This window comes from Ochrobactrum sp. BTU2 (assembly GCF_024539785.1).
Lineage (GTDB): Bacteria > Pseudomonadota > Alphaproteobacteria > Rhizobiales > Rhizobiaceae > Brucella > Brucella anthropi.
Genome location: NZ_JAHWRG010000002.1, coordinates 744,384 through 802,054 on the forward strand (window position 1 = coordinate 744,384; position 57,671 = coordinate 802,054).

Consider the following 57,671-nt stretch of genomic DNA (forward strand, 5'->3'; position numbering starts at 1 on the left):
AATATCCGCGCGATCTGGAACGGGATGCCACTCTGTTGCGCGGAGCGGATGTCGATTATCTTTTCGCGCCAGCGGTCAGCGACATGTATCCGCAGCCGATGCAGACGGTGGTGGATGTGCCAACCCTCGGCAACCAGATGGAAGGCGAGGCGCGTCCCGGCCACTTCGCCGGTGTTGCGACGGTGGTGAGCAAGCTCTTCAATATCGTCGGCGCGGACACCGCCTATTTCGGCGAAAAGGATTTTCAGCAACTCGTCATCATCCGCCGCATGGTGGAGGACATGGCCATTCCGGTGCGAGTGGTCGGCGTCGAGACGGTGCGGGAGGATGACGGGCTCGCCTGTTCGTCCCGCAATGTCTATCTAACGCCCGAACAACGCGCCGCCGCCATCATCGTACCGAAGGCACTCGATGAGGCCGAGCGACTTTATCGCTCCGGCGTGGATGATCCCGATGCGCTGGAAGCGGCAATTCGCACTTTCATTGCCACGGAACCGCTGGCGACGCCGGAAGTGGTGGCACTCCGCGATCCGGTGACGCTTGAGCGCCTGACATCGGTTCAGGGGCGTCCGGTGCTCGTCGCGCTGTTCGTGCGGCTTGGCACGACGCGGCTTCTCGATAATCGCGTGATCGCGCATGTCGCGCAGGAACAGGCGGCCTGAGATGAGCGCATCCGTTAAACAGAAGCGACTGACGCCGAAGGCCATTTCGGCCCTCAAGGGCGAGCGCCCGATTGTCAGCCTCACCGCCTATACGACACCGATTGCGCGTCTGCTCGATCCGCATTGCGACCTGCTGCTGGTGGGGGATTCACTCGGCATGGTGCTTTACGGCATGGATTCCACCCTTGCTGTCACGCTCGACATGATGATCGCCCATGGGCAGGCGGTGATGCGCGGGGCCGAGAGGGCCTGCGTCATCGTCGACATGCCGTTCGGTTCCTATCAGGAATCAAAGGAACAGGCGTTCCGCAATGCGGCTCGTGTGATGCAGGAAACCGGCTGCGACGGCGTCAAGCTCGAAGGCGGCGAGGAAATGGCCGAAACGGTCGCATTCCTCGTCAAGCGGGGTATTCCGGTGTTCGGTCATGTCGGGCTGATGCCGCAGCAGGTCAATACGGTCGGCGGTTTCCGCTCACTTGGACGTGGCGACGAGGAAGCCGACCGGATTCGCCGCGATGCACAGGCCATTGCCGATGCCGGTGCTTTCGCGCTGGTCATTGAAGGTACGGTGGAGCCGCTGGCGCGAGAGATTACCGCAGCGCTTGCCATTCCGACGGTTGGCATTGGGGCTTCGGCTGCCTGTGATGGACAAATACTGGTTTCAGACGACATGCTGGGGCTGTTTCAGGATTTCACGCCGCGTTTCGTGAAGCGTTTTGCGCAATTGGCGCCGCAGATTTCCGATGCAGCCAAAGCCTATGCCGAAGAGGTGCAGGCGCGTGCATTTCCGGGGCCGGAGCATGTTTTCGGCGCGAAACCCAAGGGCTGAATAGCAAAACCTGTGCCGTATGGCGGTAGCGCCTTGTATTTATTCGTCAATCGCGTTCAATGTCGGAACTGTTTTCCGGAGTTGCCGTGACCGACGATATTGCCCATACCGAACTGATTGCCGTGCTGACGGCTGTGACCAGTGAACAGCCGCGCGTCATGACTGTGCGGCAGGGACAAGCTTTACCGTCGGGTCCGTTCGAAAGCGAGCATCGTTCTCTGCAATCGGGTCTGCGCGCCTGGGTGCAGTCGGAAACCGCACATCCGGTCGGTTATCTGGAGCAGCTTTATACCTTTGCCGACCGTGACCGCCATGCGCAGGGTGAGCGCATCATCTCGATCAGCTATCTGGGCCTCGTGCGCGAAAGCGATGCGGCGGCGGGGCAGGCGGGCTGGCGCGGCTGGTATGATTATCTGCCGTGGGAAGATCACCGTCAGGGCGAACCGGCGATCATGGAGCATCTCAACAATGCGCTGCTTGTCTGGGCCTATCGGGCCGAAACGCCGGAGCTGACAGCGCAGCGCATGCGGCGCATCGCTTTCACCTTCGGCTTTGAGAGCGGAGAGTGGAGCGGGCGCTGGAACGAAGACCTTGTACTGCAACGTTATGAGCTGCTGTTCGAGGCTGGTCTGGTGGCCGAGGCCGGAATGAAGGAAGACGAGAACGGCCGCTCCATGTTTGCCGATCATCGCCGTATCCTTGCCACGGCAATTGCGCGGCTGCGTGCCAAGATCAAATACCGCCCGGTGGTGTTCGAGTTGATGCCGGAAAGTTTCACCCTGCTGCAGTTGCAACGCACCGTCGAGGCGTTGGCCGGCTTGCGCCTGCACAAGCAGAATTTCCGCCGCCTGATCGAACAGCAGGATCTCGTCGAGGAAACCGGCGAAAGCGACAGCGAAACCGGCGGTCGCCCGGCAAAACTGTTCCGTTTCCGCTACTCGATTGTCGAGGAACGCGCCCTTTCCGAGCGCCATCTGGCTGGTGCCAAGCTGCCAATCTCTCGCGATTGACAATATACTCGAATCGAGTATAACTTCGCAAAAATGAAATACTCAAGTTGAGTATAATGGATGCACTCGGGAGATCACCCATGAACGATCATGTTTCCGTCTCGCAACTCTATGATCGCGTGGCCAAAGTCCTGCCGAAGGCGGAGTGGCTGGGCTTCGAGGACGACGTTGCGGCGATCCTCGAACTGAAGAAAAAGCGCAATGCGGTTATCCTTGCGCATAATTACCAGACACCGGAAATCTTCCATTGCGTGGCCGATATTGTCGGCGACAGTCTGGCGCTGGCGCGCAAGGCTGCGGAGGTCGATGCCGATGTGATCGTGCTGGCGGGCGTGCATTTCATGGCCGAAACGGCCAAGCTGCTCAATCCAGGCAAGACAGTGCTGATCCCGGATATGGGGGCGGGCTGTTCGCTGGCCGACAGCATCACGCCGGAAGATGTGGCGTTGCTGCGTGAAGCGCATCCCGGCGTGCCGATCATTACTTATGTCAACACATCCGCTGCCGTGAAGGCGGCATCCGATATTTGCTGCACCTCCGGCAATGCCAAAAAGGTGGTGGAATCGCTCGGCGTGCCGCGCGTGCTGATGATCCCCGACGAGTTTCTGGCGCAGAATGTGGCGCGCGAAACCGATGTCGAAATTCTCGCCTGGCATGGCCATTGCGAGGTGCATGAACGCTTCACCCCCGACGATATTCGCGAATTGCGCGAGAGCCACCCCGGTGTGGTGGTTCTGGCCCATCCTGAATGCCCGCCGGACGTGGTGGAAGCTGCCGATTTCGCCGGGTCCACGGCGGTCATGTCGGATTATGTCGGCGAGAAAAAGCCGCAGCGTGTCGTGCTTTTGACCGAATGCTCGATGAGCGACAATGTCGCTGTCGATCACCCCGATGTCGAGTTCATCCGCCCGTGCAATCTCTGCCCGCATATGAAGCGGATCACGCTTGCCAACATTCGCGATGCGCTGGAAAACAATCGCCATGAAGTGACCGTCGAGGCAGCACTGATGGAGCCTGCCCGGCGCGCCGTCGAACGGATGCTGGCGGTATGAACACGGCCCCGCTCCCGGTTCTCGTCATCGGCAGCGGTCTTGCCGGTCTGATGACGGCGCTGACACTATCTCCGCAGCCGGTGTTGCTGGTGACAGCGGGAAGCCTCGGCCTGTCCGGTTCCAGCATGCTGGCGCAAGGCGGCATTGCCGCAAGTGTTGGCGCGGATGACAGCGCGGCGCTGCATCTGGCCGATACGATTGCGGCTGGCGACGGCCTGTGTGACCGGGGCGTGGCTGCGGAGATTGTGGCGGCAGGCGCGGAAGTCATTGCCGCGCTGGAAGCGCATGGCGTGCACTTCGACCGCAAGGCGGACGGTTCGTTTTCGCTCGGTCTGGAAGCCGCCCATAGTCGCCATCGCATTGTGCATGTGGATGGCGACGCGACGGGGGCGGGCATCATACGAGCTTTAACCGCAAAGGTTCTGGCAACGCCTTCGATCACAGTTCTGGAAAACACCCGCGCCCTGCGTTTGATCAAGCAGGATGGCCGTGTGGTCGGTGCCTGTCTTGAAAATCTCGGACCGGTTGCAGCAACCGCCGTGGTGCTGGCGACGGGCGGGATCGGCGGACTTTATAAGGCAACAACCACGCCGCTTGGCAATCTCGGCCAAGGTGCCGCTCTGGCAGGCCGCGCTGGCGCTGTGCTTGCCGATATGGAATTCGTGCAGTTCCACCCGACCGCGCTTGCCGTTTCTGCGCCGCGTCTGCCGCTGGTTAGCGAAGCGGTGCGCGGGGAGGGCGCTAAGCTCGTCAATGATCGTGGCGAGCAGTTCATGGCTGATATTCCGGGCCGTGAGCTTGCGCCCCGTGATGTGGTGGCGCGTGCCATTGGCAACGAGATTGCACAAGGGCGCAAGGTCTATCTGGATGCGCGCGCGGCTCTGGGTGCGCGTTTTGCAACCCGGTTTCCCGGTATCGACGCGCTTTGCAAACAGCATGGCATTGATCCGTCCAGTGATATGATCCCGGTCAGACCGGCCACGCATTACCATATGGGCGGCATCAGGACCGACGCCGACGGGCGCAGCAGTCTGCCGGGGCTGTGGGCTGTGGGCGAAGCGGCCTGCACCGGCCTGCACGGCGCCAACCGGCTGGCCAGCAATTCGCTGCTTGAAGCTGCCGCCATGGGGCTACGCGTCGCCCGCGCGCTTGGCTGTGAAGAGGCGGCCGCCGTGCGGCATCCCGTGCCGGTCAGCCTGCCGCAGAGCGCCGATCCCGAACCGGCGCGGCGCGTCGTTTCCAGCCATCTTGGCCTGCTGCGTGATGAAGAAGGTTTGCGCTCCGCAATCACCACCCTTCTCCCCCTCGCGGAGACCGACGATGCCGCAGCCGTGGCGCTGGTTGCTGCGGTTGCGGCATATGAACGGCGCGAGTCGCGTGGCAGTCATGCCCGCACCGACTATCCCGCCAAAATTGCGGCTCCAGTCCGCAGTTTTTTCACCTTTCCGGCAGCTTTCGCACTGGCACGCGACATTGCCGCGCCTCACCCTGTTACAAGGACTGCATGATGAACCTGCCGCGCTTGTCTCCGCTTGTCGTCGAACCGCTGGTGCGCGCTGCGCTTCTGGAAGATCTGGGGCTTGCTGGTGATATTACCAGCAATGCGGTGGTGCCGGAAGAACACTGCTCGGCCATGCTGTTCAGCCTGCGCCAGCCGGGCGTTATCGCCGGGCTGGACGTGGCTGAAATGGCATTTCGTCTGGTCGATCCGGATGTCACATTCGAACGTCTGGCGCGGGACGGTCAGTCTCTTGAAAAAGGGGAGGATGTCGCCCGGGTTTCCGGCTCGTCCCGCTCTATACTCGCAGGAGAACGGACGGCGCTGAATTTCCTTGGCCATCTGTCCGGCATCGCCACGGCGACGACTAATCTGGTCAAGGCTGTGGCTGGCACAAAGGCCTCCATCGTCTGCACCCGCAAGACGACGCCCGGTCTGCGCGCCTTGCAGAAATATGCAGTCCGGGCAGGCGGCGGCATGAACCACCGTTTCGCGCTCTATGATGCGGTGCTCATCAAGGACAATCATATCGCCGTTGCGGCCGGTGTGCGCGAGGCTATCGAACGCGCCAAGGCCGGTGCTGGTCACATGGTCAAGATCGAGGTCGAGGTCGATACGCTGCAACAGCTCGAGGAGGCGATGGCCATTGGTGTGGACGCTGTATTGCTCGACAATATGACGCCTGCGCAATTGCGCGAGGCGGTCTCGATTATCGACGGCCGCGCCATTTCCGAAGCCTCGGGCGGCATTACGCCGGAAACGGTGGCGGCGGTTGCAGCCAGCGGCGTTGATTTGATCTCGGTTGGCTGGACCACGCACAGCGCGCCGAACCTCGATATCGGGCTCGATTTTGAACTGAATAGCTGAGGCTTTACGTCTTGTGTGGACAGGCGCAATATCTCCCACATAGACAATGTCCAAACGTGCTTCGCTGTAAAACCTAGTCCGTCGCTAAGGGTTAGGTCTCGCACATTCATGGCGATAACTGCCTCCATACTCGTGCAAGAATCCTACATGCAAAAACATGATTGAATAATTCATGTTTTCGTGTCACACAGTGACTGACTGATAGTCAGTCATGAGTCGTGCGGTGGTTCTGCAACTTGCTTGTGTGCGTGCCGGTTGCCGGATCGCCGTCACGGCTCAAAGCGGCATTGCCACAGAGAGTTTGATGGATATCGAGCAGGAGGGAAGCGTGATGCTTCACCATACGGAAAATTGGCCTTACGTGGTCACCTTGTCGAAGGGCGCATCGACCTTGGACGAAACGCGTGAATTCTTTGATGTCTGGAATCGATGGCTTGATGAGGGAAAGCCCTTCATCACGATTCGCCGTTTTCTGGACGAGGATGCACTTGCGCATCCCGAAGGTTCGGCACGGGAAGTGAAACAATGGTTGCAGCAGAATGCGCAGCGTATTCGCGAACAGGTGCTGGGCATGGTGAACATCGTTCCGGAATCTGTTTATGAACAGGCAAGCCGCATGGATGCAGAAAAGCTGTTTCGCGTCCCCGCGGGCACATTCTCCAATGTCGATGCGGCGCTGCATTGGCTGGAAGATAGGGTCATTCGACCAAATCAGCTTGATTTTGACAGGGCGGCGATCCGGGATAAATTGGCAGCGACCTGAAGTTTTGGAGATTGATTTGCCTTCCACTGCCATCAAGCCCAAGCCCCGCACCAAACCAGCGGAAATACGTCGCGACGAGCTGATGGCTGCAGCCGAAGCCCTCTTCCTCGAAAAGGGCTTCGCGGCGACAAGCGTGGATGAAATCGTGCGTCTGGCGGACGTCGCCAAAGGTACGTTCTACCTGCATTTTCGCAGCAAGGACGACATCCTGCTTGCCTTGCGGGAGCGATTTGTCGATGGGTTTTGCGAGCGATTGGAGCGTCAACTCGGTCTACTTCCCGCCGACGACTGGCAGGGAAAACTGGCTGCATGGGCCGAGACCGGAATTGCCGGCTATCTCGACAACTACAAACTCCACGACATGGTGTTCCATGATTTTCACCCGCCCATGCGTCGCATGAAGCAGGAAAATCCGGCAATCGTCCGGCTCGATGCGTTGTTAACCGACGGTAATGCTGCAGGCGCATGGAAAATCGCCGATACGCGTTTGACGGCTGTACTTCTGTTCAATGCGCTGCACGGTGCGGTCGATGAGATCATCTCCAACCCGGATATGATGGATCGTGCCGAGATGATCGCCGGTGTGAAGACGTTTTTCCTGCAGGCGGTACGATCTCAATAAGTACAGTTAAAGAAAAAGGGAGGCCGACGCCTCCCTCTATTCATTTTCCAGCGCTTGTGGCAGGGCTTACTTTTCAACAAAAGCCTTTTCGATGACGTAATGTCCGGCTTCGCTCTGGCTGCCTTCCTTGAAGCCGCGTTCTTCCAGAATCTGCTTGGTTTCGGCCAGCATTTCCGGGCTGCCGCAGAGCATCATGCGGTCGTCATCGTGGTTGAATTCCGGCAGACCAATATCGGCAAAGAGCTGACCCGAACGAATGAGGTCGGTCAGGCGGCCACGATTCTTGTAAGGCTCACGTGTGACGGTCGGATAGTAGATGAGCTGGTTCTTGACCATTTCGCCGAGGAATTCATCCTGCGGTAATTCATTGGCGATGAAGTCCGTATAGGCAAGCTCTGCCACCTGACGTACGCCATGAACGAGAATAATCTTCTCGAAACGTTCATAGGCTTCCAGATCACGGATGATCGACAGGAATGGGGCGAGACCGGTGCCGGTCGAAAGCAACCAGAGATTTTTTCCGGGCTTCAGATTGTCATAGAGCAGCGTGCCGACCGGCTTCTTGGACAGGATGATCTGGTCACCAACCTTCAGGTGCTGAAGCTTTGAGGTCAATGGACCGTTCGGCACCTTGATCGAGAAGAATTCCAGACCGTCTTCGTAAAGGCTCGAGGCAATCGAATAGGCGCGTGTGAGCGGCTTGCCGTTCACTTCCAGGCCCATCATGATGAACTGGCCGCTCTGGAAGCGAAAACCGGGGTCGCGCGTCGTGCGGAAGGAAAACAGCGTGTCGGTCCAGTGATGGATGTCGGTGACGGTTTCCTGATTGAAGTTGCTGCTCATTTTCGGAACTGTCTCTGTCTTGCTCCAGCACCGCTTGGGAGGACGGCGCCTATGGAATGGATTGGTCGGTTCGGTTTCTATCGGTCATTGCTGCATTTTGCCCGCAGTCGTGCAGCTCCGTGGAGACTGCATCCGCTGCGGGCAAAACGCCTTGATCACAATCAATGTAAGCGCGTCATGCTGCCTTCAGGGTGGCTTCCGCGAATTCGTAGTTGGCCAGCTTGTCGAGGAAATTCGTTACATAGTCAGGCCGACGATTACGGAAATCGAGATAATAGCTATGCTCCCAGACATCAAGCCCTAATAGTGCCTTGCCTTCGCCTGTTGCCAGCGGGTTGGAGCCATTTGGCGTCTTGGTGACCTTCAGCTTGCCGTCATTGGCCAGAACCAGCCATGCCCAGCCCGAGCCGAACTGGCCGACGGCCGCAGCCTTGAAGGCTTCCTTGAACTGGTCGACGCTACCGAAATCCTCGACGATCTTCTTTTCCAGAGCGCCAGGCAGGCGGCCGCCGGTTGCCGACAGGTTCTGCCAGAACAGATCGTGGTTCCAATGCTGGCCGGCATTGTTGAACACGGGAGCTAGATCAGCCTTATCCTTGGCGAAGAGGATGATTTCTTCGAGCGACTTGCCCTTGAGCGCGTCATTTTTTTCCACGAAACCGTTGAGTGCCGTCACATAGGCCTGATGGTGCTTGCCGTGGTGCAGCTCAAGCGTTTCCGTGCCCATTCCGGCGCCTTCGAGCGCGTTGGTTGCAAAGGGAAGTGGTGGCAAAGTGAAGCTCATTTTAAAACTCCTGATCGCTTGAGCATAATCACCGTTCAGCATCCTGAGGATCTATCCCGGTGTGGACTCTGGCTTTGACGAAAGCCGGTTTGAATATTGAAAATTCAGAATTATCTTGCTTCGACAGGCCTGATCACCTATTTAACAAGATAATCCTTCTTTAAATAGAAAATGGCACATATGTCAAGGAATGACTTTCTAAATACCGATGAATTGGGAGCACGTTCTCCCGCGGAGAGGATCATGCTCTCGCTCAAGATGCGGGGAGCGCAGACCGCCGCGACCATCGGGGAACATTTGGGAACCACAGGTGAGGCCGTTCGCCAACAGCTCGTGCGTCTGGTAGAGGAAGGGCTTGTTTCCTCACATTCCGTATCCCAAGGCGTTGGTCGCCCTTCGTTGTTCTGGGATCTTACCGAAGCCGGTAACAAACGTTTCCCCGATACGCATGCCGATCTGACGGTTCAGCTTCTTCATTCGGTGCGTACCATTCTTGGTGACGATGCGCTGGACACGCTGATCGCCCATCGCGAGACCGAGACGCGCCGTCAATATCAGACACGGCTGAAGGATTTGTCGCTCGACCAGCGAGTGAAGGAACTTGCCGACATTCGTTCCGCCGAAGGCTACATGGCTGATGCCGAAAAGCGGGACGATGGTTCCTGGCTGCTCATCGAAAATCATTGTCCTATCTGCGCCGCTGCAGATGCCTGTCAGGGCTTCTGCAGATCAGAGCTTCAGGTATTCAGGGCCGTGCTTGGCCCTGATGTTTCTGTAAATCGCACCGAGCATATTCTGGCCGGTGCGCGGCGCTGTGCTTACGTTATTGCGCCGACCGCCTAACCATCCTTTTAGCACTATGCCGGTTGCGGCTGTCTCGCGCTGCGGACCAGAGCGAGTGCCGACACGAATGCCAGTGCAGACAGAATGGCAAAGCCGGAGAAGAGCCAAAGTGCGGCATGTGCAGTGCCGGTAAATCCGCCGGGATTGGTGAGGCCAGCCATATTGGCAACCATTCCTGCAAGTGCTGCGCCAAGGGCGGTCGTGAAAAGCTGCACCATGGTCACGGATGCGGAAGCCAGATTCTGATCCTCTGCGTCGGCACGCTTGAAAATGCGGGTCAGCAGGTGCGGCCATGTCAGGCCAACGCCAAAGCCGATGACGGCCAGCGCGATACAGATCGGCAGCAGATCGTACCAATGTCCTTCGCTGCCAGCCGGAATGAGAACGGCCAGCGTAACCATGCCCGCCACGCCCATGACGGGGGCGGCCAGAATGACACGGTCGGTACGCCCGGCGGCAATCCCTGACGATCCGATGGAACCAAGTGTCCAGCTGCCGCCCATGATGGCTGCCAGATAACCCGCAACAAGCGGCGACTGGTTGTGCAGCACCTGAAAGAACAGCGGCACGAAGACTTCGGAACTGGTGACGGATGCGCTGAGGAAGGCGAGGGTCAGATAAAGCGCGCCGAGTTTCTGGATGCTGAACGAGCCTTTCGGCAGAATGCGCCTGCTGGCTTTCTTTTCCACGGCTGCGAGGAGAAGCAGCAGAATAATGGCAAGCGCGACGCCTCCGGCATTGAACGCCAGTTCGGATGAAATACTTCCAGCAGAAACGGCGAGGACTGCAGCGGTCAAAAGGATGAGCTGTGGCCAGGCAAGCCGGTCATTGCTGGCGGCGGAGCCGGATTCACGTGGCAGCACCGTCATAGCCATGATGGTGAACACAGCAATCACCGGCGCGAGCGACCAGAAGGCGGCACGCCAGATGCCAAGCTCCGCAAAAACACCGCCGATGGCAGGGCCGACAAGTGTGGCCACGCCCCACATGCCGGAAACGAGGCCAATGGCGCGTGGCCACAATGCTTCGTCGAAAACGATGCGGATCATGGAATAGGAAAGGGCGAGCATCATGCCGCCGCCAAGACCCTGTATGGCGCGCCCCGCCAGCATGACAGGCATAGATGGAGCCAGACCACAGGTCAGGGTTCCGGCAGCGAAGATTATCGCCGCGATCAGATAGGCGCTGCGCGGGCCTGCCTGGGAAAGCAGGCGCGGCACGAGAGCCGAGCCGAGAATGGATGCAGTCACGAACAGCGCCGTGTTCCACGCATAATAGTCCATGCCGCCAATGTCGGCGACGACTGTTGGCAGAATGGTTGTAGCGATGAACACGTTGATGGCATGAAGCGCGACACCGCCGACAAGCGTCAGCGAGACGATAGCGTTTCTGCCTGCGAACAGGTCTCCCCAACCGGCGGTCGGCTTCTGATCCTGCATTTCATTTTCCTTTGACTGTCATCGTGCGGGCGAAAGTCTGAATGAGGTCGCCCCGAACATGGAGAAAATGGCTACGCCCGGGGCTGTAATTTGTCAAGCAAATGCTTGTTTAATTAATTTGATGATACTTCTGGGATTGTAGCGAGCCCTATCGGCCGGCAGAAGCCATTTGTCCGGGCAAAGACTTTCAATGAAAACGGCAGGGCAAGGGGTAGCGCATGTCTCCCGAAAGCGGGAACCAGTTTCGGGATAAAGACATGCGTAAAAACAAACAGATAGAGCGGTTCCAACGACTTCTTATCAACCGGAACCGCTCTAGAAGAGGGAAGGGGTTCAAATTCCTGCAGAAAGCTCTATATGAAGCTCACCTGCTGAAGGTCGGGAAGTAATCCGCGATAGCTTGTGGGGAAATTTTTTCCCGATAATGCTGTGGCGGATTTGTGTTTCTGTCACAAGCTTCCTATAAGCCTTCGAATAATTTGGGAAACCACCTGTGTGTTTCCTCAACTTGGCAAACCAGCCTTGCTGGCGAGGCCAGATTTCCCCTTTGGACGACCCGGAACTCTCATGATCCAGACGCCTTACTACCTGATCGACAAGACCAAGCTGAAGCGCAACATGGAAAAGGTTGCCTATGTGCGCGAAAAGTCCGGCGCCAAGGCTCTGCTGGCGCTGAAATGCTTTGCCACGTGGTCGGTGTTTGATCTGATGAGCGAATATATGGACGGCACCACGTCGTCATCGCTCAATGAAGTGCGTCTCGGCCATGAAAGATTTGGCGGCGAAACCCATGCCTATAGCGTGGCCTATGCTGATAACGAGATCGACGAAGTTATCAGCCACGCCGACAAGATCATCTTCAATTCGATCGGTCAGCTGGAGCGTTTTGCCGACAAGGCAGCGCATATCAAGCGCGGCTTGCGTCTGAACCCAGGCGTTTCGTCTTCGACCTTTGATCTGGCTGACCCGGCGCGTCCGTTCAGTCGTCTTGGCGAATGGGATGTTGCGAAGGTCGAAAAGGTCATGGACCGCGTGACCGGCTTTATGATCCATAACAATTGCGAAAATTCCGATTTCGGTCTTTTCGACAAGATGCTGACCGATATCGAAGAAAAGTTCGGCTCGCTTCTGCATCGTGTCGAATGGGTCAGCCTTGGCGGCGGCATTCATTTCACCGGTGAGAATTATCCCGTCGATGAATTCTGCGCGCGCCTGAAGGCGTTTTCGGAAAAGTTCGGCGTGCAGGTCTATCTGGAGCCGGGCGAAGCCTCGATCACCAAGACCACGACGCTGGAAGTGACGGTTCTTGACACGCTTTATAACGGCAAGAACCTCGCCATCGTCGATAGCTCGATCGAAGCACATATGCTCGATCTGCTCATCTATCGCGAAAAGGCGAAGATGGCGCCCAACAATGGCGGGCACAGCTATATGGTTTGCGGCAAATCCTGCCTTGCTGGCGATATTTTCGGCGAGTTCACTTTCGACAAGGAGCTCTCCATTGGGGACCGCCTCTCATTTGAAGATGCAGCCGGTTATACCATGGTCAAGAAGAACTGGTTTAATGGCGTGAAGATGCCAGCCATTGCCGTGCGTGAACTTGATGGCACGGTCAAATTAGTCCGCGAATTTGATTATGCGGATTTTGAAGGGTCGCTTTCTTAAAGATCCTTTTGCAGCCCTCAAACTGCAATGAATTCATGTGTTCCGGGTGAGAAGGCAATCGGGACGGTTAACAGATGGCGGGTAACCGCTGGAAGAGGAAGCATCGACAGAAAATGAAGAAGAACGTTCTCATTATCGGCGCCGGGGGCGTGGCACAGGTTGTTGCACATAAATGTGCGCAAAACTCTGACATATTGGGCGATATCCATATTGCGTCCCGCACGGTTGAGAAATGCCGCAAGATTATCGATAGCGTGCATGAAAAGAAGAGCCTCAAGACCGAGGTGAAGCTGGAAGCGCATGCTTTGGACGCGCTGGATATTGAAGCCACCAAGGCTCTGATCCAGAAGACGGGCGTTCAGATCGTCATCAATGTCGGCTCGGCCTTCCTCAATATGTCGGTCCTTCGCGCCTGTATCGATACGGGCGTGGCTTACATGGACACCGCGATCCATGAAGATCCGAAGAAGATCTGCGAAACCCCGCCATGGTATGGCAACTACGAATGGAAGCATCTCAAGGAATGCGAAGAGAAGGGTATCACCGCCATTCTCGGCATTGGCTTTGATCCGGGCGTGGTTAATGCCTATGCACGTCTGGCTGCTGACGACTATCTCGATGAAGTCAAATCCATCGATATCGTCGATATCAATGCCGGTTCGCATGGCCGCTGGTTCTCGACCAACTTCGACCCGGAAATCAACTTCCGCGAATTCACCGGCACGGTCTATTCATGGCAGGGCGGTCAGTGGCAGTCGAACAAGATGTTCGAAGTCGGCCACACCTTTGACCTGCCTGTCGTCGGCCCGAGCAAGGCTTATATGACTGGTCATGATGAAGTGCATTCGCTGTCTAAGAACTACCCGAACGCAGATGTGCGTTTCTGGATGGGCTTTGGCGATCACTATATCAACGTCTTTACGGTGCTGAACAATCTGGGCCTCCTGTCCGAACAGCCGGTCAAGACTGCCGAAGGTCTGGAAGTCGTGCCGCTCAAGGTGGTCAAGGCCGTTCTGCCTGATCCATCGTCGCTGGCACCAGACTATACCGGCAAGACCTGCATTGGTGATTTCGTCAAGGGCACCAAGGACGGCAAGGAGAAGGAAGTCTTCATCTATAACGTTGCCGACCATAAGGACGCTTACAACGAAGTGGGTTCGCAGGGCATTTCCTATACCGCTGGCGTTCCGCCGGTTGCGGCCGCAATCCTGATCGCCTCGGGTGAATGGGATGTGAAGAAGATGGTGAATGTGGAAGAGCTTAATCCAAAGCCGTTCCTCCACATCCTCAACCAGATCGGCCTGCCATCGCGCATCAAGGATGAAGACGGCGACCGCGCACTCGACTTCGCGTAAGCCTCATCTGAATGAGTAAAGAAAACCCCGCCCAATGCCATGCTTTGTGCGGGGTTTTTTATTGGCGCTTTGCTCTGGCTTACTCTGGCATATTTGGCCAGGTATCCGAGAGACGATACCCACTCGGAAACGGATCGCTCGGATCGAGCATGAGCTGCGAAGTTCCCGTCACCCAAGCGCGACCGGAAATGATGGGGCTGATGGCCGGTTTGCCACCAAGCTCCAGAGCCTTGTCCAATCGACAATGAAACTCCGTGCCCAGCACGGACTTCCCGATAAATTTCTCTCCGACCTTCATCTGGCCTTTCGCGTGCAGAACTGCCATGCGCGCCGAGCAGCCAGTGCCGGTCGGGGAACGGTCGAGTTTGGCCGGGCGAATGGCAACGGTGTTCACGCCAGTCAGCACATCGCCGTCGCGCGTAACCGGCTCGGTGATCTGGCAGAAGGAAATGTGGTTCCAGTCTTTTTCAGGATGGCGGAAACCAAGCTGCTCGTTGGCGGCTTTGGTAATCTTCACGCCAATTTCGGCAAGTTCCCGCGCCTGGCCCGGCTCGATCTTCATTCCGATAGAAGCTGCATCGACAATGACGAAACTGTCACCGCCATAAGCCGTGTCGACAATGATCGTGCCAAGGCCTTCAACTTCCAATGAGACATCCAGACGGTCAGCGAAAGATGGAACGTTGCGCACACTGATGCGCTCGGCCTTGCCGTTGCGACATTCGGCTTCCACTTCAATGATTCCGCCCGGCGCCTCCAGCACCATGCGCGTCACGGGTTCCTGCATCGGGATAATGCCGCTATCCAGCAAAACGGTGGAGACGCAGATTGAATTGGACCCGGACATGGGCGGCGTATCGGCTGGCTCCATGATGATGAAACCCATCTGCGCCCGCGGGTCTTTTGGTGGCACCAGCAGATTGACATGGCGAAACACACCGCCGCGCGGCTCGTTCAGCACGAAATTGCGCAGGGTCTCGTCGCTGGCGATGAAGCGCGACTGCTCCCACACAGTCTTGCCGGGAGGAGGGGCCACGCCACCGACAATGACATCACCGACTTCGCCTTCTGCGTGACAGCCGACAATATGGATGACTTTGGTGCTGCGCATGACGCCTCCTGCAATTAATGCAATCATTCCTATCGGTTAGGGCGTTAGCGTCAATCCTTTATCGGACGGGCAATTGCGCTTTCGCGTCAGAATGAGGATTCCATTCCCCTCAGTGTCAGGAGATGAAAAATCCATTCCGAGATGTGTTGCTTCTTTAAGCAAGTCTGATATCCATTGTGCTCTTATTTTGTGCAAATCGATGCGCAGCCCGCTTGGCTCCGGATCAGTTTCTGGAACATACACAACGTTCCCGTTAGAAATTGAGCAACCCGAAAAGTTGGGGTGTGATCGCTCTCTTGGCGATGGACACCCTTAGCCGGCATGGGACGGTCGATGATCGTATTTCCGCGCCTCTTCTCAGATTGACATGGTCTCTGATGTTCCGGGGCGTGGCCTCATTCAAATGGAACGTCCGGCGGATTGACGGCCCCGGATGCTTCGGGGAGCGGACAATGGACAGGACAATCGATGCGGGCTTTCGGGGGCCGCATGAATCCGGCACGCAACGCTGGGGCAGGGAGATGGCGGCAGCGTTGAAGCTTGGCTGGCCGCTGATCTTCACCAATCTTTCGCAGGCAGCGCTGACTGCAACCGACGTCATCTTCATCGGCCGTCTTGGAGCGGATACGCTCGCTTCGGCACTGCTGGCGACCAGCTTCTATCATACGCTCATGATCTTCTCGATGGGGCTCGTTTCGGCCGTCATGCCGATGATCGCCATCGCGCTTGGCAAGAACCGTCATTCGGTTCGCGATGTGCGCCGCACGGTGCGACAGGGACTATGGACGGTCATAATGATCTCGATCCCGGTCTGGATCGTGCTCTGGCATTGCGAGGAGATATTCCTGTTTCTCGGCCAGCGCCCGGATATAGCTGCCCGATCGACGGATTTCATGCACACGCTGCAATGGGCATTGCTGCCTTATCTCGGATATATTGTTCTACGCTCGTTCTTTGCGGCGATGGAAAAGCCGATGTGGACGCTTCTTATTGCGGCCCTTGCCATCGGCTTCAACGCGCTTGCCGGCTGGACGCTGATATTCGGTCACTTCGGTTTCCCGCGCATGGAACTGCACGGCGCCGGTATCGCCACAACAGCGTCAAGCACGATGATGTTCCTCGGGCTTGCATTCATCACGGTGCGTCACCACCGCTTCCGCCGCTATCACCTGTTTGGCCGCTTCTGGCGTCCCGACTGGGCGCGCCTGCGTGAACTATGGCGCATTGGTATTCCAATGGCGCTGACATTCGTGTTCGAGACTTCGATCTTCTATGCTGCAGTGGTGATGATGGGCCGCATCGGGCCGACGGCCATGGCGGCTCATGCCGTGGCGATCCAGATTGCATCGCTCAGCTTCATGGTGCCACTCGGTTTCGGTCAGGTTGCAACCGTGCGCGTGGGCCGTGCCTATGGCCGCGGCGACCCTCAGGCTGTCGCCTATGCAGGCTGGAGCGCCTATGCGCTCGGCGTCGGTTTCATGGCCGTGATGGGGCTTCTCATGGTTCTCATCCCGCGCGTGTTCATTGGTGTTTTTCTCGATCTGCACGATCCGCAGAACCTGCCAGTGATGGAACTGGCTGTCACATTTCTTGCGCTGGCGGCTCTCTTCCAGATCGTTGACGGTGCACAGGCCGTTGCCGCGGGCATGTTGCGCGGATTGCGCGATACACGCATTCCGATGTTCCTGGCGCTATTCGGCTATTGGGGTGTGGGTTTGCCGTTGGGTGCCTTGCTTGCATTCCAGTTTGAACTGGGTGGGGTCGGTATCTGGCTCGGCCTTGCCGCCGGTCTCGGTATTGTCTCGGTATTGATGACGCTGCGATGGCGCAGGCATCTCGCGCATATCTCGGCGCATCCGGCCTGACAAAAGAAAAAGCCATACGCCCGTCGGGCGTATGGCTTTTTCATCAAAGTTTTGAAGCTTACTTCGTCAGTGCGGTGATGCGGTCAAGCGCTGCGCCGAAGCCCTTCAGCGAAACCTTGAAGGCGACCGGCTGGCTTGGGCTCAGGGCTGTTGTGGTGACGTTGATATTGGTGCCAGCCTTGAGAGCTGCAACCTGCTTTGCTTCGAAGCTGACCGGCGCCAGGCAACCCTGCGGCAGGCAGGTAGAGAAAGCGAGGTTCGGTCCGGCAACTTCGTCGATCTTGAGAGCTGCGCCCTTGGCAAGATCAAGGCCAAATGGCATCAGCAGAACACCTTCGACCTTACCTTCCACATTGCGCAATTCCGCGGTCAGAACGCGCTGGCCGGTCTGCGTGCTGCTCTGGTCCTGACGCATCACACAGATGCTTGTTTCCTTCTGGCTCTGACAGGAAACGGTCCAGTCTTGGTAAGTCTCCTGAAGGGTGCTAGCTCCACCTGGAAGTGGAGCCGCAAAGGCCGAAGCGCCGGAAATGGTTGCAAGCGTGAATGCAAGACCGATTACGCGATAGCTTTTCATAAAAAGATTCTCTCTGAAATTAATGAGCCCCAGAACCGTATACTCGGACGCACTGTCCAAGAAAACATTATTGAACATAAAATATTCGTGTCTTCAACTATGAATTATTATTTATATTTCAGTTATATAAGAAAAGAATAATATATTATTGGTTGTGCAAGCGTCTTTTTCTTGGGGCAAGGTTTTGCTGATTGTCCCCTTTTCCTCATCAAGCCGGAACTCTAAAGTCGCCTGGGAAAAGTCGGCTCGTTGTGCCGGGAGGAGAAGTCGTGACGCTACGCTATCAGATCGTTGCACTGGCGATTGTGCCCCTTATCGTGGCTATTCTGACGGTCACGGCCTTCATTACCTGGCAGTCGGCAAATCTTGTGCAGAGCAGTATCGCGACCTTCGAGAAGAATATGCTGAAGGCCAAGGAGACTGAGCTTCTCAATCTTACCAACCTGGCGCTTTCTTCCATCCAGCAGATTTACGACGATGCAGGCCCCGACGATACCGCTGCCATGGAAAAGGTGCGGAAGATTCTGACCTCGCTCGATTATGGTCGCGACGGCTACTTCTTTGTCTATGACTATGACGGCAACAATGTCGTCCATCCTCGCCAGACATTTCGGCCCGGCCATAACTGGCTCGATCTTGTTGATCCTGATGGAGATCGCGTTATTGCCAATCTGATTGACAAGGCGAAGGAAGGTGGAGGACTGCACCAGTATAAATGGGAAAAGCCGTCAAGCGGCGAAATGGCGGACAAGCTCTCCTTCGCTGTCGGACTGAGCAAATGGAAATGGATGCTCGGAACTGGCGTCTATCTTGACGATGTCTATGTGCAGACTGCTGCCGCCAACGCCGATTTCCGGGCCAATATCCGAACGACATTCCTGATCGTCAGTCTGATCGCCGTGCCAGCTGTGATGCTCGTCTTCGCGACCTGTATGCTGCTCAATCTGCGCGAGCGACGTATGGCTGATAACAAGCTGAAGGAGCTGGCGCAGCGCATCATCGATACGCAGGAGGAGGAACGGGCACGTCTGGCGCGTGAACTGCATGACGGCATTTCCCAAAATCTCGTCGGCGTTCGCTATGCCATCGATTTAGCAAGCCGTCAGGTGCGCATGGACAGCGGAGGCGCGCCGCTTGCGATCGAGAAGGCATCGGATGCGCTCAATGGTGCAATCAAGGAGGTGCGGCGGCTTTCGCATGATCTGCGTCCGCGCATTCTGGACGATCTTGGCCTGACCGTTGCGCTCAAGGCTTTGTGCGAACATTTTTCGGAGCGGACCGGCATTGAAACGCAGCTCGAAGCAAGCGGACTAAACGAGACGCTGAAGCCGGAGGCAAGCACGGCGCTTTATCGCGTCGTGCAGGAAGCGCTCACCAATGTCGAGCGCCATTCCGGGGCAAGCCAGGTGAGCATCCGCCTCTGGGGTTCCGGCGGCAAGGTGACGATGACAGTCGCCGATGACGGCAATGGTTTTACCGCGCGTGATCTGAAAGATCAGCTTTCAGGGCTTGGCTTGCGAAATATGCAGGAGCGGATGGCGCATTTCGGCGGTGTGCTCTTGGTTGAAACCGGCGCAGATGGTACGCAGCTCACCGCGCGCTTGCCGAAATCGGCAACAGAGAGAAAGCGGGAACCGGAAGTCGCATGACGAATGAATGCAAGATTCGCGTATTGCTCGTGGATAATCATCCGCTGGTTCTGGATGGTTTGCGGGCTGTACTCGAAACCTATGACGATATCGATATTGCAGGCGCGGCTTCCAACGCGCGTGCTGCACTGGAGCTGGCGCTGACCGTTAATCCCGATGTGGTTTTGATGGATATCAACATGCCACTTCTCAACGGTATCGACGCTATCGAACTGTTCAAGAAACAATTGCCGGGCATTTGCATCCTCATGCTGTCCATGCACGACAGCCGCGAATATATCTCGACCTCCATCATGCGCGGAGCTTCCGGCTATGTGTTGAAGGATGTGTCCACCACTGAAATCGTCGCCGCCATTCATGCGGTCGCTTCGGGTGGAACTTATTTCTCTTCCGGTGTTTCGGAGGCGCTGCTCGACAGCGGCGACAGGAAATCGGAAGGGCTGTCGGTCCGCGAAAACGATGTTCTGGTGCTGGTGGCCGAAGGTGGAAGCAACCGCGAAATTGCAATCAGGCTCGGCATTTCGGAGGCGACGGTCGAAACTCATCGCAAGAATATCAAGAAGAAGCTCGGAATAGCCAGCACTGCCGGGCTTACGCGCTACGTCATCGAGAACCGGTTGCGCCTGTCTTCGCAATAGCTGTCGTCGCAATAGCGGATATTCCGTTCGTCTCCCGATATTGCCTTACCCACTAATGGGTAGGTCTCCGTTTCTTAGAACTTTCGTCAACTTGCGGCATGGATTCGCCGGTCCTATCATTCGCTCCAAAACCGCTTGAGGAGGCGGAACAGGAGGGGAGGAGCGATGTCAGTCTTGCTGGCGTTGTCGCGTGCTATCGACGCGGCCAATAATTTCATCGGAAAATCCGTATCGTGGCTGATCCTGGTGGCAGTGCTCATCAGTGCTATCAATGCCGTCTCGCGCAAGCTGTTCAATGTCAGCTCGAATGCGTGGCTGGAAGCGCAATGGTATCTGTTCTCGGCGGTCTTTCTGATCGCCGCCGGATATACGCTTCTGCATAGCGAGCATGTGAAGGTTGATCTTCTCTACAGCCGTTATTCGCGGCGAACCCAGCTACTGGTCGAGATTTTCGGCACGCTCTTTTTCCTCCTGCCTTTCTGCCTCATCACCATTTACCTCTCCTGGCCCATCGTGGAAGCCAAGATCGCCAGCGGTGAAACCTCCAACAATACGGGTGGGCTGGTTCTCTGGCCGGTCTGGGTGTTGATCCCCATCGGTTTCGGGCTGCTCGCATTGCAAGGCATTTCCGAACTCATCAAGCGCATAGCCATCCTTCAAGGGCGCATACCGGACACGGTCGCCCTTGAAGATGCGGAAGCCCAGACGCTCTGAGGGGAATGGATATGATTGCTTTTATTGCGGAAAATCTCGCTCCGTTGATGTTTCTGTCGCTGGTGGTCGTGCTGTTGCTCGGCTACCCGGTGGCTTTCGCACTGGCCTTCGTCGGTTTTGCCTTCGGCTTCGTCGGCATCGAAATGGGGCTTCTGCCTGTCAACCTGTTCGGCGCGATACCGGATCGCATCTTCGGGCAGATGTCGAATGAAACGCTGCTCGCTATTCCGTTCTTCACCTTCATGGGGCTGATACTGGAGCGAAGCGGCATGGCGGAAGAACTGCTCGATACGATCGGGCAGCTTTTCGGTCCTGTGCGTGGCGGGCTGGCTTTTGCGGTGATCATCGTCGGCGCGCTTCTTGCGGCCACGACCGGCGTTGTCGCTGCCTCGGTGATTTCGATGGGACTGATTTCGCTCCCGATCATGTTGCGCTACGGCTATGATCGCAAAGTGGCGAGCGGCACGATTGCAGCATCCGGCACGCTGGCACAGATCATTCCACCAAGCCTCGTCCTGATCGTGCTTGCCGATCAGCTGGGCCGTTCGGTTGGCGATATGTACAAGGGCGCGCTGGTTCCCGGTCTTCTGCTGGTTGGCTTCTACTGTGCCTTTATCATCGGCATGTCGATTTTCCGGCCTGATACGGTCCCGGCTCTGCCGCCGCATGCCCGTACATTGAAGGGCTGGAAACTGGCGCAGAAAGTGGTGATTTCGCTCGTGCCGCCGCTTGTGCTGATCTTCCTTGTTCTCGGAACGATCTTCATCGGCGTTGCAACGCCTACGGAAGGTGGCGCGATGGGGGCGGTCGGCGCTCTGCTTCTCGCTATCATCAATCGCCGCCTCAACATGACGATGCTGACGTCAGCGCTTTATGCCACGGCAAAACTGTCGTCCTTCGTCATTTTCATTCTGCTGGGCGCGCGCGTGTTTTCTCTCACCTTCTATGGCGTCAACGGTCACATCTGGGTCGAACACCTGATGACGTCCATCCCCGGCGGTGAAGTCGGCTTCCTGATTGTCGCCAATCTTCTGGTGTTCTTTCTGGCCTTCTTCCTCGATTATTTCGAGCTGGCCTTCATCATCATCCCGCTTCTGGCGCCGGTGGCCGACAGCCTTGGCATTGATCTGGTCTGGTTCGGCGTCATGCTGGCGGTCAATATGCAGACATCGTTCATGCATCCGCCTTTCGGCTTCTCGCTCTTCTATCTGCGTTCGGTCGCTCCATCCCGACCCTATAAGGACAAGGTCACAGGCGCGACTATCCAGCCGGTGACGTCGGGGCAAATCTACATGGGATCGATCCCGTTCCTTTTGATCCAGCTTGTCATGGTTGGCATCATCATCAGCTTCCCGGGCATCGTCACCCACTACAAGAGCGGCCATCCGCAGGCCGATCCGGCATCGATCCAGATCAATGTGCCAATGCCAGATGCTGGCGGCGGCAATCCGTTCGGCGCAGCACCCGCACCTTTCGGAGCGCCTTCGCCGTCAACTGAGCCTCTGCCCGCGCCGTCTTTCGGTTCTCCGCAGCCGAGCTTCGGACAGGACAAAGACCAACAGCAAAAACCTGCGCAATGAGGGGAAAACGAGCATTGCGTAGATTCTGATAAACCAGAACAATCTTAGGAGGAGACACATGAAACAGGATTTGAGCCGCCGCACATTTCTGACGAAGGGTGCCGCAATTGGCGCTGCCGCTGCCACAAGTGGAGCGGCACTCGCAACACCGGCAATTGCGCAGGAGTTGCCGACGCTGCGCTGGCGTCTGACTTCGGGCTTCCCGAACAATCTGGATACGATCTATGGCGGTGCGGTCTATATGGCCAATGCCGTTTCAAAGATGACCGAAGGCAAGTTCCAGATTCAGGTATTCCAGGCTGGTGAAATCGTGCCTGGCCCGCAGGCCATCGATGCGGTTCAGGCCAACACGGTCGAAATGGCGCATACGTGCGGCTATTATTTCACCGGCAAGAACCCGGCCTTCGCCATCGGGACGGCTATTCCCTTCGGCATGAACACACGCCTGCAGAATGCCTGGCTCTATCATGGCGGTGGCAACGAGCTTTATAATGCGTTCCTTGCCGATTATGGCATTGTCGGTATCGTCGGCGGCAACACGGCGGCCCAGATGGGCGGCTGGTATCGCAAGGAAATCAAAAGCCTTGCGGATCTGAAGGGCCTGAAGATGCGTATCGCGGGCGTGGCTGGCGAGGTCATGTCGCGCCTCGGCGTCGTTCCGCAACAGCTTCCGGGCGGTGACATTTATCCGTCGCTGGAGCGCGGCACGATCGATGCGGCCGAATGGGTCGGTCCTTATGATGACGAGAAGCTCGGCTTCTACCAGATCGCGCCATATTATTATTACCCGGCCTTCTGGGAAGGCGGCGCTTCGGTACACTTCTTCATCAACAAGCAGCAATATGAAAGCTTGCCGGAGCCATACAAGGTTGCGCTGAATACGGCTGCCGAAGCTGCGACCCAGAACATGATTTCGCTTTATGACGTGAAAAACACCGCTGCGATTCGTTCGCTGGTGTCGAAGGGCGTGAAGCTTCAACCGCTTCCGCGAGACGTTCTGGATGCCGCCTACAAGGTCGCGTTCGAACTCTACGCCGAATACAATGAGAAAAATCCGGCATGGGCGAAAATCTACCCGAGCTGGAAAAAATTCCGTGACGAGGGCTTCGAATGGTTCCGCGTCGCTGAATATACCTATGACAGCTACGTCTATGCGCAGCAGGCTGCAGGCAGGTAGCCATCGACTGACATAGTCGCGAAACGCTTGTGAAACGGGGCCTTCGGGCCCCGTTTTCGTTTATTGTATTTAAGGCGAAAGTGGTTTTGTAGTTAGAAATTGCTAGTGTTAATATACTTGAAATTTTATTTGATTTATATTTTATGAATTATTTATTGTTATAAAGTAAAGATGTTTATAATTAGTGTCATAATGGACACATGTTCCTTTTCAACTTCATATAGTTCTTAAAATTGGAATTGATGTATTTGTAGAGTTCATTCTATCAGGCCTCGTCTGAAAAATTTCTGGAGGCAATGAAATGAAGATCAAGAGCTTGTTGTTCGGTTCGGCTGCAGCACTGGTTGCAACCACTGGAGCATATGCTGCGGATACCGTTGTGGCACCGGAGCCTGAATCTGTTGAGTATGTTCGCGTTTGCGACGCCTATGGTGCGGGATATTTCTATATTCCGGGCACCGAAACCTGCCTTCGCGTATCCGGCTATGTCCGTTACGACGCTGCTGGCGGTGACAATGTCTACGGTCGCGGTTTCGTTGATCGTGACGGTAGCGTCGATACGCGCCGCAATTCCTGGGATAACAAGGCTCGCTTCACACTGCGCCTCTCCACGGCGTCGGAAACCGATCTTGGCACTCTGAAGACCTTTGCCGAAACCCGTTATGATTGGGGCAATGGTGTTGAAGGTGCCTCCGGTTCGCTGCGTTTTGCCTATATCCAGCTTGGCGGTCTCCGCGTCGGTCTCGATGAATCGGCCTTCGTTACCTTCCCGGGCTATCTCGGCGATGTCATCAACGATGACGTGATTCTCGCTGGCGGCTATCGCACCGGCTTGATCAGCTACACCTTCACCGGTGGCAACGGCTTCTCCGCCATTCTGTCGCTCGAACAGGGCAACAATGATGATACGGATAGCGCATACGGCTATGATGGCGTCATCAAGGACTACACGCCGCACGTTGTCGGTGGCCTGAAGTATGAAGGCGGCTGGGGCAAGATCGCAGGCGTCGCTGCTTATGACGCCCGCAACGAAGAGTGGGCCGGTAAGGTTCGCGCTGACGTGAACATTACGGACCGCTTCTCGGTCTGGGCGATGGGTGGTTACAAGTCCAATAAGGACCAGTACATCATGCAGACCGATGGCAATGGCCATGATATCGGTCAGGTTCGTGCGATCAGCAGCTTCTACGGCACCTGGGGCGGCGATTGGGCTGTCTGGGGCGGCGCAGCATTCAAGGCTACCGACAAGGCAGTCTTCAATGCGCAGCTTGCTTATGACGGCACGAACACTTTCGCAGCTACTGCCAACGTAGCGTATGAAATGGTTCCGGGCTTCACGGTCACGCCGGAAGTTTCCTACACCAAATGGAGCGACAGCAAGTCCTATCTCAACGGCAAGGATGCCGTTCAGGGTATGATCCGCTTCCAGCGCTCGTTCTAATGCTTAACCGGGAGGCCGACATCGGCCTCCCGGTCTGCATTCAAAAGTATATTGAACCGTTCATCTTGGTGTAACGGTCATGAGTTCAATAAAATTTCTAATACTTTGATATTTAATTGAAGAAATATTCTTGAATTTTCGAATGAAATAACAAGTAACCAAGTGCTGATATAACAAAAATGTAATTTGCATTCTGGTGTGCTTGTACTATTTTAAAAGAACCATTCGATAGCGTAGAAGGACTGCGCTGTTTACAAATCTGATCTCCAGTCGGAAGAGTGGTACGGCGAGCTTCGGCTCGCCGTTTTTGTTTCCGTCCTATCGTTCTGCACATATGAAAAAGGCCGGATTGATCCGGCCTTTTCGTTGCGTGAATGCATCGCAGAATATGAACTGCTCTCCTTTATCGGGAAAACTTCATATGCCGGTTGACGTCCTTGTAGAGCAGATAGCGGAACTTGCCGGGGCCGCCTGCGTAACAGGCCTGCGGGCAGAAGGCGCGCAGCCACATGAAGTCGCCGGCTTCCACTTCCACCCAGTCCTGATTGAGCCGATAGACGGCCTTGCCTTCCAACACATAGAGGCCGTGTTCCATGACGTGGGTCTCGGCAAAAGGAATGACGCCGCCGGGCTCCAGGGTCACGATGGTGACGTGCATGTCGTGGCGCAGGTCATTCGGATCAACGAAGCGGGTCGTCGCCCAGGCGCCGTTGGTGTCCGGCATCGGATTGGGCGCGATATCCTTTTCGTTGAGGAATAGCGGTTCGGGAACATCGAGGCCGTCGACATATTCATAAGCCTTGCGCACCCAATGGAAGCGGGCCGTCGTCGCGCCGTTGTTGCGAAGTGTCCAGCCGCTTTTCGGCGGCAGATAAGCGTAGCCGCCTTCGGTCAGCGTGTGCGTTTTACCAGCTACGGTGACGGCGATTTCGCCCTCGACCACGAACAGCACGCCTTCCGCGCTTTCATCCAGTTCGGCACGGTCGCTGCCGCCGCCCGGCTGCACTTCCATGATGTATTGCGAGAAGGTCTCGGCGAAGCCGGAGAGGGGGCGGGCAATCACCCAAAGCCGTGTCTTGTCCCAGAAGGGCAGGAAGCTCGTCACGATATCGCTGAACGTGCCCTTGGGGATCACCGCATAGGCTTCGGTGAACATGGCGCGATCGGTGAGGAGCTGGGTCTGCGGCGGCAATCCGCCAGTCGGTGCATAATAGCTGCGATTGTTCTTGTCGTTGCCCATGTGGGGAATTCCTTATGTGAGAAGCTGGCACTCACGGCGAGTTCTGGAAAACCTGTCGTGAGATCATGGAATGAATGCGCCCGGAAGTCGACCTTCCGGGCTGCAAGGATCAGTAGAGCGCTTCCGGCAGAATATCCTTGAGGCGCAGGAGGGCGATGCGCTCCACCTGAGCGCAAGCCGTTTCAAATTCTGTATCGCGGTCATTGGAAACGCGGCGCTGGAAAGCGTCGAGGATTTCCTTTTTGTTGCGTCCCTTCACGGCGATGATGAACGGAAAGCCGAACTTCGCCGTATAGGCGTCGTTCAATTCGGTGAATGTCCGCTTTTCCGCATCAGTCAGCGCATCGAGACCCGCACCAGCCTGTTCGGCGGTCGATTCCGCTGTCAGCCGTTTGGCCTGTGCGAGCTTGCCAGCAAGATCCGGGTGCGCCTTCAACACGGCAAGCCGCTCATCTGCCGAGGCGGCGCGGAATGCCTTCGTCATCGCGGTCGCAAGACCGGATGCGGTATCTTCCTCCAGGCTGAAACCCGCATCGTATGCACGTTCGGCAATCCATGGCGAATGCTCGAAAATGCTGCCATAACGTGCGACGAACGCATCCCTGCTGGCTTTCGAAGGCACGACGTCGGCGGTGACGGGCTTGTAGTTTTCGTGCCAGTGGCGGGCAATATCGACACGCTTGGCGACCCATACCTTGTCATGGCTTTGCACATAGTCGAGGAACCGTTCGAGCGCGGCCACACGGCCGGGGCGACCGACAAGGCGGCAATGCAGGCCAATGGACATCATCTTCGGTGCGCCTTCCGCGCCTTCGCGATAGAGCACGTCGAACGTGTCCTTCAGATAGGTGTAGAACTGATCGCCGGAATTGAAACCCTGCGGCGTCGCAAAACGCATATCATTGGCGTCGAGTGTGTAGGGCACGATCAGGTGCGGTCCCTTCGGACCTTCAACCCAATAAGGCAACTCGTCGGCATAGGAATCGGCGGAATAGAGAAAGCCACCTTCTTCCATCACCAGTTTCAGCGTGTTGTCGGACGGCTTGCCCTGATAGATGCCGAGCGGTCGCGAGCCGGTAAGTTCCGTATGAAGGCGTACCGCATCGCGGATATGCTCGCGTTCGATCTCTTCGGGAACGTCCTTATATTCCCACCAGCGCAATCCGTGGCTGGCGATTTCCCAGTCAGCCTCTTTCATGGCGGCAACGGCTTCGGGATTGCGTGCCATGGCGAGTGTCACGCCATAGACGGTGACTGGCATGTTGCGGCGGGTGAAGGCGCGCCACAAGCGCCAGAAGCCGGATCGCGCGCCATATTCGTAGATGGATTCCATATTCAGGTTGCGCTGGCCCTGCCAGGGCTGCGCACCGACAATCTCGGACAGAAGGCATTCGGAGGCCGCGTCACCGTCGAGAATGCTGCATTCGCCGCCTTCCTCATAGTTGACGACGAATTGAACTGCGATATTGGCTCCTCCCGGCCAGCGCGGATCTGGCGTGTTGCGTCCATAGCCGACGAGATTGCGCGGATATTTCATTGCGGGTCTTCCCTCGTTTTCGTTCGTTTTATCCATGATAATAAAGATTTATCGCTATTATTCCCCTCCAAAAATTTGAAAGACATCCAACGATAACCATCTTTCAGAATGAGGAGGATCGCGAAATACTAAATGCTGGGAACATGGTGTGGTTTGCGGCCCCCACAGCCGATGGCGACGTTGGGCTCAAATAAACCACCGGAAATCAAAAGCTTGTAACATTTTCCAATCTATTTGATGAGAGAATCAGCAAGCTGCAGGAGTGTAAATGGGTCAGGAAAACAGCGGTAATGGCCGGTTGACGACGCATGTCCTCGACACGGTAAGCGGCAAGCCGGCGGCAAATCTGCGCATCGAATTGCGTCGCGTCGAGAATCAGCAGGCCGAACCAATCCGGGAAATTCGCACCAACGACGATGGCCGCTGCAGCGAGCCGCTGCTGGCGGGCGAGAATTTGCGGGCCGGTTCCTACGAGCTTCTGTTCCATGTCGGCGAATATTTCGGCAAGACAGATGATGTCGTACCGTTCCTCGATGTCGTCCCTCTGCGCTTTGGCATTTCCGATGAAAAAGCGCATTATCATGTACCGCTTCTCGTTTCGCCGTTTTCCTATTCCACCTATCGCGGGAGCTAAGCGCCATGAACCAGTCTGTGCACCAGTCTGTGCGACACACGATCCGCTTTCTTCTGAACGGTGAAAAGGTTGAACTCGACCGCGTTTCCCCGACCGAAACGTTGCTCGACTATCTGCGGCTGTCCGCCAAGCTGCGCGGCACCAAGGAAGGTTGCGGCGAAGGCGATTGCGGTGCGTGCACGGTGCTGGTCGGCAAGATTTCCGACGGCAAGCTCGTTTACGAAAGCGTCAATGCCTGCATCCGCTTCATGGGTTCGCTGGATGGCTGCCATGTCGTGACGATCGAGCATCTGCGCGGCGCCGATGGCGATCTGCATCCGGTGCAGAAGGCAATGATCGAGTTTCATGGCTCGCAATGCGGCTTCTGCACGCCGGGCTTCGTCATGTCACTCTACGCTCTGTGGATGCGCGAACCGAAGCCCGCCGATGCACAGATCGAAAAGGCATTACAAGGTAATCTTTGCCGCTGCACGGGCTATGAGGCGATCATGCGCGCTGCCCGCATCATTTCCGACTACGGTACGGTCATGGAAGACCCGCTTGCTGCTGAGCGCGCCCATGTTCTCGAACAGCTGACGGCCATGCGCGATAGCGTTCGGGTGGAAGTGGGTGAAGGCAAGGACCGGTTGATTGTGCCCGGTGATCTCGATGATTTCGCCACCATCCTGGCGGCAGAGCCGAAGGCGACCATCGTTGCCGGTTCTACCGATGTGGGCTTGTGGGTCACCAAGATGATGCGTGACATTTCCCCGGTCGTCTTCATCGGTCATCTGGAGGAACTGCGCTCCGTCCGTGAGGAAAATGGTGTCGTTACCATCGGCGCAGGTGTCACCTACACGGAAGCATTCGGATTTCTTGCCAAGCGCATTCCGCAGCTCGGCCAGCTCATCAACCGCATTGGCGGTGAGCAGGTGCGCAATATGGGAACCATCGGCGGCAATATCGCCAATGGTTCGCCGATTGGTGACACGCCGCCGCCGCTGATCGCGCTCGATGCAAAACTGACGCTGCGCAAAGGGGCGGAACGCCGCACTATACCGCTGGAAGAGTTCTTCATCGCTTATGGCAAGCAGGATCGCCAGCCCGGCGAGTTTGTCGAAGCCGTGCATGTACCGGTCCCGGCAGAAGGCAGCCATTTTGCCATTTACAAAGTGTCGAAGCGTTACGAGGAAGACATTACGGCGACGCTCGGCGCTTTCCATCTGACGCTCGACGCGGCAGGCAATGTGGAAACGGTCCGCATCGCTTATGGCGGTATGGCCGCAACGCCGAAGCGCGCCAGCACGGTGGAAGCCGCACTGACGGCCAAGCCCTGGACCGAGGCTACGGTTGAAGCGGCATTGGAAGCCTATGCACAAGACTATACGCCCTTGAGCGATATGCGTGCGACAGCGGATTACCGGCTGCTCGCGGCGCGCAATCTGTTGCGGCGTTTCTTCGCCGAAACGGAAGGCAGTTACGTGCCGCTGCGTGCGGCTGAAATCGCGGCGGCGTGAGGAGGCAATCATGAACAAGCATCCTGCAAATGCATTGAAAGCTGCCCGCATTGTGGGTGGCGTCGCGACCGACCAGAAACACGATTCCGCGCACAAGCATGTGACGGGAACGGCTGTCTACATCGACGATATACCGGAGCCCGAAGGCACGTTGCATATCGGGGTCGGCTATTCGTCCGTTGCACATGGTTCATTCAAGTCGATTGATTTGTCGGCAGTGCGCGCCGCTCCCGGCGTGATCGACGTGTTGACCTACAAGGACGTGCCCGGCGAAAACGATGTTTCGCCATCGGGCATGCATGACGACCCGATCTTTGCCGTCGACAAGGTTGAGTTTCACGGTCAGCCGATCTTTGCGGTTATCGCGAAAAGCCGCGATCAGGCGCGCCGCGCTGCGCGTTTGGCAAAGATCGAATATGAAGAAACGACAGGTATCTATTCCATCGATGCGCTGGACGGTCTGAAGGACCGGCTTGTCACCACGCCGCTGACGCTGAAGCGCGGTGATGCACGTGCGGCCATCGATACCGCGCCGCACCGTATCAAGAACCGCATGTATCTTGGTGGGCAGGATCATTTCTATCTTGAGGGTCAGGTTTCGCTGGCTATCCCCGGCGAGGATGAGGACGTCACCGTCTATTGCTCCACGCAGGGGCCGAGCGAAACCCAGCATCTGGTTGCCCATGCGCTGGGCGTGCCGAGCCATTCCGTGACGGTGGAAGTGCGCCGCATGGGCGGTGGCTTCGGCGGCAAGGAAACGCAGGCCAACCAGTGGGCGGCCATTGCAGCCATTGCTGCCAAGAAGCACAAGCGCGCCATGAAGATCAGGCTCGACCGCGACGAGGACATGACCTCGACCGGCAAGCGCCATGGCTTCGTCATCGACTATGAAGTCGGCTTCGACGATGACGGCAATATTCTGGGCATCGATTATCTGTTTGCCCTCAATGCCGGGTTCTCGGCAGACCTTTCCGGACCTGTCGGCGACCGCGCACTGTTTCACTGCGACAATGCCTATTTCTTCCCGGCAGTTCATGCACAGTCGGCACCGCTTTACACAAACACCGTGTCGAATACGGCGTTTCGCGGCTTCGGTGGCCCGCAGGGCATGGTTGGTGCAGAACGCGTGATCGATGAGGTGGCTTTCGCCGTCGGCAAGGACCCGCTCGAAATCCGCAAGCGCAATTTCTACGACGAGATGGGTAAGGACGGTACACGCAACGTCACCCCTTACCATCAGAAGGTCGAAGATTGCATTATCCAGCGCATCGTTTCGGAACTTGAGGAAAGTTCAGATTACGCGAAGCGCCGCGAAGCGATCCGCGAGTTCAACGCGAAAAGCCGTTATGTAAAGCGCGGCATGGCGCTGACGCCGGTGAAATTCGGCATCTCCTTTACCAAGACGGAGTCCAATCAGGCTGGCGCTCTGGTGCATGTATACAATGACGGCTCGGTGCATATGAACCATGGCGGCACGGAAATGGGGCAGGGGCTCCATTTGAAAGTGGCGCAAGTCGTGGCCGAGGAATTCCAGATCGACATCGACCGGGTGAAGATCACCGCGACGACCACCGCCAAGGTGCCAAATACGGCGCCGACGGCGGCTTCTTCCGGTGCCGATCTCAACGGCATGGCTGCACAGGACGCAGCCCGCCAGATCAAGAAACGTCTCATCCATTTTGCGGCACAGCAATATCAGGTGCCGGAAGATCAGGTTGTCTTCCTTCCCAACCGGGTTCGCGTCGGCAATCAGGAAATCAGCTTCAACGATCTCGTGAAGCAGGCCTTTATCGGTCGTGTGCAGCTGTCGGCGGCAGGTCACTACAAGACGCCGAAAATCCACTGGGACCGTGCCAAGGGCCGGGGCCATGCCTTCTATTACTATGCTTACGGAGCAGCCTGTTCCGAAGTTTCCGTCGACACTCTGACTGGTGAATATGTGGTGGAGCGCACCGATATTCTGCATGATACCGGGCGTTCCCTGAACCGCGCCATCGATATCGGTCAGGTTGAAGGCGGCTTCGTGCAGGGCATGGGCTGGCTGACGACAGAGGAGCTTGTGTGGGACGACAAGGGGCGGCTTCGCACCCATGCGCCATCCACCTACAAGATCCCGCTGGCTTCTGACCGGCCCAAGATCTTCAATGTCGCGCTGACCGACTGGTCGGAGGCTTATGAGCCGACGATCCATCGTTCCAAGGCTGTCGGCGAACCGCCGTTACCGCTTGGGTTGTCGGTGCTGCATGCTCTGGCCGACGCCATTGCCACCGTGGCGGATCACAAGGTCTGCCCACGTCTCGATGCGCCAGCAACGCCGGAACGTGTGCTGATGGCCATCGAACGGCTCCGCAAGCAAAAGGGCTAGAGAGATGCCAGGCGCGCGCGACGATATCCGGGCTTTTCTCAACCGGCGTCCCGATAGTGTGCTGGTTGAAGTCACCGATGTGAAAGGTTCCGCACCCCGCGATGCCGGGGCGTGGATGCTGGTTGCCCGCGATATGATCTTCCGGACGATCGGTGGCGGTCAGCTTGAATATATGGCTATCGACCATGCCCGGAAGGTGCTGCTCGGCGGCAGGGACTCACCCAAGGACGTTCCCCCCATGAACGTGCCACTGGGGCCCGAAATCGGCCAGTGCTGCGGCGGACGGGTAGGCCTGAGCTTCAGGCGTGTCAGCCGCGGGCTCACCGACGAGCTTGTCAGCAAGGTCGATGCGGAAATAGCCACGCGCCCGCATGTCTATGTCTTCGGCGCGGGCCATGTTGGCGATGCGCTGGCGAGTGCTCTCTCGCTCACGCCCGTCCGGGTCATTCTGGTGGATACGCGGGAAGCGGAGCTGATGGCGTGCGATGTGCCGGGTGTCGAAACCTGTCTGTCGGCCATGCCCGAACAGGTGGTGCGTTCCGCCCCGCCGGGTAGCGCGTTTATCGTTCTCACCCATGACCACGCGCTGGATTTTCTGATTGTTGCTGAGGCATTGCAGCGACGCGATGCCGTTTATGTCGGCATGATCGGCTCGAAGACCAAAAAAGCTACTTTCAAAAATTGGTTGAAACGCGAAATCGGTAGCGACAATCTTTTTGAAAATCTTGTCTGTCCCGTCGGCGGAGCCGTTGTGAAAGACAAGAGGCCGGAAGTCATTGCGGCATTGGCCGCAGCCGAAGTTCTGACGGCGGTGCTGACTTCCGTACGTGTATCGCAACCCGCCTGATCAGGCGGGTTTTTCTTTTCGCATTTCCGGTAAAGCGCGAGAAGGTTTCGCACGATATAATATTTGAAAAACAAAGGTATAGAGCGGTTTGAGCCGCTCTATACCAAAGCCTCGCGGATCAATCGCTGGCACCGCTCCGTCATGAAATCGATGATCAGACGTACCTTTGGGTCCTGAAAGCGCTTGTGCGGGTAGATCGCAGCAAGCTGGATCGGCGCCGGTGGTGTGCTTTCGAGGATTGGAACCAGCCGTCCGTCACGGATATATTCCTTCACTTCGAACAGCGGCTTGTTGATGATGCCGCGCCCGCCAAGCGCCCATTGCGTCAATACGTCGCCATCATCCGAGTCAAATGGCCCGGTGACTTCGAATTTGCGCAGACCTTCCGCCGTTTGCAGGGACCAGAAATATTCCTTTGAGCCTGGAAAACGCAGCAGAAGACAGTCATGCTTGTCGCCAAGCAACTCGTCAGGAGACTGCGGAACCCCATGTTTCTCGAGATATGCAGGCGCTGCACAGATCACGCGCTCGCAATTCATGATCCCGCGCATACGCAGGTTCGAATTCTCCAGAACACCGAGCTTGAAAGCCACATCGACGCCTTCGCTCATAATATCGACTTCATGATCGGACAGGCGAAGCCGTACTTCGATATCCGGATATTTGTCGTGAAACTCCGGAATTCCCGATGCAATCAGCCGTCTCCCGAAGCCAAGCGGAGCGGTAATGCGAATCGATCCCTTGGGATTTTTCGCCAGTTCAGCCACGGCAGCTTCCGCCTCATCCACAGCTTCGAGGATTTTCAACGCACCGTCATAGAATACGCGACCGTGTTCGGTCGGCGTAAGCTTGCGTGTCGTCCGGTTGAAGAGCCTGACCCCCAGGTGCTTCTCCAACTCTTTGATTCGATTGCTTGCAACTGCTGGCGAAGCGCGCTGGTCGCGACCCGCTGCAGATAGATTTCCCAATTCGACAACGCGCACAAAAACGCGCAGATTATCAAGATATGACATACGTCCCCTCCACGATTGTCTAGATTTTTTTGAAAGTGCTGGTCGTGATGTGACGTTCCCTGAACCTGATTCCTTTGGCACATAATGCAACAACGAACAATGGGGCTCAAAAATGGGTCAAGAAATGGGAGTGCCTGATGTATGATTTCGCCGTAGCCTGGGACTGGCTGGGCTTCGCAGCGCGGTGGCTGCATGTGATTACCGCGATTGCGTGGATCGGCTCGTCTTTCTACTTCATCGCGCTTGATCTCGGTCTGCGCCAGCGTCCCGGCTTGCCGGTAGGCGCGCATGGCGAGGAATGGCAGGTCCATGGCGGTGGCTTCTATCACATCCAGAAATATCTGGTTGCGCCCGCCGAAATGCCGGAACACCTTACCTGGTTCAAATGGGAATCCTACGCCACGTGGCTGTCGGGTTTCACGCTGCTCTGCATCGTCTACTATGCCGGCGCCGATCTCTACCTGATCGATCCGAATGTGCTCGATGTTTCCGTACCGGTCGCCATTGCGATCTCGATCGGTTCGCTGGCCTTCGGCTGGATCGCCTATAACACCATCTGCAAGTTCATGCTCGGCAAGAGCGATACGCTGCTGATGGTCATTCTCTACTGTATTCTGGTGGTGGTGGCCTGGGGTTATACGCACCTGTTTACAGGACGTGCGGCCTTCCTGCATCTCGGTGCTTTCACGGCAACGATCATGTCTGCCAACGTGTTCATGATCATCATCCCGAACCAGAAGATCGTGGTGGCGGATCTGATCGCAGGCCGCAAGCCCGATCCGAAATACGGCAAGATCGCCAAGCAGCGTTCGACGCATAACAACTATCTGACGCTGCCTGTTCTGTTCCTGATGCTGTCGAACCACTATCCGCTGGCTTTCGGGACGCAGTTCAACTGGATCATCGCCTCGCTGGTGTTCCTGATGGGCGTCACCATCCGCCACTGGTTCAACACACAGCATGCCCGCAAGGGCAGCCCGACCTGGACCTGGCTGGTAACGGTGATCCTGTTCATCATCATCATCTGGCTCTCGACAGTGCCGAAAGTTCTGACCGGTGAGCCGGAAGAACAGAAGGTTTCGGCATTGCAGCAGTCTTTCATCTCGGACCCGCACTTTGAAAAAGTGCGGGATACCGTTCTGGGGCGCTGCGCCATGTGCCACGCCAAGGAGCCGGGCTGGGAAGGCATCATTGCGCCACCGAAGGGCGTCGTGCTGGATACCGACCGGGATATTGCCGCGCATGCGCGTGAAATCTATTTGCAGGCAGGTCGATCCCATGCCATGCCGCCCGCCAATGTCACCGGCGTGAGCGAGGAAGAGCGCCAGCTTCTTGCCTCCTGGTACCAGTCCGCCACGCAAGGCACGAAATAAGGACCACGACTAAAATGACCAAGCTTCTTATCCGCGGCCGCGTGCTGACCTTTCGTGACGAACCGCAGAGCCTCGATGACAATGCCGCTTACCGCTATATCGAAGACGGCGCTGTTCTTGTCGAAGATGGCCGCATCCAGCACGTCGGGGACTATGCTGAAGTAAGCAGCATGGCAGGCAACGACGTCAACGTCGCCGACCATCGCCCGCACCTGATCCTGCCCGGTTTCATCGATACGCATATCCATTATCCGCAGACGCAGGTGGTCGCTTCTTATGCAGCCAATCTGCTGGAGTGGCTCAATACCTATACGTTCGTCGCTGAACAGAAATTTGCCGATGAGCAGCATGCCGAATTCATTGCGGAGCGCTTTCTTGACGAGCTGATCCGCCACGGCACCACCACGGCGGTTGCTTACTGCTCGGTACATCCGCAGAGCGTCGATGCCTATTTCCGCGCCTCGCAACATCGCAACATGCGCATGCTCGGCGGCAAGGTCATGATGGATCGCAATGCGCCGCCAGCACTCTGCGACACGGCAAAGTCCGGCTATGACGATACGAAGGCGCTGATCGCACGCTGGCAGGGCAAAGGCCGCCTCGATTATGTGATCACCCCGCGCTTTGCCATTACGTCCACACCGGAGCAGCTTGAGGCAAGCCAGGCGCTTGTTCGTGAGCATCCCGGCAGCTACATCCAGACGCATCTTTCGGAAAATCACGACGAAATCTCTTTCACCAAGTCGCTTTATCCCGATGCACCGGATTATCTCGGCATATACGAGCATTACGGTCTATTGGGTGACAAGACCCTGCTTGGCCATTCGATCCATCTGGAGCCGCGCGAAGTGCGCGTCATGGCGGAAACCGGTTCGATTGCCGTGTTCTGCCCGACTTCAAATATGTTCCTCGGCTCGGGTCTTTTCGATCGCGACCGCTTAAAAGCATCGGGCGTGCGCATGGCGGTGGCGACCGATGTTGGTGGTGGCACCAGTTTCTCCATGCTGCGCACTATGGACGAGGGTTACAAAGTCCTGCAGCTGCGCGAACAGCGTCTGAACCCGTTCCAGTCATTCTACATGATGACGCTGGGCAATGCCCGTGCGCTGTCGATGGAAGACAAGATCGGTACGCTCGACGAGGGCACGGAAGCCGATATCGTGGTGCTGGATTCATCAGCCACATCGCCGATGCGGCTTCGCATGGCGGCTGGCGCGACGCTGGAGCAGGAACTGTTCCTGTTGCAGACGCTGGGCGATGACCGCGCCATCGTCGAAACCTATGTGGCTGGCAAGCCGCTCAAGGCAGAACTGGCCTGATTACTCCAATCCTTGGAGGAGGATGACCCGTGGCGGAGCGATCCGCTGCGGGTCTTTTTATTAAAACTCTTCCGGGCGTTTGCCGCCCATGGCACGGGTCAGCTCGTCGGCGGTGGAGCGGATCAGCGGCCCGAACTCCTCGAGCCTCTTTTTCGGCAGGCGCACCGCAGGGCCGGAAACGGAAATACCAGCAATCGCCTCGCCATATTCATTGAAGATGGGAGCGGCGATGCAGCACATGCCGAGCGTATGTTCTTCATCATCAATCGACCAGCCACGGGTGCGGGTTGCCTGAATGTCTTTCAAGAGCGCTGGCAGGCTGTCGAGCGTGCGCTGCGTGAAATGTTCAAGCGTGCGCCCCGAAAGAGCGTGCGCGATTTCCTTGTCCGACCAGGTGGACAATATGGCCTTGCCAATGCCGGATGCATGGATGGGCCCGCGCCGCCCGGGCCGGAAAAAGGCGCGCATCGGCGCATGGCTTTCGATCTGCGAGATGAACACGACATCGCCGCCGTCCTCGACGCCGATATTGGCGGTTTCGCCGCTCGTTTCCATCAATGTCTTGAGATAAGGCCGCGCCAGAATGCCGAGCTTGCGGAACCGGCGAAAGGCATTGCCGATTTCGAAAGCCTTGACGCCGATGGTCCAGTCTCCGCTTTCCAGATCGTGGGAAACCATACCATGATTTGCCAACGACGATAGAAGGCGGTGCACGGTGGAGGGCGCCATACCGCTTTCATCGGCAAGGTCGGTCAGTGTCGAACCGTCATTTTCGGCGATTAATGCCAGCAGCTTCAGGCTTCGGTCCAGAACCTGCACAGACGAGGGCGCGGCGTTTTCCGCCGCCTTGCGGCCCCGCTTTACCTTTGCCTGTTCCATCATCGTCTCCGAATCCCGCCTTAGAGCGCATCCCGAAAAGTGTGAAACGGTTTTCGGACAAGATGCGCGTCAAAACAAACAGTTAGAGCGTGATCTGATTCAATCAGATCGAACCACGCTCTAAACTCACGAATTACCACTATCGCATCCATTGCTACTCGGAAAGGCATCGGCGGATTATCTCCATTCCGTTGAAAATCTTTATTTCCGTATAATGGTATGCATTTCCATTTTTTGATATTAGCTTTTGTAAATGGAGATTAATTCCACGGAGCATTTCCAGCAAAAGTGCGTAAGCCGTTTGCGTCTGGAAATGCGTGAGAAAAAGAAACAAAGCGGCAATAGCCGTTCCACAGGAACGGACGCCGCTTGAGGAGGGAGCCGTCATGGCCAGAATGCGTGCAGTCGATGCAGCCGTGCTTGTGCTGGAAAGAGAAGGGATCAATTGTGCTTTCGGTGTACCGGGCGCAGCGATCAATCCATTTTATTCGGCGATGAAAGCGCGCGGCTCGATCCGCCACATACTGGCGCGTCATGTCGAAGGTGCTTCGCATATGGCCGAGGGCTATACCCGCGCAAAGCATGGCAATCTTGGCGTCTGCATCGGCACCTCCGGCCCCGCCGGAACGGATATGATCACGGGTCTCTATTCGGCTTCCGCCGACTCGATCCCGATCCTCTGCATTACGGGTCAGGCGCCACGTGCGCGTCTGGACAAGGAAGACTTTCAGGCGGTCGATATCGCCAAGATCGCAGCCCCTGTCACCAAGTGGGCGGTCACGGTTATGGAGCCCGCATTGGTGCCTTTTGTTTTCCAGAAGGCGTTTCACATCATGAAGTCGGGCCGTCCCGGCCCGGTTCTGATCGACCTGCCGATTGACGTCCAGCTTGCCGAAATCGAATTCGACATCGACACTTACCAGCCGATGGAAGCCTACAAGCCTGCTGCTACGCGGGCGCAGGCGGAAAAGGCGCTCGCCATGCTGAACGAGGCGGAACGTCCGCTGATCGTTGCTGGTGGCGGCATCATCAATGCCGATGCGTCCGATCTTCTGGTTGAGTTCGCCGAAATCACAGGCATTCCGGTCATCCCGACCCTGATGGGCTGGGGCGTCATTCCCGACGACCATCGCCTGATGGCAGGCATGTGCGGTCTGCAGACCTCGCACCGCTATGGCAATGCCAATCTGCTGGCCTCCGATGTCGTCATCGGCATCGGCAACCGCTGGGCAAACCGTCATACGGGTAATGTCGACACCTATAAGAAAGATCGCAAGTTCATCCATATCGACATTGAGCCGACGCAGATCGGCCGTGTCTTTGCACCGGACTTCGGTATCGTTTCCGACGCAGGCAAGGCGCTGAAGCTGCTGCTGGACGTTGCGACCGAATGGAAGTCTGCCGGCAAGCTGCGCGACTGGTCGGACTGGGCCAAGGAATGTGGCGAACGCAAGCGCACCATGCTGCGCAAGACACATTTCGACCAGACGCCGCTCAAGCCGCAGCGCGTTTATGAGGAGATGAACAAGGCGTTCGGTCGCGATACCTGCTATGTCACGACCATTGGCCTCAGCCAGATTGCGGGTGCGCAGTTCCTGCATGTCTATCGCCCACGCAACTGGATCAATTGCGGTCAGGCCGGTCCGCTCGGCTGGACGCTGCCAGCAGCGCTCGGCGTGCGTGCTGCCGATCCTGACCGTCCGATTGTTGCGCTTTCCGGCGACTATGATTTCCAGTTCATGATCGAGGAACTGGCGGTCGGCGCACAGCACAAGCTGCCCTACATTCATGTGGTCGTGAACAATTCCTATCTCGGCCTCATCCGCCAGGCGCAGCGCGGCTTCAACATGGATTTCGAGGTGAGCCTCGCCTTCGACAACATCAATGCCAATGGCGACGCGGAAAAGGGCTATGGCGTCGATCACGTAGCTGTCGCCGAAGGCCTCGGCTGCAAGGCGATCCGGGTTCGCAGCCCCAACCAGTTTGCCGAAAGTTTTGAACAGGCAAAAGCGCTTATGGCGGAGCATCAGGTGCCGGTGGTTCTGGAATTCATCCTGGAACGCGTTACCAATATTTCCATGGGTGTCGACATCGATCAGGTTGTCGAATTCGAGGAACTGGCCGAACGTGGCGAAGATGCGCCGACCGCTATCGCAGCGCTTTTGGATTAAGAGCAATTCCCGGTTTTGTCCGCAATTGCGCAAATAGAGAATTACAAGGAGGCGAAAATGCCGAGATTTGCAGCCAATCTCACAATGCTCTTCAATGAAGTGCCTTTCATGGACCGCTTCGCACTGGCCGCAAAGGCCGGTTTCACCGGGGTGGAATATCTCTTCCCTTACGAGTTCAACCGGCATGAGCTGAAGGCGGCGCTGACCAAGCATAATCTGGCGCAGGTCCTGCACAATCTGCCTGCGGGCAATTGGGCTGGCGGCGAGCGTGGCATTGCGGTTCTGCCGGATCGCGTCGATGATTTCCGGCGCGGTGTGGCCGATGCCATCGATTATGCCACGACGCTCAACTGTTCGCAGGTCAACTGCCTTTCCGGCATTGCCCCGCAAGGTGTCGATCCGGACGTTTTGCGCGCCACTTTTGTCAGCAATCTGCGTCTGGCGGCAAAGGAACTGGGCAAGCATGGCATTCGCCTGCTGATCGAGCCGATCAACCACTATGATATTCCGGGCTTCTATCTCAACACGGTGGAGCAGGCGGTCTCGATCATCGACGAAGTGGGCAGCAACAACCTGTTCATCCAGTACGATCTCTACCATCAGCAGCGGACACGCGGCGAGCTGGTTGCAACGTATGAACGTTACAAGCCGCTGATTGCCCATGTTCAGCTCGCCGACAATCCGGGCCGCAATGAGCCGGGCACCGGTGAGATCAATTATCCGAACGTGTTCGAAGCACTGAAAAACGCCGGATACAAGGGCTGGATCGGCTGCGAATACAAGCCGAAGACCACCACTGAAGAAGGCCTCGGCTGGTTCAAGAACCATGAAGCCGAACGGCTGACCGCATAAAGAACGGCTGACCGCATAAATTTGATTAGGGAGTAAGCGACATGGCCAAGATAGGCTTCATCGGACTGGGGATCATGGGCACGCCGATGGCGCGTCATTTGCAGGATGCGGGACATCAGCTCTTCACCTCCCGGTTCAATCCTCCACCGCGCCAGGAGCTGATCGACAACGGTCTGCAAATTCTGGAAACGCCGAAGGCTGTTGCCGAAGAGTGCGACACCATTATCCTCATGCTGCCGGACACGCCGCAGGTAGCCGAAGTTATCTTCGGCGAGGGCGGCGCGATCGGTGGCTTTGGCAAAGGCAAGTTGCTCATCGACATGAGCTCGATTTCCCCCATCGAGACGAAGGAATTTGCGAAGAAGGTCCGTGCGACAGGTGGCGAATATGTCGATGCACCGGTTTCGGGCGGTGAGGTCGGCGCGAAGAATGCCAGCCTCTCCATCATGGCTGGCGGCTCGCAGGAATCGTTCGACCGCGCTCTGCCGCTCCTGAAGCTCATGGGCAAGAACATCACGCTCGTCGGCGATTGCGGTGATGGCCAGACCACCAAGGTTGCAAACCAGATCATCGTCGCACTCAATATCGAGGCTGTCGCCGAAGCATTGGTTTTCGCTTCCAAGGCAGGCGCAGACCCGGCAAAGGTGCGCGAAGCTCTGATGGGTGGCTTTGCATCGTCCCGCATTCTCGAAGTGCATGGCGAACGCATGATCAAGCGTACTTTCGATCCGGGCTTCCGCATTTCGCTGCACCAGAAGGACTTGAACCTTGCGCTGCAAGGCGCAAAGGCGCTCGGTGTTTCGCTGCCGAACACTGCCACGGCACAGGAACTGTTCAATTCCTGCGCGGCGCATGGCGATGATGGTCTCGACCATTCGGGTCTGGTGCGTGCTCTGGAGAGAATGGCGAACCACGACGTCGCCTGACACTACAGCTGCATTCCTCGTGATGCCGGACTGCAAAGAGCAATTTTTTGCGCTCCGGTGCTCACGTACCCTTAAGTACGCTCCGCTCCGTTGCTCGAAAATCACTCTTTTCGCCACGGCCTGACGAGTTTGCAACTGTGGTGCTAAAACAGACCTGACTTCTCTGGAGGGAGAGGGGTGGAGCTGGCTGCTTGGAGGAAGTGGCCGGCTCCATTGATTTTATACGTGTAGCGCGGAATAGTGCCGTCAAACGATAATCAAGACCGGGAAACTCATGACCACGATTGCCGATCCAAAGAAATTTCTGACCAGCCTTTTCGATGCCGCTGTTGCGGCTGCCGATCCCGAACTGGTGATCCGCGCCAATCTTCCGGCCAAGCCGAAGGGACGCACGATTGTCATCGGTGCGGGTAAGGGCTCGGCGCAGATGGCGGCGGCTTTCGAGTGTGCCTGGGCTGAGCGGCATGAGGGCGAGGACGCGCCAATCGAGGGTATTGTGGTCACGCGCTATGGTTATGGCGCGCCCTGCGCGCGTATCGAAATCATCGAAGCCGCGCATCCGGTTCCCGATGCTGCAGGGCTTCAAGCCTCGAAGCGACTGTTCGATGCTGTGTCCAACCTCACCGAAGATGACCTCGTGGTGGCGCTTGTTTCCGGTGGTGGGTCTGCCTTGTTGCCCTCGCCGCCGGACGGGCTGACGCTTGAGGACGAAATCGCGGTCAACAAGATCCTGCTTGCGTCGGGTGCGCCGATTTCGGCGATGAATGCGGTCCGCAAACATCTGTCGACGATCAAGGGTGGCAGGCTCGCCGCAGCCGCCCATCCGGCAAAGGTGTTCTCGCTCGTTGTCTCGGATATTCCGGGCGATAATCCGGCCTTCGTGGCTTCCGGCCCAACTGTGCCGGACGAGACAAACCGCGATGAGGCTTTGAAGATCATCGAACGCTATAGACTGGAACTGCCCGATGCTGTGCTTGCGCACATCAAGAGCGAGAAGGCTCACGCGCCAAAGCCGGATGACAAGGTTTTTGCGAGGAACGAAGTGCGCGTCATTGCTTCCGCTGCTGTTTCGCTGGAAGCGGCAGTGAAGGAAGCCGCGCGTCATGGCGTCGAAGCGGTGATTCTCTCCGATGCGATGGAAGGCGAGGCGCGGGAAGTGGCGCATGTTCATGCGGCGATTGCCCGCGAGGTGGCCGACCGTGACCGCCCATTCAGGAAGCCAGTGGTCATTCTGTCAGGCGGTGAGACGACCGTCACCATTCGCGGCAAGGGCGGCAAGGGTGGACGCAACAGCGAGTTCCTGCTGTCTTTTGCCCTCGATATTGATGGTTATGACAATATCCATGCGCTGGCCGCCGACACGGATGGTATCGACGGATCGGAGGACAATGCAGGAGCCTTTGCTGATGGTTCCACTGTTTTGCGTCTGCAAAAAGCGGGCGAGGATGGCGCGGCGCGGCTCAACGCCAATGATGCATGGACGGCATTCGACGCCATCGGCGATCTGTTCGTACCGGGGCCAACCGGCACGAATGTCAATGATCTCAGAGCTATTTTGATAGTGGCTTAGACTCGTCGTCCAACAGGATGCGACTGGCTGCTCCATCCAGATCGTCGTACTGGCCGTTCTTCAACGACCAGAGAAAGGCGACAAGGCCAAGCAGGCCCAGAAACAGCGCGATGGGAATGAGAAAGAGAAGTCCGCTCATTTGTGCGCTTCCTTGATGATAGCAACAGGCGCGATAGTCTTCTGCGTCTGTTGCTTTTGTTTTCCGGCCCGCAACCGCAATGCGTTGCTGACGACTACGATGGACGACAGCGACATCGAAAGTGCAGCCACCAGCGGGGTGACATAGCCGAAAATCGCAATCGGCACGGCTATGATATTATAGCCGATGGAAAGCGCAAAATTCTGGCTGATCAACCGGCCCGCTTCCTTCGAGACGGCAAAGGCAAGCGGTACTGCCGACAAGCTTTCGCGCAGAAAGACGAAATCCGCTGCATTGCGGCCAATGTCGGCTGCCGTCGCCGGGGCCATGGAAACATGGGCGGCGACAAGGGCCGGAGCATCGTTCAATCCGTCGCCGACCATCAAAACCTTGTTGCCTTCGCTCGACAGCTTCTGCACCAGCTCCGACTTATCGGCAGGCAGTACCTGAGCCTGAAAATTGTCGACGCCGAGATAGCCTGCAAGCCTCTCGACGGCAGGCAGCCTGTCGCCGGAAATGATGCCAAGCTTCAGGCCGTTGCGCTTCAGTGTGGCGATGGCTCCGGCAGCGTCTTCGCGCGGCTGATCTTCAAAGCGGAAGGTTTCAACCAGCTTGCCATCAATGGAAAGACAGGTTTCGGGGCCATCTGCATGAGGCATGACAGCGGTACCATCCGCCCAGTCCCGCTTGCCAAGCCGATAGATGGAGCCGTTGAGCTCTGCTTCGATGCCTGCGCCCGGCACTTCCTCGATACGGGTAAATGCGGTCATCGGTTTTGCGCCCGAGAACAGCGCAAGTGCGCGCGACAAAGGATGGCGCGAATAAAGCGACAGCTCGGCTGCGATTTCGAGATTGTGGGGATCAATCGCATCGGCATCAATCAGTCTCGGCTGACCGAGGGTCAATGTGCCGGTCTTGTCGAAAATGGCAGTGTCGATCTCGGCCATCCGCTCCATGGCGGAGCCGTCCTTGATCATGATGCCGTTTTCAAACAGGCGACGGGCCGCAACCACCTGCACAATCGGCACTGCAAGGGCGAGCGCGCAAGGGCAGGTGATGATGAGGGTGCAGATCGCGATATAGATGGAGCGATACCAGTCGCCACCGGTGTAGATCATCCAACCGACAAAGGCCGCAAAGGCAATCGTATGGACCATCGGCACGTAGAGTTCAGAAGCGCGGTCGGCGAGACGGCGATAGTAAGCGCGGCCACCTTCGGCGACATCCATCAGCCGCACCATTTCAGCGAGGAAGGAATCCTTGGCTTCCGCTGTCGCGCGGATGATAAGAGGCGTGGAAAGATTAAGTGTGCCTGCGCGGATATCCGAGCCGGGCCCGACAGGCACGGCATCGCTTTCACCCGATGCAATGGCGCAATCAAGTTCTGAACGGCCTTCTTCCACCTTGGCATCGACAGGTACGCGCTCACCTGCTGCAAGGATGATGCGCATTCCGGGGCGGATTTCGTTGACCGGCAGGTAATTGCGTTCGTCATTCTCGCCGATCACCACCGCGCCGCGGCTGCCGAGCTGCGCCAGACCGCGCACGGCGGAACGGGCACGGGCGCGCATCATGTAATCGAGCGTGCGGCCGATCAGCAGGAAGAACAGCAGTGTCACCGATGCGTCGAAATAGGCGTGCTGGCCATGGTTCATCGTCTCATAAACGCTCATGCCGAAGGCAAGCGTGATTGCGAGTGCAATCGGCACATCCATGTTCACGCGTCGTGCGCGCAGTGCATTCCAAGCTGAAACATAGAAAATGCGGCCTGAATAGATCAGCGTCGGCAGGGCGATAAGGCCGGAAATCCAGTGAAACATGTCGCGCGTCGCGGCATCCGCGCCCGACCAGACCGCGACCGATAAAAGCATCACATTGCTCGAAGCAAAGGCCGCGACGCCAAGTGCGATCAGGAGCCGCGTGAAGGTCGGATCCTTGTCCTGCGCCATGTCGAAGATATGCGCTTCATAACCGAGCCTGCGCAGCGGATTGACCACATCTGGCGGCGTCTCGCCATCTTTCCAGCGCACGGTGACGCGGCGCGCCGTCAGGTTGACGCGGACATAGGCAACGCCCGCGATCTTGCCGAGTGTCTCCTCGATGTTCTTGATGCACAGGCCACAATGAACACCGGGAACCGACAGGTCGAGCTGGCGAAAGCCGTCTCCAAGCGCACGGCTTGCGACCTGCATTTCATCTACAGAGACGGCCTGAACGACGGTCGCTATCTGTGCATTCTCGACGCAGCAGCTCATAGTATCCTCCCGTCCTTCACAAGAACGCGGATGATGTGGCGATAGGGGTCTTCAAGACCGGCATCGGCATTCACTTCCATGATCCAGGCGCCTTCGCCAAGTTCCAGCGGAGCGGTCAGTATGCCGGGTTCGCGGACTGTCAGCGTGACCTTGGTGTCGTTCACATCGCCAACCGGGCGCTTGAACTCAACCGTGCCACCGGTCAGGCCAACGGCCTTGCCGTCACGATCGGCCAGCTGCCAGGTGAAGACGCCGCTTTCAAAAGCAGGCTTCGACTGCCATTGCAGCGCGGCCTGCTCCTTGCCGGTCTGTGCCTTGTCGTTGAACTCCTGACTGGCGACATAGGTGTTCTTCACCACCAGCCCGCTCCAGCTATGGATGGCATTATAGGCCATGGTCAGATTGACGGCGATAATGACACCGAAGAAAGCGAGCATGATGCCCAGCATATGCCAGCCGGTAAACGTGCCTGGAGTTTTCGACTTGATCGACATTATCTGCCCTCCGGTGCCATGAAAGTTGCCTTGTAACGTGCATGTTCCGCACCGTTTGCGTCACGCACTTCGATTTCATAGTCCTTGCGATGATCGGTAATCGCATCATGCGGCATGGTGACGAAGACACGCAATGTCTTCAGACGGTCCGGCTCCACCGGAACATCGTAATTACCGTTTGTATCCGCTGTTTCGTCTTGCACCGTCAGTGTTGCCCCCGGCAGGCCCTCAATGGAAAGGCGGAAGGTGCGCGGCGTCGGGATCATGTTGAGCAGCTTGACCGTGTAGCCATTGCGGATCGATCCGTCCGACAAAAGCACATATTGCGGCGTGCGATCATGCAACACGTTGATGCCGATGCGCTGGCGCGTCGAAAGCGAGATGACGAGTGTAAGGCCGATCAGCGCCCATACGGCGAAGTAGAACATGCTGCGCGGACGCAACACCTTCTTCCACGACAGGTTCTGCACCTTGTCCGAGAAGCTGTTCGGCGCCTTGTAGACGCGTGCCGGATCGATAGGAGCCGTGCCATTATTGGTCGCCAGCGCCATGTTGAAGTCGTAATCGGCAAGCGTTGCATAGGAGATGAGACCGCGCGGCTTGTCGATCTTGTCCATCACCGAATTGCAGGCATCGATGCACAGCGCACAGGTGATGCATTCCAGCTGCTGGCCGTCGCGAATGTCGATACCCATCGGGCAGGCAGCGACACAGGCATTGCAATCCACGCAGTCGCCCACGGTTTCGCCTGCGGCAATCGCCTTCTTGGAATGGCGTGAGCGTGGCTCGCCGCGCCAGTCATTATAGGTGACGGTGAGCGAATTTTCGTCCAGCATCGCAGCCTGAATGCGTGGCCACGGGCACATATAGGTGCAGACCTGCTCGCGCATCAGCCCGCCGAAAATATAGGTGGTGGCGGTGAGGATGGCGACGGTGAAATAGGCGACGGGTGCGGCCTGACCTGTCACGAAATCCATGAGCAGCTTCGGCGCATCGGCGAAATAGAAAATCCATGCGCCGCCGGTCAGAACACCGATGACGATCCAGACGGAGTGTTTGGCAACCCGCTTCCAGACCTTGTCGAAGGTCCAAGGTGCCTTGTCGAGTTTCATGCGCGCATTGCGGTCGCCTTCGATGGCGCGCTCGACGACCAGATAGAGATCGACCCAGACGGTCTGCGGACATGTATATCCACACCAGGCGCGGCCCGCGACGGAGGTTACAAGAAACAGGCCGAGACCCGCCATGATAAGCAGTCCTGCGACGTAGTAGAATTCCTGCGGCCAGATTTCGACAAAGAAGAAATAGAAGCGGCGATTGGCAAGATCGATCAGCACCGCCTGATCGGGCGCATAGGGACCGCGATCCCAGCGCAGCCAGGGCGTCAGATAGTAGATGCCCAGTGTAATGAGCATGACAATCCATTTGAAGCGCCGGAACTCGCCCTGCACACGCTTCGGAAAAATCTTCACCCGCGCCGCATAAAGCGACTGCCGGGTCTTGGGGGAATTGACTGCCTGAACGTCAATGCGTTCGACATCGTCTGACATTTGCCTTGCTCCTGAAGCGTGATCCCGGAAAGACAGAAGCTGGTTTCCCGGAATGATCGCACTTGCAACAATTGAGAGCGGGGTGGTTATTCGCCGTCCGTTCCAATGCAGTGGTTTGAAGTGTATCCCGACCTGCCGTTTAAGCCGGGAGCATCTGGCCCCCGCATCGGTTCCGATGCGGGGGGCAGTTATTGTTACTCACCACCGCCCAGCGAATGGACGAAGATGGCAAGCTGCTTGACGGTCGCATCGCCGAGGCGTGTTTCCCATGCAGGCATGACGCCATGCTTGGGATGCGATACCTGACGCACGATGGCGTCCTCGCCGGAACCATAGAACCAGATGGCGTCTGTCAGGTTCGGCGCACCGAACTCACGCAGGCCCTTGGCATCCGCGCCATGGCAGACAGCACAGTTTTCGGCAAACACCTTCTTGCCTTCCGGCACCATTTCCGGATTGTGCGGCGTGCCGGACAGGCTCACCACATAGGCAGCGACATCGCGAATCTGCTGTGGTTCCAGCACGTCGACAAAAGCCGGCATTTCGGAAACGCGGGTGTCGGCATCGTCCTTCGAGCGCACACCATGACGAATGGTCGTCAGAACGTCGTCGATGGAACCGCCCCACAGCCAGTCGTCATCGTTGAGGTTCGGATAGCCGGGTGCGCCCTGTGCGCCAGAACCGTGGCACTGCACGCAGTTGACGCGGAAGGCAGCAGCGCCACCGGCAATCGCATATTGGCGCAGGTTTTCATCAGCCAGAATCTCGTGCACGTCCTTGGCCTTGATCTGGTCGATAATGCCCTGGCGCTCGCTGTCGATCTTGGCGGTTTCTTCCCAGAAGGCGCCACGACTCGACCAGCCGAGCACGCCGCCGGTGGAGCTGGAAATCAGCGGCCAGGCGGGATAGGCGATGACATAGGCGATCGCCCAGAAAATGGTGGCGTAGAATGTCCACAGCCACCAGCGGGGCATTGGATTGTCGAGTTCCTTGATGCCGTCCCATTCGTGGCCGGTCGTCGCTACGCCGGTGACATCGTCAATTTGCTTGTCAGTCATTTGCGTCATCCTTGAAAGGAATGTCCTTCGCGTGGTCGGCTATCTGCTTGCTGCCTGGCCGGAAGGCGTAGAAGACGACGAAGAGGAAAAAGAGCGCCATGCCGAGCAAACCCCAGCTATCGGCGAACGTGCGCATGGTATTGTAATCCATCGCTAAATCTCCGCTTTATCTCGCTTTGGGGGACTGGTCGTAGGTCGAGAAGTCGACCAGCGTGCCGAGCATCTGGAGATAGGCGATGAGTGCGTCCATCTCCGAGATCATCTGCGGATTGCCGTCGAAATCACCGAGCTTGGCCTTGGGATAGCGGGCCTCTACACCGGAAGTATCGGCATCGGGCGTAGCCTGTGCCTTAAGATCGTCCAGCGCGCTGTCGATCATTTCCTGGCTGTAGGGCACGCCGACCGCCACATTAGCCTTCAGATTGCCAGCAATGTTGGAGGCGTCCAGCGGACGGTTCTTCAGGAAGGCGTAGCTTGGCATGACCGATTCCGGCACCACGTCACGCGGACGGACAAGGTGCTGCACGTGCCATTCGTTCGAATAGCGGCCACCGACGCGCGCAAGGTCAGGCCCCGTGCGCTTGGAACCCCACTGGAACGAATGATCGTACATGGATTCCGCAGCAAGGCTGTAATGACCGTAGCGTTCCACCTCGTCGCGGAACGGACGGATCATCTGGCTGTGGCAAAGGTAGCAGCCTTCACGCACATAGACGTCACGGCCCGCGAGTTCCAGCGGCGAGTAGGGGCGCATGCCCTCCACCTTCTCGATTGTGTTCTCGAGATAGAAGAGCGGCGCGATTTCAACGATGCCACCGACCGTGACCACGGCGAGCGATGCGATCAGCAGCAGCGTTGCGTTTTTCTCCAGCTTGGAGTGGTTCTTTAGTATCGACATAAATCACACGCTCCTTATTCGGCAGGCTGCATGGTGGTGCCAGTTGCAGGCTTCGCACCGCCCATTGGGGCTTCGTTGCGCAGATTGCCGCGAATGGTCTGATAGACGTTCCAGGCCATCACGAAGCCACCGGCGAGGTAGAGCACGCCGCCAAGCGTACGGATGACGTAATATGGGAACATGGCGAGCACGGTTTCCGCGAAGGAATAGACGAGGAAGCCCTGATCGTCGTATTCGCGCCACATCAAGCCCTGCTGGATACCGGCAACCCACATGGCCGCCGCATAGAGAACGATGCCGAGCGTCGCCAGCCAGAAGTGCCAGTTGACCATGCGGATCGAATAGAGCCGCTGGCGGTTCCACAGCTTTGGTGCGAGATAATAGACGGCGGCAAAGGTGATCATGCCGTTCCAGCCGAGCGCACCCGCATGAACGTGACCGATGGTCCAGTCCGTATAGTGCGACAACGAATTGACGGCCTTGATCGAAAGCATCGGGCCTTCAAAGGTCGCCATGCCGTAGAAGGCGATAGCTGCAACCATCAGGCGGATGATCGGATCGGTACGGACCTTGTCCCATGCGCCGGAAAGCGTCATCAGACCGTTGATCATGCCACCCCAGGACGGCATCCACAGCATGATGGAGAACACCATGCCCAGCGTCTGCGCCCAATCGGGAACGGCGGTGTAATGCAGATGGTGCGGACCAGCCCAGATATAGAGGAAGATGATCGACCAGAAGTGCACGATCGACAGGCGGTAGGAGTAGATCGGACGCTCTGCCTGCTTGGGCACGAAATAGTACATCATGGCCAGGAATGGCACGGTCAGGAAGAAGGCAACGGCGTTATGGCCATACCACCACTGCGTCACAGCATCCTGAACGCCGGAGAAAGCCGAATAGCTTTTCACGCCGAGGAAGGAGACCGGGATCGCCAGATTGTTGATGATGTGCAGCATGGCGATGGTGATGATGAAGGACAGGTAGAACCAGTTCGCCACATAGATATGCGGCTCTTTGCGCTTCAGGATCGTGCCGAGGAACACGACCAGATAGGCGACCCAGACGATGGTGAGCCAGATGTCGACATACCATTCCGGTTCTGCATATTCACGGCTCTGCGTGATGCCGAGCAGATAGCCGGTCGCAGCCATGACGATGAAGAGCTGATAGCCCCAGAATACGAACCATGCGAGATCACCGCCGATGAGGCGGGCGCGGCAAGTGCGCTGCACGACATAGAACGATGACGCGATCAGGATGTTTCCGCCAAACGCAAAAACAACCGCAGAGGTATGCAGCGGACGCAGGCGGCCAAAGTTCAGGTAAGGTTCCAGATTGAGATCTGGAAAGGCGAGCTGCGCGGCGATAACCACACCGACCAGAAAACCGGTCACTCCCCAGAAAACCGTCGCGATGACACCGTATCGGATCGGGCCGTCCATATAGGTGGACTGGTCGACCTTTTTCGGCGTCAGGCCGTAATCGGCATTTCGCATCAGAAGAATGGTGAAGATGGCCAGTGTAGCGAACAGAATCCACATATGGGTTCTGAACAGCTCATCATGGGAAAATCCGGCCAGAAGCACGGCAAAAAGTGCTCCCAGACCGGAAAGGACTGTTCCAGCGGCGTAGTTCATGAAATCCCCTCGCAGCGCATGACAAGAGCCATCTCGGATGAGACAGCAATAGCGATAGGTTTCCTATCAGCGCTTAGAGAGCAGCTGTCATTGATCTAAATCAAAGACAGCTGCCAGAAGGCCCGAAAAATAGGGAAGAGAGCCTTGCTCAGGATTCGTCAATATTCCGCTTCAGCCGGATCATGATGCGGGACGCAGTATTATGTCATTCGACAATCGTGCCCGGCACGATGATTGATGCGCTTAACCCGCCTTGTGAGCGGTTTTGCAGCTGCAATTCGCCACCCATCCGTTCTGCCGCCATTTTCACAATTGCGAGGCCAAGGCCGCTGCCGGTTTCGTTGCGATGCGCGCCGCGGAAGAAACGCTCGGTTACATGCGGCATTTCGCTGTCGGGAATGCCAGGTCCATTATCCTCGACAGTGAGCCTGACTTTGCCCGCTTCAGCTTCGATCCGGCAGCGCACGGCGCCATCCCTGGGCGAGTGATTGACGGCATTTTCGATCAGGTTGCGGGCAGCAAGCGTGAAGAGATGCGGGGAGGGCAACTGCACCAGCGGCATGTTGTCTGGCAATTCGATGGAAATGCCGCGCTGGACTGCGAGCATCCGCATGTCGGTGGAAACCGCAACCAGAAGCTGGCACACAGGTTCGCATGCTGGTGCTTCAGTCTCATCGCTGGTTTCAAGCGCTGCCAGATCCAGAAGCTGGTTGGTGAGGCGGCTGGTGCGGTCGACGCCCGCCGCGATCTGGCGCACTGCATTGGCGCGCATTTTTTCATCCTTCGCACCTTCGGCAATCTGTGCCTGCGTCTTCAGTCCGGCGAGCGGCGTCTTCAGCTCATGCGCGGCAAAGATCGCAAAGTTGCGCTCGCGCTCGCGAGCCTCTTCAACGCGATGGAAAAGCCCGTTCAGCGCGGTGACGGCGGGTGCGATCTCCTTGGGCAGGTTCTGTTCGGGCAGCGGTCGCAGATCCTGCGCCTGCCGTTTGGAAAGCACGGACGCAAGGCGGCTCAGCGGGTCGAGACCGCGTCGCACGCACAGCCAGATCATGAGCGCCAGAACAGGTAGCATCAGCAGGGCTGGCAGCACGAGGCCCGCCACGACGTTCTGCACCAGCCTTTCACGAACGCTCAGGCTGTCGCCGACCATGACACGCAGGCCGAGCTGGGTATTTTCGACAGCGAATACACGCCAGCGATCACCCGCAACTTCCGTATCGGAAAAGCCGTTTGCGACATTGGTGAGCCGCACGCCGGGCGCACTTTCGGAACGTCCCACCAGCTTGCCGTCAAGCGCCCATATCTGACAGAACAGCTGCCGGTCATAAAGCGGAAAATCCGGCATTGGCTTCAGCGACAATTGCCCGCCATCACCTTCCGGGCCAACCTCCACACGGTGCTCGGTCAAAAGCGAATTGACCATGCGTGCGGCCTCCATCAGGCGCGCATCGAGTACTTTTTCAAGCTGTGACTGGGTGCTGATATGGATCCATACCACCGCGAAAAGCCAGACGAGGCAGGTAACGCCGATCAGGATGCCGGTCAGGCGGCTGCGGATGGAATTCATGCGCCTGCCCCTGCCAGACGGTAGCCGACCCCACGCACCGTTTCGATATAATCCGAACCGAGTTTCGAGCGCAGATGATGGATATGGACTTCCACCGCGTTGCTCTCCACTTCCTCCTGCCAGCCATAAAGCGCTTCTTCCAGTGAGGATTTGGAGAAGGTGGCGGTCGGCCGTTCCATCAAGGCGCGCAGGATCGAGAATTCGCGTCGGGTCAGCCTGACGGGTTCACCATGGAGAAGCACCGACATCTCCGCCGGGTCCAGTTCCACGCCGCGCCATTCAAGCAGGGCATTGGCGCGTCCGGCACCGCGTCGGGCGACAGCGCGCACGCGGGCTGCAAGCTCATGCAGGTCGAAGGGCTTGCCGACATAATCGTCGGCACCTGCATCAAGGCCGGCAATGCGCTCGGGCACCTGATCGCGGGCAGTCAGCAACAGCACCGGTGTCTCGTCGCGGCCGCGCCGCATCGTTCTGAGGATGTCGAGGCCCGAGCCATCGGGCAGCATCAGGTCGAGCACCACGGCATGATAGTTCTGGGCGGCAAGGGCTGCTTCCGCATCGCCGCAATTGGAAACGGCATCCACGGTGAAACCGGCAAGCCCCAACCCTACGGTCAGTCCGTCGAGGAGGATCGCGTCGTCTTCTACCACGAGTATGCGCATGAGTTCCTGTTTCCGCCTTCATTGACAATTAGAAGCACACGGGCTTTTCACCGCGCCAGCTTAAGGCTGTCTTAAGGTGGCCGGAGCATTCGCCTTTTGCAACATGATCAATTTGTCCGAATCGAATTTATGCGGAAAATCGTAATGCGTTTCTTTACGGGCCTCGCTGGCTTATTCATCAGTTTGTTTCTCGCGCTTGGCCCGGCATCGGCAGCGAACCCGTTGCCGGTCGATCAGGCTTTCCGCCTGAGTGTGCTGAAGGATACGGATGGCCGTCTCGTGCTGAACTGGCAGATCGCGGACGGTTACTATCTTTATCGCGATCATATCGAGGCGAAGGACGGGCAGGGAAACGCGCTTGCCGTCGATACGCAGCCCGGCCAGCCCAAGGACGATCCGAATTTCGGACGGCTTGAAGTCTATTACACCCATGCCACAGCAAGTGTGAAAGCAGATGCACAGCCGGTGGAACTGACCTATCAGGGCTGTCAGGAAGACGGCATCTGCTACCGTCCGGAAACCAGAACAGTCGATCCGGTCACGCTCGCCATATCCAGCGAAATGGGGCAGAAGGCCAAAGCGCTGACGCAGGCATCGGTATTTGCTCCAGCTGCTATGCCAACCGTTGAGCAGAATACGGCGTTTGCCCTTGCACCCGAAAAAGGCATGGTCGAAGGACTGCTCGATCAGGGCGGCACCGGGCTGGTGATCGCGGCGTTTCTGGCTTTCGGTGTTCTGCTTGCTTTCACGCCGTGCGTGTTTCCCATCTATCCGATCCTTGCCGGAACGCTGGCCCGCGAAGGTGAAAAGCTGACGGCAAAGCGCGGCTTCGTGCTTTCCGCCGTCTACGTCGTCAGTCTCGCACTGGGCTTTGCCGTGGTGGGTGCAATTGCAGGCTGGTCGGGGCAGAATCTGCAGATGGTGCTGCAGTCGAAATGGACCGCGCTTGCACTGGCCGGACTATTCACGCTTCTGGCGCTTTCCATGTTCGGCCTGTTCCAGATACAGCTTCCAAATTCATGGGTCAGCGCAATTTCGTCGCGTACTGGCCCCAATGGCCAGCAGCGGACAGGTTCCAAGCGGTCGGCAGCCATTCTTGGTTTCTCGTCCGTGCTGATTGTCGGCCCTTGCGTGACGGCACCGCTTGCAGGAGCGCTGCTCTACATTGCGCAGACGGCCAATGTGGCTCTGGGCGCTTCCGCGCTCTTTGCGCTCGGTATCGGCAAGGGACTTCCGCTCATTGCGTTCGCCACGCTTGGCGCTGGCACGCTTCCGCGCGCAGGCGCATGGATGGAAACGGTGAAGCAGATTTTCGGCTTCGGTTTTCTGGCAACCGCAATCTTCATGGCCGCCCCGCTTCTGCCGCCCGGCGTGGACATGGTGCTGTGGGCGCTCCTGCTTTTCGGGGCTGCAAGTTTCGCGTTTCTGAGGATTCCGGGGCGCAGCGTTGTGGCGCGCACAATAGGCACCGCAGCCTTCGTTTACGGCGTCATTTTGATGCTCGGCGTGGCTTCGGGCGGAAAAGACCCGTTGCAACCGCTGGCCGCATTCGGTAACCGTGGCGGCAACCAGAATCTGGCCGCGCTGCAATTTGCGCCGGTCGAGACTGTTTCTTCCCTTCAGGAGAAACTTGTTGAAGCGCGCGGCGACAAGCCGACGCTTGTCTATTTCACGGCGGACTGGTGCGTAAGCTGCTCCACCGTGGAGCGCCGGGTTTTGCCCGACGCGAGCGTGAAGAAGGCGCTGGGCGACTATCAGCTCATCAAGGCGGATATTTCGCAGCTTACCAGCGGCAATGCCGATCTTATGGCAAAGCTTGGTGTCGCCGGCCCGCCGACGATGATCTTCTTCGATCGCATCAGCAAGGAACCGGAGGGGACCAGATTGGTGGGCGATGTCACGACCGCCTCTATCGAACGTTCGGTAGGCCTTGTGAGCGCTGACTAGAGCATTTCCAGCAAAACTGCGAAGCGGTTTTGCGTCGGATAATGCGAAAAAACAAAGAGATAGAGCATTTCCGATGGCTCAGGAAAAACAGGAAATGCTCTAGAAATAAAGGATTTCAAGATGGCCCGGGGGCAAGGAAATTGATGGTACTGAATGAAAAGCCGGATGCACGGAGATCGCTGCTACGGATGGTTGTGGTTGCCTGTCTGCCTTTTGCTGCCGCAGCATGTACGACCGCATCCGCAGATCGACCGATTGCCGTTACCATGCCGCAGACTGTTGCTTTCACGCCGGAGCCTGTTGCCGTTGAACCGGTCAGCGAACCGGCACCGGAAGTACAAACGGCCAAGAGCGAATATGAGACCATGTATGGCGCGGTGAACGACCGCGGCAATCTCATTCCGGCACTTGATCTCAGCAAGATTGCGGATCGCAATCTGCGCCGGGAAGTCGATTATGCCACGACGGAGCCGGTTGGCACTATCGTGGTCGATCCCTATGCGCGCTATCTCTATCTCGTGCAGCCGGGCGGCAAGGCGATCCGTTATTCTGTGGGTGTCGGTCGCGCTGGTCTGACTTTCAAGGGCGATGCCAAGCTTGCATACAAGTCGCAGTGGCCGCGCTGGACGCCGACAGCCAACATGATCAAGCGCAATCCGGAGCATTACGCAAAATATGCGAATGGCCTTGAGGGTGGCATCCGCAACCCGCTCGGTGCCCGTGCGCTTTATCTTTATCGTGATGGCAAGGACACGCTGTACCGCATCCACGGCACCAACGAGCCCTGGTCCGTCGGCAAGGCTGCGTCATCCGGCTGCATCCGTCTCTACAATCAGGACATTCTCGATCTCTACAAGCGCGCCACCGCCGGTGCGCGTGTCGTTGTGTTGGATAAATCCCAATCGGGCAAAGGAGCAAGCTCATGATGAACCGTCGTCAGATATTGGCCGCAACGGCAGCCGGTGCCGCAACGATTGCGATTTCAGGCGGCGAAAGCCTTGCGCAGCGCGTGCCGACGGTTGCGGAAGTACTCTATGACAAGGAAATTCCGGTTCTGGGCAATCCGAACGGCAACGTGACCGTCGTGGAATATTTCGACTACCAATGCCCCTATTGCAAGAAGGGGCATGGCGAGCTGATGCGCGTGATCAAGAATGACGGCAATGTACGCCTTGTCATGAAGGACTGGATCATCTTCGGCGACACGTCGGCTTATGCCGCACGTCTCGTTCTGGCTGCGGAAAAGTCGGGCAACTATGTAAAGGCCATGGAAGCCTTGATGGCAACGCCCGGTCGTCTTACGCCGGAACAGGTGGATGCGGCACTGAAGAAGGGTGGGCTTGATCCGGCAAAGCTCAATGCAGCCTATAAAGCCGATTCCAAGCGCATCAACGCCATTCTTGAGCGCAACATGGATCAGGGCGAAGCCTTCAATTTCGGCGGTACGCCTTCCTTCGTTATCGGCACCAAGCTTTATGGCGGGGTCATGAAAGAGCCGGAACTGATCGAAGCGATCAAGGAAGCGCGGAAGGCCTAATTCAAATACCATTTGTCAAAGGGCGGAGTTGAAATGCCGCCCTTTCTTGCTTCAAAACGGATAATGCTGCGGACCTTCGATGGTGATCCAGCATGCCAAACTGGTCGATATCTGTCTTGCTACTTCATCGTCTGTCGATCGCATGCCTTCGCAGTCTCCGAAGACGCATTTCGATGCTTGTGAGAGTATTAGCGCAATTTTACGATCAGGATTCCGCCCGGCATCAGTTCCGAGGAAATATTCCTTGACCAATTGTTTCCAGTCTGGGGTGCGCCATTAATGCAAATCAGCCCAAGGTTTTGAAGTGCGCTGGCAAGAAATGCGTTTCCATTGTTGAATTGAATTTCAGATGTATTCGGGCCGAATTCGATATCTACTATGAAGTTGAATCGGAAGTCCGGATTTTTAGTAAAATCAGCATAATCCTCTACAGTAATCTCTAGAAGGCTTGAATTAAAAATATCAATTTCAGAGTTACTAATCAATGTTCTAGGTGACTGAACTGTAAGATTTGAGTTTAATATTGTTATGTTCTGGCGGATGATTGCTTATTTGTTGAAATAAAATTCTTTTGAATAAAATTCTAATTTACTGTTTGTGATGTTTATATTATTTCCATCAAGTGCAAATACGTTTGAGTTTGCTGTGAAGTCGGATCCACTTATAGAGAATTCTCCAGTTTTTATAGTTTTTGAATCTATAATAAATGCGCTACTAT

The 57,671-nt window shown here is 57.1% G+C and carries 51 protein-coding genes (2 of these 51 cut by a window edge); 31 read left to right on the top strand and 20 right to left on the bottom strand.

The window, feature by feature from the left end; genetic code table 11:
* From panC to KWJ32_RS08280, 8 genes are all read left to right on the top strand, one after another.
* Positions 1-662: the 3' portion of a pantoate--beta-alanine ligase gene (panC, locus tag KWJ32_RS08245; protein ID WP_036578237.1), read on the top strand. The gene continues 208 nt to the left of window position 1, outside the view; the window shows 662 of its 870 coding nt (coding positions 209-870); its start codon lies beyond the left edge, outside the window; it ends in the stop codon at positions 660-662.
* A gap of 1 nt (position 663) precedes the next feature.
* Positions 664-1,491, top strand: a complete 828-nt coding sequence (gene panB, locus KWJ32_RS08250; protein ID WP_010658249.1) for a 3-methyl-2-oxobutanoate hydroxymethyltransferase — start codon at positions 664-666, stop codon at positions 1,489-1,491.
* A 59-nt stretch (positions 1,492-1,550) separates the two neighbouring features.
* Complete coding sequence (locus KWJ32_RS08255) at positions 1,551-2,501, top strand: hypothetical protein (RefSeq protein ID WP_010658250.1); 951 nt, start codon at positions 1,551-1,553, stop codon at positions 2,499-2,501.
* An 80-nt stretch (positions 2,502-2,581) separates the two neighbouring features.
* Entirely contained in the window at positions 2,582-3,553 is a 972-nt protein-coding gene (nadA, locus tag KWJ32_RS08260) for a quinolinate synthase NadA (RefSeq protein ID WP_010658251.1), read from the top strand.
* Positions 3,550-5,061, top strand: a complete 1,512-nt coding sequence (locus KWJ32_RS08265; RefSeq protein WP_040129900.1) for an L-aspartate oxidase — start codon at positions 3,550-3,552, stop codon at positions 5,059-5,061. The genes nadA and KWJ32_RS08265 overlap by 4 nt, the downstream gene beginning before the upstream one ends.
* Positions 5,061-5,918 carry a carboxylating nicotinate-nucleotide diphosphorylase gene (gene nadC, locus KWJ32_RS08270; protein WP_010658253.1) on the top strand — a complete coding sequence of 286 codons (858 nt, stop codon included), beginning with the start codon at positions 5,061-5,063 and terminating at the stop codon, positions 5,916-5,918. The genes KWJ32_RS08265 and nadC overlap by 1 nt, the downstream gene beginning before the upstream one ends.
* A 211-nt stretch (positions 5,919-6,129) precedes the next feature.
* Entirely contained in the window at positions 6,130-6,681 is a 552-nt protein-coding gene (locus KWJ32_RS08275) for a hypothetical protein (protein WP_010658254.1), read from the top strand.
* 16 nt (positions 6,682-6,697) lie between these two features.
* Positions 6,698-7,303 (top strand): TetR/AcrR family transcriptional regulator, encoded by a 606-nt coding sequence (locus KWJ32_RS08280; protein WP_029375887.1) that lies wholly within the window; start codon positions 6,698-6,700, stop codon positions 7,301-7,303.
* A 66-nt stretch (positions 7,304-7,369) separates the two neighbouring features.
* Here the strand turns inward: KWJ32_RS08280 and KWJ32_RS08285 are convergent, their stop codons facing one another.
* A complete protein-coding gene (locus KWJ32_RS08285; protein ID WP_010658256.1) occupies positions 7,370-8,146 on the bottom strand; it encodes a ferredoxin--NADP reductase in 777 nt (258 codons plus the stop codon).
* A gap of 175 nt (positions 8,147-8,321) precedes the next feature.
* A complete protein-coding gene (locus KWJ32_RS08290) occupies positions 8,322-8,930 on the bottom strand; it encodes a superoxide dismutase (RefSeq protein WP_010658257.1) in 609 nt (202 codons plus the stop codon).
* A 243-nt stretch (positions 8,931-9,173) separates the two neighbouring features.
* Here KWJ32_RS08290 and KWJ32_RS08295 point away from each other — a divergent pair, with 243 nt between their 5' ends.
* Positions 9,174-9,773 carry a metalloregulator ArsR/SmtB family transcription factor gene (locus KWJ32_RS08295; RefSeq protein WP_010658258.1) on the top strand — a complete coding sequence of 200 codons (600 nt, stop codon included), beginning with the start codon at positions 9,174-9,176 and terminating at the stop codon, positions 9,771-9,773.
* Between the two features lie 14 nt (positions 9,774-9,787).
* Here KWJ32_RS08295 and KWJ32_RS08300 read toward each other — a convergent pair whose 3' ends face one another.
* Positions 9,788-11,212: an MFS transporter gene (locus KWJ32_RS08300; protein ID WP_010658259.1), complete on the bottom strand. Its 1,425-nt coding sequence runs from the start codon at positions 11,210-11,212 to the stop codon at positions 9,788-9,790.
* Positions 11,213-11,779: 567 nt separating this feature from the next.
* Between KWJ32_RS08300 and nspC the strand changes: the two genes are divergently transcribed.
* Both nspC and KWJ32_RS08310 read left to right on the top strand, forming a co-directional pair.
* Positions 11,780-12,877, top strand: a complete 1,098-nt coding sequence (gene nspC, locus KWJ32_RS08305) for a carboxynorspermidine decarboxylase (RefSeq protein ID WP_010658260.1) — start codon at positions 11,780-11,782, stop codon at positions 12,875-12,877.
* Positions 12,878-12,990: 113 nt separating this feature from the next.
* Positions 12,991-14,232 (top strand): saccharopine dehydrogenase family protein, encoded by a 1,242-nt coding sequence (locus KWJ32_RS08310; protein ID WP_010658261.1) that lies wholly within the window; start codon positions 12,991-12,993, stop codon positions 14,230-14,232.
* Positions 14,233-14,311: 79 nt separating this feature from the next.
* Here the strand turns inward: KWJ32_RS08310 and KWJ32_RS08315 are convergent, their stop codons facing one another.
* Positions 14,312-15,343 (bottom strand): 4-hydroxyproline epimerase, encoded by a 1,032-nt coding sequence (locus tag KWJ32_RS08315; protein WP_010658262.1) that lies wholly within the window; start codon positions 15,341-15,343, stop codon positions 14,312-14,314.
* A 452-nt stretch (positions 15,344-15,795) separates the two neighbouring features.
* Here KWJ32_RS08315 and KWJ32_RS08320 point away from each other — a divergent pair, with 452 nt between their 5' ends.
* Entirely contained in the window at positions 15,796-17,208 is a 1,413-nt protein-coding gene (locus KWJ32_RS08320) for an MATE family efflux transporter (RefSeq protein ID WP_010658263.1), read from the top strand.
* A 58-nt stretch (positions 17,209-17,266) separates the two neighbouring features.
* On the opposite strand, the gene KWJ32_RS08325 is transcribed toward KWJ32_RS08320, so the two are convergent.
* Entirely contained in the window at positions 17,267-17,785 is a 519-nt protein-coding gene (locus KWJ32_RS08325) for an invasion associated locus B family protein (protein ID WP_010658264.1), read from the bottom strand.
* 269 nt (positions 17,786-18,054) lie between these two features.
* Here KWJ32_RS08325 and KWJ32_RS08330 point away from each other — a divergent pair, with 269 nt between their 5' ends.
* From KWJ32_RS08330 to KWJ32_RS08355, 6 genes are all read left to right on the top strand, one after another.
* A complete protein-coding gene (locus KWJ32_RS08330) occupies positions 18,055-19,434 on the top strand; it encodes a cache domain-containing protein (RefSeq protein WP_010658265.1) in 1,380 nt (459 codons plus the stop codon).
* Positions 19,431-20,072, top strand: a complete 642-nt coding sequence (locus KWJ32_RS08335) for a response regulator transcription factor (protein WP_036578839.1) — start codon at positions 19,431-19,433, stop codon at positions 20,070-20,072. Before KWJ32_RS08330 ends, KWJ32_RS08335 begins: the two co-directional genes overlap by 4 nt.
* 165 nt (positions 20,073-20,237) lie before the next feature.
* On the top strand, positions 20,238-20,786 hold the full coding sequence (locus KWJ32_RS08340) for a TRAP transporter small permease subunit (RefSeq protein ID WP_010658267.1): 549 nt from the start codon (positions 20,238-20,240) through the stop codon (positions 20,784-20,786).
* 11 nt (positions 20,787-20,797) lie between these two features.
* Complete coding sequence (locus tag KWJ32_RS08345; RefSeq protein WP_010658268.1) at positions 20,798-22,366, top strand: TRAP transporter large permease subunit; 1,569 nt, start codon at positions 20,798-20,800, stop codon at positions 22,364-22,366.
* Between the two features lie 58 nt (positions 22,367-22,424).
* Positions 22,425-23,543: a TRAP transporter substrate-binding protein gene (locus KWJ32_RS08350; RefSeq protein WP_010658269.1), complete on the top strand. Its 1,119-nt coding sequence runs from the start codon at positions 22,425-22,427 to the stop codon at positions 23,541-23,543.
* A 301-nt stretch (positions 23,544-23,844) separates the two neighbouring features.
* Positions 23,845-24,984: a porin gene (locus tag KWJ32_RS08355; RefSeq protein ID WP_010658270.1), complete on the top strand. Its 1,140-nt coding sequence runs from the start codon at positions 23,845-23,847 to the stop codon at positions 24,982-24,984.
* A gap of 403 nt (positions 24,985-25,387) precedes the next feature.
* Here the strand turns inward: KWJ32_RS08355 and KWJ32_RS08360 are convergent, their stop codons facing one another.
* On the bottom strand, positions 25,388-26,224 hold the full coding sequence (locus KWJ32_RS08360) for a bifunctional allantoicase/(S)-ureidoglycine aminohydrolase (RefSeq protein ID WP_010658271.1): 837 nt from the start codon (positions 26,222-26,224) through the stop codon (positions 25,388-25,390).
* A gap of 109 nt (positions 26,225-26,333) precedes the next feature.
* Positions 26,334-27,761 (bottom strand): allantoinase PuuE, encoded by a 1,428-nt coding sequence (gene puuE, locus KWJ32_RS08365; RefSeq protein ID WP_010658272.1) that lies wholly within the window; start codon positions 27,759-27,761, stop codon positions 26,334-26,336.
* Between the two features lie 268 nt (positions 27,762-28,029).
* On the opposite strand from puuE, the gene uraH reads away from it, so the two are divergent.
* From uraH to xdhC, 4 genes are read left to right on the top strand one after another with little or no spacing between them, the layout of a single operon-like run.
* The gene (uraH, locus tag KWJ32_RS08370; RefSeq protein WP_010658273.1) at positions 28,030-28,395 is read left to right on the top strand and encodes a hydroxyisourate hydrolase; all 366 of its coding nucleotides are present in this window, start codon (positions 28,030-28,032) and stop codon (positions 28,393-28,395) included.
* A gap of 17 nt (positions 28,396-28,412) precedes the next feature.
* Positions 28,413-29,891: a xanthine dehydrogenase small subunit gene (gene xdhA / locus KWJ32_RS08375; protein WP_181152391.1), complete on the top strand. Its 1,479-nt coding sequence runs from the start codon at positions 28,413-28,415 to the stop codon at positions 29,889-29,891.
* A gap of 10 nt (positions 29,892-29,901) precedes the next feature.
* A complete protein-coding gene (xdhB, locus tag KWJ32_RS08380) occupies positions 29,902-32,256 on the top strand; it encodes a xanthine dehydrogenase molybdopterin binding subunit (RefSeq protein ID WP_010658275.1) in 2,355 nt (784 codons plus the stop codon).
* Between the two features lie 4 nt (positions 32,257-32,260).
* Entirely contained in the window at positions 32,261-33,103 is an 843-nt protein-coding gene (xdhC, locus tag KWJ32_RS08385) for a xanthine dehydrogenase accessory protein XdhC (RefSeq protein WP_010658276.1), read from the top strand.
* A gap of 98 nt (positions 33,104-33,201) precedes the next feature.
* Here xdhC and KWJ32_RS08390 read toward each other — a convergent pair whose 3' ends face one another.
* Positions 33,202-34,116, bottom strand: a complete 915-nt coding sequence (locus tag KWJ32_RS08390) for a LysR family transcriptional regulator (RefSeq protein ID WP_010658277.1) — start codon at positions 34,114-34,116, stop codon at positions 33,202-33,204.
* 137 nt (positions 34,117-34,253) lie between these two features.
* Here KWJ32_RS08390 and KWJ32_RS08395 point away from each other — a divergent pair, with 137 nt between their 5' ends.
* Both KWJ32_RS08395 and guaD read left to right on the top strand, forming a co-directional pair.
* Positions 34,254-35,489 carry a urate hydroxylase PuuD gene (locus KWJ32_RS08395; RefSeq protein WP_010658278.1) on the top strand — a complete coding sequence of 412 codons (1,236 nt, stop codon included), beginning with the start codon at positions 34,254-34,256 and terminating at the stop codon, positions 35,487-35,489.
* A 14-nt stretch (positions 35,490-35,503) separates the two neighbouring features.
* Positions 35,504-36,808, top strand: coding sequence for a guanine deaminase (guaD, locus tag KWJ32_RS08400; RefSeq protein ID WP_010658279.1), 1,305 nt, complete (start codon positions 35,504-35,506; stop codon positions 36,806-36,808).
* A 60-nt stretch (positions 36,809-36,868) separates the two neighbouring features.
* Here the strand turns inward: guaD and KWJ32_RS08405 are convergent, their stop codons facing one another.
* Positions 36,869-37,687: an IclR family transcriptional regulator gene (locus KWJ32_RS08405; RefSeq protein WP_010658280.1), complete on the bottom strand. Its 819-nt coding sequence runs from the start codon at positions 37,685-37,687 to the stop codon at positions 36,869-36,871.
* A gap of 386 nt (positions 37,688-38,073) precedes the next feature.
* Here KWJ32_RS08405 and gcl point away from each other — a divergent pair, with 386 nt between their 5' ends.
* The 4 genes from gcl (at position 38,074) to KWJ32_RS08425 (ending at position 43,206) form a co-directional block, all read left to right on the top strand.
* A complete protein-coding gene (gene gcl, locus KWJ32_RS08410) occupies positions 38,074-39,858 on the top strand; it encodes a glyoxylate carboligase (RefSeq protein ID WP_029925678.1) in 1,785 nt (594 codons plus the stop codon).
* Positions 39,859-39,915: 57 nt separating this feature from the next.
* Positions 39,916-40,710: a hydroxypyruvate isomerase gene (gene hyi, locus KWJ32_RS08415; protein ID WP_010658282.1), complete on the top strand. Its 795-nt coding sequence runs from the start codon at positions 39,916-39,918 to the stop codon at positions 40,708-40,710.
* A 41-nt stretch (positions 40,711-40,751) separates the two neighbouring features.
* Entirely contained in the window at positions 40,752-41,636 is an 885-nt protein-coding gene (locus tag KWJ32_RS08420) for a 2-hydroxy-3-oxopropionate reductase (RefSeq protein WP_010658283.1), read from the top strand.
* Positions 41,637-41,910: 274 nt separating this feature from the next.
* Positions 41,911-43,206, top strand: a complete 1,296-nt coding sequence (locus KWJ32_RS08425; protein WP_010658284.1) for a glycerate kinase — start codon at positions 41,911-41,913, stop codon at positions 43,204-43,206.
* On the opposite strand, the gene ccoS is transcribed toward KWJ32_RS08425, so the two are convergent.
* The 10 genes from ccoS to KWJ32_RS08475 all read right to left on the bottom strand — a co-directional run bounded on the left by ccoS (position 43,187) and on the right by KWJ32_RS08475 (position 53,469).
* Positions 43,187-43,345 carry a cbb3-type cytochrome oxidase assembly protein CcoS gene (gene ccoS / locus KWJ32_RS08430; RefSeq protein ID WP_010658285.1) on the bottom strand — a complete coding sequence of 53 codons (159 nt, stop codon included), beginning with the start codon at positions 43,343-43,345 and terminating at the stop codon, positions 43,187-43,189. The genes KWJ32_RS08425 and ccoS overlap by 20 nt on opposite strands.
* Positions 43,342-45,600 carry a cation-translocating P-type ATPase gene (locus KWJ32_RS08435; RefSeq protein ID WP_010658286.1) on the bottom strand — a complete coding sequence of 753 codons (2,259 nt, stop codon included), beginning with the start codon at positions 45,598-45,600 and terminating at the stop codon, positions 43,342-43,344. Before KWJ32_RS08435 ends, ccoS begins: the two co-directional genes overlap by 4 nt.
* A complete protein-coding gene (locus tag KWJ32_RS08440; protein WP_010658287.1) occupies positions 45,597-46,094 on the bottom strand; it encodes a FixH family protein in 498 nt (165 codons plus the stop codon). The genes KWJ32_RS08435 and KWJ32_RS08440 overlap by 4 nt, the downstream gene beginning before the upstream one ends.
* Complete coding sequence (gene ccoG / locus KWJ32_RS08445; RefSeq protein WP_010658288.1) at positions 46,094-47,644, bottom strand: cytochrome c oxidase accessory protein CcoG; 1,551 nt, start codon at positions 47,642-47,644, stop codon at positions 46,094-46,096. The genes KWJ32_RS08440 and ccoG overlap by 1 nt, the downstream gene beginning before the upstream one ends.
* 194 nt (positions 47,645-47,838) lie before the next feature.
* A complete protein-coding gene (ccoP, locus tag KWJ32_RS08450) occupies positions 47,839-48,702 on the bottom strand; it encodes a cytochrome-c oxidase, cbb3-type subunit III (RefSeq protein ID WP_010658289.1) in 864 nt (287 codons plus the stop codon).
* Positions 48,695-48,853: a CcoQ/FixQ family Cbb3-type cytochrome c oxidase assembly chaperone gene (locus KWJ32_RS08455; RefSeq protein WP_010658290.1), complete on the bottom strand. Its 159-nt coding sequence runs from the start codon at positions 48,851-48,853 to the stop codon at positions 48,695-48,697. The genes ccoP and KWJ32_RS08455 overlap by 8 nt, the downstream gene beginning before the upstream one ends.
* A gap of 15 nt (positions 48,854-48,868) precedes the next feature.
* On the bottom strand, positions 48,869-49,600 hold the full coding sequence (gene ccoO / locus KWJ32_RS08460) for a cytochrome-c oxidase, cbb3-type subunit II (protein WP_010658291.1): 732 nt from the start codon (positions 49,598-49,600) through the stop codon (positions 48,869-48,871).
* 14 nt (positions 49,601-49,614) lie between these two features.
* Positions 49,615-51,240: a cytochrome-c oxidase, cbb3-type subunit I gene (gene ccoN / locus KWJ32_RS08465; protein WP_010658292.1), complete on the bottom strand. Its 1,626-nt coding sequence runs from the start codon at positions 51,238-51,240 to the stop codon at positions 49,615-49,617.
* 205 nt (positions 51,241-51,445) lie between these two features.
* Positions 51,446-52,807: an ATP-binding protein gene (locus tag KWJ32_RS08470; protein ID WP_010658293.1), complete on the bottom strand. Its 1,362-nt coding sequence runs from the start codon at positions 52,805-52,807 to the stop codon at positions 51,446-51,448.
* Positions 52,804-53,469, bottom strand: coding sequence for a response regulator (locus KWJ32_RS08475; protein WP_010658294.1), 666 nt, complete (start codon positions 53,467-53,469; stop codon positions 52,804-52,806). Before KWJ32_RS08475 ends, KWJ32_RS08470 begins: the two co-directional genes overlap by 4 nt.
* 144 nt (positions 53,470-53,613) lie before the next feature.
* On the opposite strand from KWJ32_RS08475, the gene dsbD reads away from it, so the two are divergent.
* The 3 genes from dsbD (at position 53,614) to KWJ32_RS08490 (ending at position 56,953) form a co-directional block, all read left to right on the top strand.
* Positions 53,614-55,416 carry a protein-disulfide reductase DsbD gene (gene dsbD, locus KWJ32_RS08480; RefSeq protein WP_010658295.1) on the top strand — a complete coding sequence of 601 codons (1,803 nt, stop codon included), beginning with the start codon at positions 53,614-53,616 and terminating at the stop codon, positions 55,414-55,416.
* A gap of 143 nt (positions 55,417-55,559) precedes the next feature.
* The gene (locus KWJ32_RS08485) at positions 55,560-56,342 is read left to right on the top strand and encodes a L,D-transpeptidase (protein WP_105528849.1); all 783 of its coding nucleotides are present in this window, start codon (positions 55,560-55,562) and stop codon (positions 56,340-56,342) included.
* On the top strand, positions 56,339-56,953 hold the full coding sequence (locus tag KWJ32_RS08490) for a DsbA family protein (protein WP_010658297.1): 615 nt from the start codon (positions 56,339-56,341) through the stop codon (positions 56,951-56,953). Before KWJ32_RS08485 ends, KWJ32_RS08490 begins: the two co-directional genes overlap by 4 nt.
* 548 nt (positions 56,954-57,501) lie before the next feature.
* Here KWJ32_RS08490 and KWJ32_RS08495 read toward each other — a convergent pair.
* Positions 57,502-57,671, bottom strand: partial view of a hypothetical protein gene (locus tag KWJ32_RS08495; RefSeq protein ID WP_036578412.1) — the 3' end only. Its footprint extends 448 nt past the window's final position; the window shows 170 of its 618 coding nt (coding positions 449-618); its start codon lies off the right edge, out of view — the gene reads right to left on this strand; its stop codon occupies positions 57,502-57,504.

Bases quoted from the DNA above. Each gene is read 5' to 3' on its own strand.
- panB (WP_010658249.1), top strand. From the start codon at position 664: ATGAGCGCATCCGTTAAACAGAAGCGACTGACGCCGAAGGCCATTTCG.
- KWJ32_RS08255 (WP_010658250.1), top strand. From the start codon at position 1,551: ATGTCGGAACTGTTTTCCGGAGTTGCCGTGACCGACGATATTGCCCAT.
- nadA (WP_010658251.1), top strand. From the start codon at position 2,582: ATGAACGATCATGTTTCCGTCTCGCAACTCTATGATCGCGTGGCCAAA.
- KWJ32_RS08265 (WP_040129900.1), top strand. From the start codon at position 3,550: ATGAACACGGCCCCGCTCCCGGTTCTCGTCATCGGCAGCGGTCTTGCC.
- nadC (WP_010658253.1), top strand. From the start codon at position 5,061: ATGAACCTGCCGCGCTTGTCTCCGCTTGTCGTCGAACCGCTGGTGCGC.
- KWJ32_RS08275 (WP_010658254.1), top strand. From the start codon at position 6,130: ATGAGTCGTGCGGTGGTTCTGCAACTTGCTTGTGTGCGTGCCGGTTGC.
- KWJ32_RS08285 (WP_010658256.1), bottom strand. From the start codon at position 8,146: ATGAGCAGCAACTTCAATCAGGAAACCGTCACCGACATCCATCACTGG.
- KWJ32_RS08290 (WP_010658257.1), bottom strand. From the start codon at position 8,930: ATGAGCTTCACTTTGCCACCACTTCCCTTTGCAACCAACGCGCTCGAA.
- KWJ32_RS08295 (WP_010658258.1), top strand. From the start codon at position 9,174: ATGCTCTCGCTCAAGATGCGGGGAGCGCAGACCGCCGCGACCATCGGG.
- KWJ32_RS08300 (WP_010658259.1), bottom strand. From the start codon at position 11,212: ATGCAGGATCAGAAGCCGACCGCCGGTTGGGGAGACCTGTTCGCAGGC.
- nspC (WP_010658260.1), top strand. From the start codon at position 11,780: ATGATCCAGACGCCTTACTACCTGATCGACAAGACCAAGCTGAAGCGC.
- KWJ32_RS08310 (WP_010658261.1), top strand. From the start codon at position 12,991: ATGAAGAAGAACGTTCTCATTATCGGCGCCGGGGGCGTGGCACAGGTT.
- KWJ32_RS08315 (WP_010658262.1), bottom strand. From the start codon at position 15,343: ATGCGCAGCACCAAAGTCATCCATATTGTCGGCTGTCACGCAGAAGGC.
- KWJ32_RS08320 (WP_010658263.1), top strand. From the start codon at position 15,796: ATGGACAGGACAATCGATGCGGGCTTTCGGGGGCCGCATGAATCCGGC.
- KWJ32_RS08325 (WP_010658264.1), bottom strand. From the start codon at position 17,785: ATGAAAAGCTATCGCGTAATCGGTCTTGCATTCACGCTTGCAACCATT.
- KWJ32_RS08335 (WP_036578839.1), top strand. From the start codon at position 19,431: ATGACGAATGAATGCAAGATTCGCGTATTGCTCGTGGATAATCATCCG.
- KWJ32_RS08340 (WP_010658267.1), top strand. From the start codon at position 20,238: ATGTCAGTCTTGCTGGCGTTGTCGCGTGCTATCGACGCGGCCAATAAT.
- KWJ32_RS08345 (WP_010658268.1), top strand. From the start codon at position 20,798: ATGATTGCTTTTATTGCGGAAAATCTCGCTCCGTTGATGTTTCTGTCG.
- KWJ32_RS08350 (WP_010658269.1), top strand. From the start codon at position 22,425: ATGAAACAGGATTTGAGCCGCCGCACATTTCTGACGAAGGGTGCCGCA.
- KWJ32_RS08355 (WP_010658270.1), top strand. From the start codon at position 23,845: ATGAAGATCAAGAGCTTGTTGTTCGGTTCGGCTGCAGCACTGGTTGCA.
- KWJ32_RS08360 (WP_010658271.1), bottom strand. From the start codon at position 26,224: ATGGGCAACGACAAGAACAATCGCAGCTATTATGCACCGACTGGCGGA.
- puuE (WP_010658272.1), bottom strand. From the start codon at position 27,761: ATGAAATATCCGCGCAATCTCGTCGGCTATGGACGCAACACGCCAGAT.
- uraH (WP_010658273.1), top strand. From the start codon at position 28,030: ATGGGTCAGGAAAACAGCGGTAATGGCCGGTTGACGACGCATGTCCTC.
- xdhB (WP_010658275.1), top strand. From the start codon at position 29,902: ATGAACAAGCATCCTGCAAATGCATTGAAAGCTGCCCGCATTGTGGGT.
- xdhC (WP_010658276.1), top strand. From the start codon at position 32,261: ATGCCAGGCGCGCGCGACGATATCCGGGCTTTTCTCAACCGGCGTCCC.
- KWJ32_RS08390 (WP_010658277.1), bottom strand. From the start codon at position 34,116: ATGTCATATCTTGATAATCTGCGCGTTTTTGTGCGCGTTGTCGAATTG.
- KWJ32_RS08395 (WP_010658278.1), top strand. From the start codon at position 34,254: ATGTATGATTTCGCCGTAGCCTGGGACTGGCTGGGCTTCGCAGCGCGG.
- guaD (WP_010658279.1), top strand. From the start codon at position 35,504: ATGACCAAGCTTCTTATCCGCGGCCGCGTGCTGACCTTTCGTGACGAA.
- KWJ32_RS08405 (WP_010658280.1), bottom strand. From the start codon at position 37,687: ATGGAACAGGCAAAGGTAAAGCGGGGCCGCAAGGCGGCGGAAAACGCC.
- gcl (WP_029925678.1), top strand. From the start codon at position 38,074: ATGGCCAGAATGCGTGCAGTCGATGCAGCCGTGCTTGTGCTGGAAAGA.
- hyi (WP_010658282.1), top strand. From the start codon at position 39,916: ATGCCGAGATTTGCAGCCAATCTCACAATGCTCTTCAATGAAGTGCCT.
- KWJ32_RS08420 (WP_010658283.1), top strand. From the start codon at position 40,752: ATGGCCAAGATAGGCTTCATCGGACTGGGGATCATGGGCACGCCGATG.
- KWJ32_RS08425 (WP_010658284.1), top strand. From the start codon at position 41,911: ATGACCACGATTGCCGATCCAAAGAAATTTCTGACCAGCCTTTTCGAT.
- ccoS (WP_010658285.1), bottom strand. From the start codon at position 43,345: ATGAGCGGACTTCTCTTTCTCATTCCCATCGCGCTGTTTCTGGGCCTG.
- KWJ32_RS08435 (WP_010658286.1), bottom strand. From the start codon at position 45,600: ATGAGCTGCTGCGTCGAGAATGCACAGATAGCGACCGTCGTTCAGGCC.
- KWJ32_RS08440 (WP_010658287.1), bottom strand. From the start codon at position 46,094: ATGTCGATCAAGTCGAAAACTCCAGGCACGTTTACCGGCTGGCATATG.
- ccoG (WP_010658288.1), bottom strand. From the start codon at position 47,644: ATGTCAGACGATGTCGAACGCATTGACGTTCAGGCAGTCAATTCCCCC.
- ccoP (WP_010658289.1), bottom strand. From the start codon at position 48,702: ATGACTGACAAGCAAATTGACGATGTCACCGGCGTAGCGACGACCGGC.
- KWJ32_RS08455 (WP_010658290.1), bottom strand. From the start codon at position 48,853: ATGGATTACAATACCATGCGCACGTTCGCCGATAGCTGGGGTTTGCTC.
- ccoO (WP_010658291.1), bottom strand. From the start codon at position 49,600: ATGTCGATACTAAAGAACCACTCCAAGCTGGAGAAAAACGCAACGCTG.
- ccoN (WP_010658292.1), bottom strand. From the start codon at position 51,240: ATGAACTACGCCGCTGGAACAGTCCTTTCCGGTCTGGGAGCACTTTTT.
- KWJ32_RS08470 (WP_010658293.1), bottom strand. From the start codon at position 52,807: ATGAATTCCATCCGCAGCCGCCTGACCGGCATCCTGATCGGCGTTACC.
- KWJ32_RS08475 (WP_010658294.1), bottom strand. From the start codon at position 53,469: ATGCGCATACTCGTGGTAGAAGACGACGCGATCCTCCTCGACGGACTG.
- dsbD (WP_010658295.1), top strand. From the start codon at position 53,614: ATGCGTTTCTTTACGGGCCTCGCTGGCTTATTCATCAGTTTGTTTCTC.
- KWJ32_RS08485 (WP_105528849.1), top strand. From the start codon at position 55,560: ATGGTACTGAATGAAAAGCCGGATGCACGGAGATCGCTGCTACGGATG.
- KWJ32_RS08490 (WP_010658297.1), top strand. From the start codon at position 56,339: ATGATGAACCGTCGTCAGATATTGGCCGCAACGGCAGCCGGTGCCGCA.